At 70.8% G+C, this 55,387-nt stretch carries 56 protein-coding genes and 1 pseudogene (2 of these 57 only partly in view); 24 read left to right on the top strand and 33 right to left on the bottom strand.

The genetic code is table 11. The features are described 5' to 3' along the window. The 5 genes in view from ACIRRY_RS40395 to ACIRRY_RS40375 are tightly spaced (at most 5 nt apart) and all read right to left on the bottom strand, a layout consistent with a single transcriptional unit that may run on beyond the window. Positions 1–728, bottom strand: the 5' portion of a protein-coding gene (locus ACIRRY_RS40395; protein ID WP_200680630.1) for a type III pantothenate kinase. 70 nt of this gene lie to the left of the window's left edge; the window shows 728 of its 798 coding nt (coding positions 1–728); its start codon is at positions 726–728; its stop codon lies beyond the left edge, outside the window. Positions 729–730: 2 nt separating this feature from the next. After that, a complete protein-coding gene (gene nadC, locus ACIRRY_RS40390) occupies positions 731–1,708 on the bottom strand; it encodes a carboxylating nicotinate-nucleotide diphosphorylase (RefSeq protein ID WP_403983343.1) in 978 nt (325 codons plus the stop codon). Between the two features lie 5 nt (positions 1,709–1,713). Further along, entirely contained in the window at positions 1,714–3,432 is a 1,719-nt protein-coding gene (locus ACIRRY_RS40385; RefSeq protein WP_403983341.1) for an L-aspartate oxidase, read from the bottom strand. After that, positions 3,429–4,436, bottom strand: coding sequence for a pantoate--beta-alanine ligase (gene panC / locus ACIRRY_RS40380; RefSeq protein WP_403983339.1), 1,008 nt, complete (start codon positions 4,434–4,436; stop codon positions 3,429–3,431). The genes ACIRRY_RS40385 and panC overlap by 4 nt, the downstream gene beginning before the upstream one ends. Further along, positions 4,433–5,353 carry a Rossmann-like and DUF2520 domain-containing protein gene (locus ACIRRY_RS40375; protein ID WP_403983337.1) on the bottom strand — a complete coding sequence of 307 codons (921 nt, stop codon included), beginning with the start codon at positions 5,351–5,353 and terminating at the stop codon, positions 4,433–4,435. Before ACIRRY_RS40375 ends, panC begins: the two co-directional genes overlap by 4 nt. Before the next feature lie 185 nt (positions 5,354–5,538). Between ACIRRY_RS40375 and ACIRRY_RS40370 the strand changes: the two genes are divergently transcribed. Next, complete coding sequence (locus ACIRRY_RS40370; protein ID WP_403983336.1) at positions 5,539–6,771, top strand: threonine aldolase family protein; 1,233 nt, start codon at positions 5,539–5,541, stop codon at positions 6,769–6,771. 435 nt (positions 6,772–7,206) lie between these two features. Here ACIRRY_RS40370 and ACIRRY_RS40365 read toward each other — a convergent pair whose 3' ends face one another. Then, positions 7,207–7,422, bottom strand: coding sequence for a hypothetical protein (locus tag ACIRRY_RS40365; protein ID WP_403983334.1), 216 nt, complete (start codon positions 7,420–7,422; stop codon positions 7,207–7,209). Between the two features lie 99 nt (positions 7,423–7,521). On the opposite strand from ACIRRY_RS40365, the gene ACIRRY_RS40360 reads away from it, so the two are divergent. Next, positions 7,522–8,634: a DUF5937 family protein gene (locus ACIRRY_RS40360; protein WP_403983332.1), complete on the top strand. Its 1,113-nt coding sequence runs from the start codon at positions 7,522–7,524 to the stop codon at positions 8,632–8,634. Positions 8,635–8,751: 117 nt separating this feature from the next. On the opposite strand, the gene ACIRRY_RS40355 is transcribed toward ACIRRY_RS40360, so the two are convergent. Together ACIRRY_RS40355 and ACIRRY_RS40350 are read right to left on the bottom strand one after the other, a co-directional pair. Continuing rightward, positions 8,752–9,423 (bottom strand): response regulator, encoded by a 672-nt coding sequence (locus ACIRRY_RS40355; RefSeq protein WP_403983330.1) that lies wholly within the window; start codon positions 9,421–9,423, stop codon positions 8,752–8,754. Positions 9,424–9,577: 154 nt separating this feature from the next. Next, on the bottom strand, positions 9,578–10,783 hold the full coding sequence (locus ACIRRY_RS40350) for a sensor histidine kinase (RefSeq protein WP_403983328.1): 1,206 nt from the start codon (positions 10,781–10,783) through the stop codon (positions 9,578–9,580). A gap of 118 nt (positions 10,784–10,901) precedes the next feature. Between ACIRRY_RS40350 and ACIRRY_RS40345 the strand changes: the two genes are divergently transcribed. Beyond that, positions 10,902–11,930: an SAM-dependent methyltransferase gene (locus ACIRRY_RS40345; protein ID WP_403983326.1), complete on the top strand. Its 1,029-nt coding sequence runs from the start codon at positions 10,902–10,904 to the stop codon at positions 11,928–11,930. A 33-nt stretch (positions 11,931–11,963) separates the two neighbouring features. On the opposite strand, the gene ACIRRY_RS40340 is transcribed toward ACIRRY_RS40345, so the two are convergent. Beyond that, positions 11,964–13,115 carry an NADH-quinone oxidoreductase subunit D gene (locus ACIRRY_RS40340; protein ID WP_403983324.1) on the bottom strand — a complete coding sequence of 384 codons (1,152 nt, stop codon included), beginning with the start codon at positions 13,113–13,115 and terminating at the stop codon, positions 11,964–11,966. A 31-nt stretch (positions 13,116–13,146) separates the two neighbouring features. Here ACIRRY_RS40340 and ACIRRY_RS40335 point away from each other — a divergent pair, with 31 nt between their 5' ends. Next, the gene (locus ACIRRY_RS40335; RefSeq protein WP_403983322.1) at positions 13,147–13,647 is read left to right on the top strand and encodes a PH domain-containing protein; all 501 of its coding nucleotides are present in this window, start codon (positions 13,147–13,149) and stop codon (positions 13,645–13,647) included. After that, entirely contained in the window at positions 13,644–15,017 is a 1,374-nt protein-coding gene (locus tag ACIRRY_RS40330; RefSeq protein ID WP_403983320.1) for a PH domain-containing protein, read from the top strand. Before ACIRRY_RS40335 ends, ACIRRY_RS40330 begins: the two co-directional genes overlap by 4 nt. A 26-nt stretch (positions 15,018–15,043) precedes the next feature. Here ACIRRY_RS40330 and ACIRRY_RS40325 read toward each other — a convergent pair whose 3' ends face one another. Together ACIRRY_RS40325 and ACIRRY_RS40320 are read right to left on the bottom strand one after the other, a co-directional pair. Further along, complete coding sequence (locus tag ACIRRY_RS40325; protein ID WP_403983318.1) at positions 15,044–16,411, bottom strand: hypothetical protein; 1,368 nt, start codon at positions 16,409–16,411, stop codon at positions 15,044–15,046. A gap of 88 nt (positions 16,412–16,499) precedes the next feature. Further along, a complete protein-coding gene (locus tag ACIRRY_RS40320; protein WP_403983316.1) occupies positions 16,500–17,636 on the bottom strand; it encodes an alpha/beta hydrolase in 1,137 nt (378 codons plus the stop codon). A gap of 224 nt (positions 17,637–17,860) precedes the next feature. On the opposite strand from ACIRRY_RS40320, the gene ACIRRY_RS40315 reads away from it, so the two are divergent. The 6 genes from ACIRRY_RS40315 (at position 17,861) to ACIRRY_RS40290 (ending at position 23,530) form a co-directional block, all read left to right on the top strand. Beyond that, positions 17,861–19,672 carry a phosphatidylglycerol lysyltransferase domain-containing protein gene (locus ACIRRY_RS40315; RefSeq protein ID WP_403983314.1) on the top strand — a complete coding sequence of 604 codons (1,812 nt, stop codon included), beginning with the start codon at positions 17,861–17,863 and terminating at the stop codon, positions 19,670–19,672. 687 nt (positions 19,673–20,359) lie between these two features. Then, positions 20,360–21,268, top strand: coding sequence for a dihydropteroate synthase (gene folP / locus ACIRRY_RS40310; protein WP_403983312.1), 909 nt, complete (start codon positions 20,360–20,362; stop codon positions 21,266–21,268). Beyond that, positions 21,265–21,768, top strand: coding sequence for a nuclear transport factor 2 family protein (locus tag ACIRRY_RS40305; RefSeq protein WP_266860398.1), 504 nt, complete (start codon positions 21,265–21,267; stop codon positions 21,766–21,768). Before folP ends, ACIRRY_RS40305 begins: the two co-directional genes overlap by 4 nt. A 246-nt stretch (positions 21,769–22,014) precedes the next feature. Next, entirely contained in the window at positions 22,015–22,374 is a 360-nt protein-coding gene (folB, locus tag ACIRRY_RS40300) for a dihydroneopterin aldolase (protein ID WP_200688283.1), read from the top strand. Beyond that, positions 22,371–22,982 (top strand): 2-amino-4-hydroxy-6-hydroxymethyldihydropteridine diphosphokinase, encoded by a 612-nt coding sequence (folK, locus tag ACIRRY_RS40295; RefSeq protein WP_403983310.1) that lies wholly within the window; start codon positions 22,371–22,373, stop codon positions 22,980–22,982. Before folB ends, folK begins: the two co-directional genes overlap by 4 nt. Before the next feature lie 59 nt (positions 22,983–23,041). Beyond that, entirely contained in the window at positions 23,042–23,530 is a 489-nt protein-coding gene (locus tag ACIRRY_RS40290) for a DUF3180 domain-containing protein (protein WP_403983308.1), read from the top strand. Between the two features lie 66 nt (positions 23,531–23,596). Here ACIRRY_RS40290 and folE read toward each other — a convergent pair whose 3' ends face one another. From folE to dacB, 6 genes are all read right to left on the bottom strand, one after another. After that, complete coding sequence (gene folE, locus ACIRRY_RS40285) at positions 23,597–24,202, bottom strand: GTP cyclohydrolase I FolE (protein ID WP_200688278.1); 606 nt, start codon at positions 24,200–24,202, stop codon at positions 23,597–23,599. A 133-nt stretch (positions 24,203–24,335) separates the two neighbouring features. Continuing rightward, positions 24,336–26,369, bottom strand: coding sequence for an ATP-dependent zinc metalloprotease FtsH (ftsH, locus tag ACIRRY_RS40280; RefSeq protein WP_403983305.1), 2,034 nt, complete (start codon positions 26,367–26,369; stop codon positions 24,336–24,338). 186 nt (positions 26,370–26,555) lie between these two features. Beyond that, positions 26,556–27,116, bottom strand: coding sequence for a hypoxanthine phosphoribosyltransferase (gene hpt, locus ACIRRY_RS40275; RefSeq protein WP_033286141.1), 561 nt, complete (start codon positions 27,114–27,116; stop codon positions 26,556–26,558). Between the two features lie 65 nt (positions 27,117–27,181). Beyond that, a complete protein-coding gene (tilS, locus tag ACIRRY_RS40270) occupies positions 27,182–28,222 on the bottom strand; it encodes a tRNA lysidine(34) synthetase TilS (RefSeq protein ID WP_403983303.1) in 1,041 nt (346 codons plus the stop codon). Between the two features lie 193 nt (positions 28,223–28,415). After that, positions 28,416–29,537 carry a zinc-dependent metalloprotease gene (locus tag ACIRRY_RS40265; RefSeq protein ID WP_403983301.1) on the bottom strand — a complete coding sequence of 374 codons (1,122 nt, stop codon included), beginning with the start codon at positions 29,535–29,537 and terminating at the stop codon, positions 28,416–28,418. Between the two features lie 170 nt (positions 29,538–29,707). Further along, entirely contained in the window at positions 29,708–31,402 is a 1,695-nt protein-coding gene (gene dacB / locus ACIRRY_RS40260; RefSeq protein ID WP_403983299.1) for a D-alanyl-D-alanine carboxypeptidase/D-alanyl-D-alanine-endopeptidase, read from the bottom strand. Positions 31,403–31,481: 79 nt separating this feature from the next. Between dacB and ACIRRY_RS40255 the strand changes: the two genes are divergently transcribed. Beyond that, positions 31,482–31,973: an inorganic diphosphatase gene (locus ACIRRY_RS40255; RefSeq protein ID WP_019070224.1), complete on the top strand. Its 492-nt coding sequence runs from the start codon at positions 31,482–31,484 to the stop codon at positions 31,971–31,973. Between the two features lie 106 nt (positions 31,974–32,079). After that, positions 32,080–33,717, top strand: a complete 1,638-nt coding sequence (locus ACIRRY_RS40250) for a threonine/serine exporter ThrE family protein (RefSeq protein WP_403983297.1) — start codon at positions 32,080–32,082, stop codon at positions 33,715–33,717. A gap of 18 nt (positions 33,718–33,735) precedes the next feature. Here ACIRRY_RS40250 and ACIRRY_RS40245 read toward each other — a convergent pair whose 3' ends face one another. Continuing rightward, positions 33,736–34,683, bottom strand: coding sequence for a DedA family protein (locus ACIRRY_RS40245; RefSeq protein WP_403983295.1), 948 nt, complete (start codon positions 34,681–34,683; stop codon positions 33,736–33,738). A gap of 141 nt (positions 34,684–34,824) precedes the next feature. Between ACIRRY_RS40245 and ACIRRY_RS40240 the strand changes: the two genes are divergently transcribed. Beyond that, on the top strand, positions 34,825–35,190 hold the full coding sequence (locus tag ACIRRY_RS40240; protein WP_033286147.1) for a YbjQ family protein: 366 nt from the start codon (positions 34,825–34,827) through the stop codon (positions 35,188–35,190). 15 nt (positions 35,191–35,205) lie between these two features. Here ACIRRY_RS40240 and ACIRRY_RS40235 read toward each other — a convergent pair whose 3' ends face one another. Continuing rightward, a complete protein-coding gene (locus ACIRRY_RS40235; protein WP_403983293.1) occupies positions 35,206–35,967 on the bottom strand; it encodes a MerR family transcriptional regulator in 762 nt (253 codons plus the stop codon). A 155-nt stretch (positions 35,968–36,122) separates the two neighbouring features. On the opposite strand from ACIRRY_RS40235, the gene ACIRRY_RS40230 reads away from it, so the two are divergent. Both ACIRRY_RS40230 and ACIRRY_RS40225 read left to right on the top strand, forming a co-directional pair. Continuing rightward, positions 36,123–37,406, top strand: a complete 1,284-nt coding sequence (locus ACIRRY_RS40230; RefSeq protein ID WP_403983290.1) for an ion channel protein — start codon at positions 36,123–36,125, stop codon at positions 37,404–37,406. Positions 37,407–37,444: 38 nt separating this feature from the next. Beyond that, a complete protein-coding gene (locus ACIRRY_RS40225; protein WP_403983287.1) occupies positions 37,445–38,851 on the top strand; it encodes a glutamate decarboxylase in 1,407 nt (468 codons plus the stop codon). Between the two features lie 265 nt (positions 38,852–39,116). Here ACIRRY_RS40225 and ACIRRY_RS40220 read toward each other — a convergent pair whose 3' ends face one another. The 6 genes from ACIRRY_RS40220 to ACIRRY_RS40195 form a co-directional block, all read right to left on the bottom strand. Beyond that, on the bottom strand, positions 39,117–39,878 hold the full coding sequence (locus tag ACIRRY_RS40220; RefSeq protein ID WP_403983284.1) for an ABC transporter permease: 762 nt from the start codon (positions 39,876–39,878) through the stop codon (positions 39,117–39,119). Then, the gene (locus ACIRRY_RS40215; protein WP_403983281.1) at positions 39,875–40,861 is read right to left on the bottom strand and encodes an ATP-binding cassette domain-containing protein; all 987 of its coding nucleotides are present in this window, start codon (positions 40,859–40,861) and stop codon (positions 39,875–39,877) included. The genes ACIRRY_RS40220 and ACIRRY_RS40215 overlap by 4 nt, the downstream gene beginning before the upstream one ends. 74 nt (positions 40,862–40,935) lie before the next feature. Further along, entirely contained in the window at positions 40,936–41,577 is a 642-nt protein-coding gene (locus ACIRRY_RS40210) for a PadR family transcriptional regulator (RefSeq protein WP_403983278.1), read from the bottom strand. Between the two features lie 24 nt (positions 41,578–41,601). Then, positions 41,602–42,150 (bottom strand): DinB family protein, encoded by a 549-nt coding sequence (locus ACIRRY_RS40205; RefSeq protein WP_403983276.1) that lies wholly within the window; start codon positions 42,148–42,150, stop codon positions 41,602–41,604. A gap of 131 nt (positions 42,151–42,281) precedes the next feature. Continuing rightward, a complete protein-coding gene (locus ACIRRY_RS40200) occupies positions 42,282–43,742 on the bottom strand; it encodes an aldehyde dehydrogenase family protein (RefSeq protein ID WP_403983273.1) in 1,461 nt (486 codons plus the stop codon). A gap of 124 nt (positions 43,743–43,866) precedes the next feature. After that, a complete protein-coding gene (locus ACIRRY_RS40195; RefSeq protein ID WP_403983415.1) occupies positions 43,867–44,691 on the bottom strand; it encodes a helix-turn-helix domain-containing protein in 825 nt (274 codons plus the stop codon). A 354-nt stretch (positions 44,692–45,045) separates the two neighbouring features. On the opposite strand from ACIRRY_RS40195, the gene ACIRRY_RS40190 reads away from it, so the two are divergent. Beyond that, positions 45,046–45,558, top strand: coding sequence for an ATP-binding protein (locus ACIRRY_RS40190; RefSeq protein WP_403983270.1), 513 nt, complete (start codon positions 45,046–45,048; stop codon positions 45,556–45,558). Positions 45,559–45,624: 66 nt separating this feature from the next. Here the strand turns inward: ACIRRY_RS40190 and ACIRRY_RS40185 are convergent, their stop codons facing one another. The 5 genes from ACIRRY_RS40185 to rpmG form a co-directional block, all read right to left on the bottom strand. Then, entirely contained in the window at positions 45,625–45,843 is a 219-nt protein-coding gene (locus ACIRRY_RS40185; RefSeq protein ID WP_403983413.1) for a DUF397 domain-containing protein, read from the bottom strand. A gap of 314 nt (positions 45,844–46,157) precedes the next feature. Next, positions 46,158–46,391: a 30S ribosomal protein S18 gene (gene rpsR / locus ACIRRY_RS40180; protein WP_403983267.1), complete on the bottom strand. Its 234-nt coding sequence runs from the start codon at positions 46,389–46,391 to the stop codon at positions 46,158–46,160. A gap of 2 nt (positions 46,392–46,393) precedes the next feature. Then, complete coding sequence (locus ACIRRY_RS40175; RefSeq protein ID WP_403983265.1) at positions 46,394–47,689, bottom strand: CobW family GTP-binding protein; 1,296 nt, start codon at positions 47,687–47,689, stop codon at positions 46,394–46,396. Between the two features lie 2 nt (positions 47,690–47,691). Next, the gene (locus ACIRRY_RS40170) at positions 47,692–47,976 is read right to left on the bottom strand and encodes a type B 50S ribosomal protein L31 (RefSeq protein ID WP_403983262.1); all 285 of its coding nucleotides are present in this window, start codon (positions 47,974–47,976) and stop codon (positions 47,692–47,694) included. Between the two features lie 5 nt (positions 47,977–47,981). Then, complete coding sequence (gene rpmG / locus ACIRRY_RS40165; RefSeq protein WP_200691314.1) at positions 47,982–48,146, bottom strand: 50S ribosomal protein L33; 165 nt, start codon at positions 48,144–48,146, stop codon at positions 47,982–47,984. A gap of 75 nt (positions 48,147–48,221) precedes the next feature. On the opposite strand from rpmG, the gene rpmB reads away from it, so the two are divergent. The 4 genes from rpmB (at position 48,222) to ACIRRY_RS40145 (ending at position 49,965) form a co-directional block, all read left to right on the top strand. After that, on the top strand, positions 48,222–48,458 hold the full coding sequence (rpmB, locus tag ACIRRY_RS40160) for a 50S ribosomal protein L28 (RefSeq protein WP_403983259.1): 237 nt from the start codon (positions 48,222–48,224) through the stop codon (positions 48,456–48,458). Continuing rightward, complete coding sequence (gene rpsN / locus ACIRRY_RS40155) at positions 48,458–48,763, top strand: 30S ribosomal protein S14 (protein ID WP_403983257.1); 306 nt, start codon at positions 48,458–48,460, stop codon at positions 48,761–48,763. The genes rpmB and rpsN overlap by 1 nt, the downstream gene beginning before the upstream one ends. A 105-nt stretch (positions 48,764–48,868) precedes the next feature. Then, the gene (locus ACIRRY_RS40150; protein ID WP_403983411.1) at positions 48,869–49,402 is read left to right on the top strand and encodes a hypothetical protein; all 534 of its coding nucleotides are present in this window, start codon (positions 48,869–48,871) and stop codon (positions 49,400–49,402) included. A 41-nt stretch (positions 49,403–49,443) separates the two neighbouring features. Then, a complete protein-coding gene (locus ACIRRY_RS40145; protein ID WP_403983255.1) occupies positions 49,444–49,965 on the top strand; it encodes a DUF4232 domain-containing protein in 522 nt (173 codons plus the stop codon). 21 nt (positions 49,966–49,986) lie between these two features. Here ACIRRY_RS40145 and ACIRRY_RS40140 read toward each other — a convergent pair whose 3' ends face one another. Further along, entirely contained in the window at positions 49,987–51,117 is a 1,131-nt protein-coding gene (locus ACIRRY_RS40140; protein ID WP_403983253.1) for a DUF2786 domain-containing protein, read from the bottom strand. Positions 51,118–51,285: 168 nt separating this feature from the next. Further along, positions 51,286–51,744: a hypothetical protein gene (locus ACIRRY_RS40135; RefSeq protein ID WP_403983251.1), complete on the bottom strand. Its 459-nt coding sequence runs from the start codon at positions 51,742–51,744 to the stop codon at positions 51,286–51,288. Between the two features lie 10 nt (positions 51,745–51,754). Here ACIRRY_RS40135 and ACIRRY_RS40130 point away from each other — a divergent pair, with 10 nt between their 5' ends. From ACIRRY_RS40130 to ACIRRY_RS40120, 3 genes are read left to right on the top strand one after another with little or no spacing between them, the layout of a single operon-like run. After that, complete coding sequence (locus ACIRRY_RS40130; protein WP_403983249.1) at positions 51,755–51,985, top strand: hypothetical protein; 231 nt, start codon at positions 51,755–51,757, stop codon at positions 51,983–51,985. 54 nt (positions 51,986–52,039) lie between these two features. Next, positions 52,040–52,756: a Clp protease N-terminal domain-containing protein gene (locus tag ACIRRY_RS40125; protein WP_403983247.1), complete on the top strand. Its 717-nt coding sequence runs from the start codon at positions 52,040–52,042 to the stop codon at positions 52,754–52,756. Positions 52,757–52,803: 47 nt separating this feature from the next. After that, on the top strand, positions 52,804–54,492 hold the full coding sequence (locus ACIRRY_RS40120) for a bifunctional 3'-5' exonuclease/DNA polymerase (protein WP_403983244.1): 1,689 nt from the start codon (positions 52,804–52,806) through the stop codon (positions 54,490–54,492). Positions 54,493–54,495: 3 nt separating this feature from the next. Here the strand turns inward: ACIRRY_RS40120 and ACIRRY_RS40115 are convergent. Continuing rightward, positions 54,496–55,387 (bottom strand): annotated as a pseudogene (locus tag ACIRRY_RS40115) (BTAD domain-containing putative transcriptional regulator); it runs 2,371 nt beyond the window's last position.

The raw sequence follows: 55,387 nt of genomic DNA, 5'->3' as shown, positions 1-55,387 counted from the left end.
TCGATTACCGAGGCCTCGCCCAGGACCATCGGGGCAAGGCCGCCCGTGGCGATCACGGTCACGTCCTCCGGGTCGTCGGCCAGTTCCTTGGCCATGCGGGTGACGACTCCGTCGACCTGGCCGGCGAACCCGTAGACGATGCCCGACTGCATCGCCTCCACCGTGTTCTTGCCGATCACGCTGCGCGGGCGGGCCACCTCGATCTTGCGGAGCTGGGCGCCCTTCACGCCGAGGGCCTCGACCGAGATCTCGATGCCGGGGGCGATGACGCCGCCGATGTACTCCCCGCGCGCGGAGACCGCGTCGAACGTGGTCGCCGTACCGAAGTCGACGACGATCGCGGGGCCCCCGTAGAGCTCGACCGCCGCGACCGCGTTGATGATGCGGTCCGCGCCGACCTCCTTGGGGTTGTCGGTCAGGATCGGGACGCCGGTCTTGACGCCGGGTTCGACGAGGACGGCGGGCACGTCGCCGTAGTAGCGGCGGGTCACCTCGCGCAGTTCGTGCAGGACGGACGGCACGGTGGCGCAGATCGCGATGCCGTCGATGCCGTCGCCCAACTCCTCCCCGAGGAGCGGGTGCATGCCCATCAGGCCCTGGAGGAGTACGGCGAGTTCGTCGGCGGTGCGGCGCGCGTCCGTGGAGATGCGCCAGTGCTCGATGATCTCCTCGCCGTCGAACAGACCGAGGACGGTGTGCGTGTTGCCCACGTCGATCGTGAGGAGCATGACTACTGCGCCTCACGGAGGTCGAGGCCGATGTCCAGGATCGGCGCGGAGTGGGTCAGGGCGCCCACGGCGAGGTAGTCCACCCCGGTGTCGGCGTACACCTTCGCGTTGTCCAGGGTGAGCCGTCCCGAGGCCTCCAGGGCGGCCCGGCCGTGGACGATGCCGACGGCCTCCGCGCACTCCCCGGGCGTGAAGTTGTCCAGCAGGATCAGGTCCGCGCCCGCGTCCAGGACCTCGCGGAGCTGGTGCAGGGTGTCGACCTCGACCTCGATCGCCACGTCCGGGAACGCCTCCCGTACGGCCTTGAAGGCCTGGGCGACGCCGCCCGCGGCGACCACGTGGTTGTCCTTGACGAGGGCCGCGTCCGAGAGGGACATGCGGTGGTTGACCCCGCCGCCGCAGCGGACCGCGTACTTCTCCAGGGCGCGCAGCCCGGGCGTCGTCTTGCGGGTGTCGCGGACCTTCGTCCGCGTGCCCTCCAGCGCGTCGGCCCACGCGCGCGTGGCGGTCGCGATACCGGAGAGGCGGCACAGGAGGTTGAGGGCGCTGCGCTCGGCGGTCAGCAGGTCACGCGTGCGCGTGGTGACCGACAGGAGCTTCTGCCCCGCCTCCACCCAGTCACCGTCCTCCACGTGCCGCTCGACCTCGAACTCGTCGGTGCAGACCACGGAGACCACCGCTTCGGCGACCCTGAGGCCCGCCACGACACCGGCCTCGCGCGCGGTGAAGTCGGCGGTGGCGACGGCCTCTTCGGGGATGGTCGCCACCGTCGTCACGTCGACGCCGTGGGCGAGGTCCTCCTGGATGGCGACATTGGCGATGTCCTCGACCTCCAGGGGGTCGAGTCCGGCGTCGGCCAGGAGCTCGGCGAGCGCGGGGTCCAGGCCGCACGCCAGATACTCGGCGTCGGCGCCCGCGCCGCAGGCACAGCCGTCGCCGCAGCCGCCGCTCTCGGCGAGGGGAAGGTCGTGGGTGCTCACTTCTGTCACTGCTCCTGGGGACGGTGCTGCCGGGTCGGGGGGAAGTCTGCGGTGTCCGTGGTGTGTACGGCCAGCGTGCGATCGGGATTCAGCCGTACGACGATGTGGCGGCGCCACGCGCTGTCGTCGCGCTCGGCGTGGTCCTCGCGCCAGTGGCAGCCCCGGGTCTCCTCGCGCCGCTCGGCGGCGGTGACCAGGACGCGGGCCACGCACAGGAGGTTGGTGGCCTCCCAGGTGTCGACGCCGGGCTCGGCGGTCTTGCCGTTCTCGTCGAGGGCGTCGCGGGCTTCGGTGTGCAGTTGCTGGAGCTGTCCGGCGGCCTTGGCGAGGGAGTCGGCGGAGCGCAGGACGCCCGCGCCCTCGGTCATGATCCGCTGGATCGCGAAGCGGGCCTCGGGGGCGAGCAGCGGGTGCGCGGGCTTCTGGGGGTGCGGGACCGGTTCGGGCACACGCGCGTGGAGGGCGTGCCCGGCCTGGCTCGCGGTGATGTCGGCGACGATCCGCTCGGCGTAGACGAGGCCTTCGAGGAGCGAGTTGGAGGCGAGCCGGTTCGCGCCGTGCACTCCGGTGCAGGCGACCTCCCCGCACGCGTACAGGCCGGGGACGGTCGTACGGCCCCGGGAGTCGGTGCGGACGCCGCCGGAGGCGTAGTGGGCGGCCGGGGCGACCGGGACGGGCTCGGTGACCGGGTCGATGCCGTGGCTGCGGCAGGCGGCCAGGATCGTGGGGAAGCGGTGCTCCCACATGTCGGCGCCGAAGTGCCGGGCGTCGAGGAACATGTGCTCGGCGTCCTGCTCCTGCATGCGCCGCATGATGCCCTTGGCGACGATATCCCTGGGCGCCAGCTCGGCCAGTTCGTGCTGGCCCACCATGAAGCGCTCGCCGTCGGCGTCGACCAGGTGGGCGCCCTCGCCGCGCACCGCCTCGGAGACGAGCGGCTGCTGGCCCTCCGCGTCGGCACCGAGGAACAGCACGGTCGGGTGGAACTGCACGAACTCCAGGTCGGAGACCTCGGCGCCCGCGCGGAGCGCCAGCGCGACCCCGTCGCCGGTCGACACGGACGGGTTGGTGGTCGCGGAGAAGACCTGCCCCATGCCGCCGGTCGCGAGGACCACGGCAGGGGCGTGCACGGCGCCCACGCCGTCGTGCTGGCCCTCGCCCATGACGTGCAGGGTCACACCCGCCGTACGGCCCTCGTCGTCCGTCAGGAGGTCCAGCACGAGCGCGTTCTCGATCGTGCGCAGTCCACGCGCGCGTACGGCCTCGACGAGCGCCCGGGAGATCTCGGCGCCGGTCGCGTCCCCGCCGGCGTGCGCGATACGGCGGCGGTGGTGACCGCCCTCGCGGGCCAGCTCCAGTCGTCCCTCGGCGGACTCGTCGAAGTGGGCACCGGTCTCGATGAGCCGCCGTACGGCGTCGGGGCCCTCGGTGACGAGGATCCGTACGGCCTCCTCGTCGCACAGGCCCGCGCCCGCCACCAGGGTGTCGTCCAGGTGCTGTTCGGGGGTGTCGCCCTCCCCCAGGGCGGCGGCGATACCGCCCTGGGCCCAGCGGGTGGAGCCGTCGTCGAGGCGGGCCTTGGTGACGACGACCGTCCGCAGCCCGGCCGCCTCGCAGCGCAGGGCCGCGGTCAGGCCGGCCACTCCGGAGCCGACGACCACCACGTCCGCGGCGATGGACCACCCGGGGGCGGGCGCGTGCAGTCGTATGCCTGTGCTGGTCACGAGGCGGCTCCGAAGGTTCCGAAAGCGAGTGGGATGTTGTCGATCAGCCGGGTCGTCCCGACCCGGGCGGCGACGGCGAGGACGGCCTCGCCTGTGAAGTCCTCGTCCACGTCGGTGAAGTCGGACGGGTCGACCAGGGCGAGGTAGTCGAGGGCGAGCGGCGGGTCCAGGCGGGCGGCGTCGTCGAGGACCAGACGGGCCGCCGCGCGGACGGACGCCGGGTTGCCGGGGCCGGGGACGGCCTTGGCGACGGCGTGCGCGTCGGCCGCCGCACGGGACTCCCCTATGGCGCTGAGCGCCTCGGCACGCGCGTGCGTGGCGGGCACCTCGCGGGCCCGTGCGCGCAGCGCCTCCTGCGCGGCGTGCCGGTCGCGGCCCGCGAACAGCGCCTGGGAGAGGGCGAGTGCGGTGCGCCGCTCCTGGGGGGACAGATAGCGGTTGCGGCTGGACAGGGCCAGGCCGTCGGCCTCGCGCACGGTGGGCACGCCGACGATGTCGATGCCGAAGTTCAGGTCGCGCACCATGCGGCGGATCAGGGCGAGTTGCTGGGCGTCCTTCTGACCGAACAGGGCGGCGTCGGGGCGGGTGAGGTGCAGCAGCTTGGCGACGACGGTGAGCATGCCGTCGAAGTGGCCGGGGCGGACCGCGCCCTCCAGGCGTTCGCCCATGGGGCCCGCCGAGATGCGCACCTGGGGTTCGCCGCCGGGGTAGACCTCCTCCACGGACGGCGCGAACACGGCGTCCGCACCCGCGAGTTCGGCGATCTTGAGGTCGGCGTCCAGGGTGCGCGGGTAGCGGTCGAGGTCCTCGCCCTTGCCGAACTGCAGCGGGTTCACGAAGACGGTGACCACGACCTCGCCGTCCGGGCCGACGATCTCGCGCGCGGTGCGGACCAGGGTGGCGTGGCCCTCGTGCAGGGCGCCCATCGTCATCACGACGGCGCGACGGCCCGCACGCGTGCGTGCGTGCAGTTCGTCGGCGGTGCGCAGCAGGGTGGTGGTCATCCGGCATCTCCCTCGGCGCCGTTGGCGAGTACTCCGAGGAGGTCCTCGGCGAGTTCCGGCTTGAGCAGCCCGTGGGCCAGGGCCCGGTCGGCGGTCGCGCGGGCCATCGCCAGATAGCCGGCGACGGTCTGCGGGGCGTGCTTGCGCAGCTCGGTGACGTGCGCGGCGACGGTGCCCGCGTCCCCGCGCGCGACGGGGCCGGTGAGCGCCGCGTCCCCGGAGCGAAGGGCGTTGTCCAGGGCGGCACCGAGCAGCGGGCCGAGCATCCGGTCGGGGGCCTCGACGCCGGCCGTGCGCAACAGCTCCATGGACTCGGCGACCAGGGTCACCAGGTGGTTGGCGCCCAGCGCGAGGGCCGCGTGGTACAGCGGGCGGTTCTCCTCGGCGATCCACTCGGGCTCGCCGCCCATCTCGATCACCAGGGCCTCGGCGGCCAGCCGCAGCTCCTCGGGCGCGGTGACCCCGAAGGAGCATCCGGCGAGGCGCTGGACGTCCAAGGGAGTGCCCGTGAAGGTCATCGCGGGGTGCAGGGCCAGCGGCAGCGCGCCCACGCGCAGCGCGGGGTCCAGGACCTTCGCGCCGTAGCGCCCGGAGGTGTGCACGAGCAGTTGCCCGGGGCGTACGGCCCCGGTGTCGGCGAGGCCCTCCACGAGTCCGGGCAGGGCGTCGTCCGGGACGGTCAGCAGGACCAGGTCGGAGCGCTCCAGGACCTGCGCGGGCGGGACGACCGGCACGTCGGGGAGCAGCAGCGCGGCCCGTCGCCTGGATGCGTCGGACACTCCGGAGACGGCCACCGGGCGGTGCCCGGCCAGTTGGAGCGAGGCGGCCAGCGCGGGGCCCACCCGGCCGGCGCCGACGACACCGACGGCGAGCCGCGCGGGGCGGTCCTTGGGCTCTGGCTGTTGGAATGTACTCACGCGACGGCGGCCTTCCCGTTCCAGTCCGCTCCGGGTACCGGACGATTTCTCGTCATGTTAACGCGATCGGTTCGGGAGGCGTCCGGTTGTCCACAGGCTGTGGGTAGTCGCACAGTCGCGAGGTACGGGAAAACCTGGGGAAATCCGGGTGCTGCCGCGGACCCGCGCCAGGCATCATCCGGAGCATGAGCGATACGGCGGAGCAGGGCGAGGACCAGACGGAGCGGCCCGAGCGGGGAGCGGAGCCGCCGACCGACGAGGAGCGCCGCCTGGAGCGCCGCAAACGGCGGATCAGCGCGAACCGGAGCGCGGAGCGTGCCCTCGCCCGTTTCGGCTTCCTGGGCACACTCCGGGAAAGGCTCGCGTTCGTACAGGAAGCGGCCGAGCTGTACGACCTCGACGAGACGTCGGACATGTACGGCGGCGGCATCGTCGAGACCCTGGAGAAGCGGGTCGCCGAACTGCTCGGCAAGGAGGCCGCGGCCTTCTTCCCGACGGGCACCATGGCGCAGCAGGTCGCCCTGCGCTGCTGGGCCGGCCGCACCGGCAACCCGACCGTCGCCCTGCACCCACTGGCCCACCCCGAAGTGCACGAACGGGACGCGTTCAGCCAGGTCAGCGGGTTGCGCCCGGTCCATGTGACGAGCGAGCCGCGGCAGCCGACCGCCGACGAGGTGCGCGAATTCCCCGAGCCCTTCGGGACGCTGATGCTCGAACTGCCCCTCCGGGACGCCGGTTTCGTGCTGCCCTCCTGGGAGGAACTCTCCGCCGTCGTCGAGGCCGCGCACGAACGCGACGCGGTGGTCCACTTCGACGGGGCCAGCCTGTGGGAGTCCGCGCCCCACTTCGGCCGCCCGCTCGACGAGATCGCCGACCTGGCCGACAGCGTCTACGTGTCGTTCTACAAGTCCCTCGAAGGCATCGGCGGCGCCGCGCTCGTCGGCCCGACGACTTTGATCGACGAGGCGAAGACCTGGCGGCACCGCTACGGGGGCATGCTCTTCCAGCAGTTCCCCACCGCGCTGACGGCTCTCGCGGGCCTGGACCGGGAGCTGCCCCGACTCCCCGCGTACGTGGCCCACGCGCGCGTGATCGCCGAGGCGCTGCGCGAGGGGTTCGCGACGGCCGGGGTCCCGTGGACACGCGTTCATCCCGAGCAGCCGCACACCAGCGACTTCCAGGTCTGGCTGCCGTACGACCCCGATGCCGTCATGGAGGCGGCGATCCGCCAGGCCGAGGAGACGAAGACCGCCCTCTTCGCCAATCCCTGGGAGGCGAAGGGCCCGGGTCTGGCGTTCACCGAGGTCTACGTACGGGCCGCCGCCCTGGAGTGGACGGCCGAGGACGTGAAGACGGCGGTCGCGGACTTCGTGGTCCGACTGAAGGAGGAGGCTGCTCGCCGGGAGGGGGCGGGGTAGCTGGATCGGCAGCGGGATGCGGGGGACCGGCCGGCCGTGAGGGCGTGCACGGCGTTCGACGGCTGTTGGCAAGCGGCCCGCGCGGGTGCCGCCGCCGACAGGGTGGAACGCGAGCCCGGGTGCCGACAGGCGATACGCCTACAGGCGGCGGCACCTGGACCGCCTACGCCCCTGTAAGCAGGGCACGCTGGTGCCGGCCCGCCGCACGCGCGCGTTGTCCTGACGTCACCGCCCGCCGCGCCCCCGTAGAAAGTGGCCGCGCGCGGGTTGTCCCCCGGCGACACGCGTGCGTGGCGTCAGCAGCCGGGCCGCCGAGGGCATGTCAGCGGCCGGAACACGAGAGCGGCCGTCGGACGACCGGAAGCGGAACACGAGCGGCGCCAACAGGCGGCACGCGCGCGGGCTCCCGGCATCCGCAATCGCGCCCGCGAGCCGTCAGCAGGCCGAACGCGCGTGCAGGTGCAGCCACCGGCCAAGAAGCCGCCGTAGCCGACCGTGGGACGGGCGTTCCGCGACGACCGCGCGGAACTGCCGGTAGCCACGCAGCTCGCGGACGGTCTGCCAGTCGTGGGTGCCGGGTGGGGGCGGTGGGGCCTCGCCGAGCCGCTGGGCTCGGTAGGTGTCGAGGAGGTACTGCTGGGTGATGCTCATGTCTCCAGGCTGCGCCGCCGGCCGACGGCTGTCGCGTCGATTGACGGGCGCCGTCAAACGAGGGGGGCGTTGTCAGTGGCGGGGTGCACGATTGGGGACATGAGCGTGCACATCGACATCACCGGGCTGCGGCAGGAGCGGATCACCTTCGCGCCCTCACCCCTGGGCGAGCTGTGCATGGCGCTGCACGCGATGTCCGAGCCCGGGCACCATCCCGGCCTCCAGGGCTGGGCGACCGGTGTGACCGCCCGGCTCGATCCGCATCTGGCCGACCGGATGTGCGAGGCGGACTTCCTGTGGCGGTCGACGTTCTCCGACCTTTTCCTGCCGTACGCGGGCATCCCGGGCCGGAGCACGCTCCCCGGGGCCACGCTCGCCGAGGAGCTGGACCTGCTGGACAAGCTGACGGACGAGCAGTTCGTTGACGCGGCGATGGAGTTCACCACCTGCACGACCTCCTACAGCACGGGCGGGCCCGGCCCGCTCACCGACGCCGGGATCCGGCGGCGCGCCCTGGAGCAGGCGGCGGCGCGCGGCCCGCACCAACTGGCGTTCACCGAACGGCTGTTGGCCGATCCGCCGCGGACCAGGGCCTGGCTGCGGCAGTTCCTGGAGGACTGCGACGAGGCGTTCTTCGCGGAGACCTGGTCCCGGATGCACCCCCAACTCGCCACCGACGCCCGCCTCAAGACGGACCTCCTGCGCCGCAAGGGCCTGGCGGAGGCACTGACGTCGATGTCCACCGCGGTGACCGTCGACGAGGCCGCCACACTCATCACGATCGACAAACTCGGCACCGGTCGTACGGCGACACAGGACGGCGGCCTCCTCCTGGTGCCCACCGCCCTGGGCTGGCCGCACCTGACGGTCCTGTACCGGTACGGCTGGCAGCCCGTCGTGCACTACCCCGTGCACAACACGCCCAAGCTCGCCGCACCGACCTCCCTGGACCAGCTGACCCTGCGGATGACCGCCCTGTCCCACCCGGTCCGCATGCGCCTGTGCCGCAGCCTGGCCCGCAGCGCGTTCACCACCAGCGAGCTGACCCAGGTGCACGGCATGACCGCCCCCGAGATATCCCGCCACCTCGGCGTCCTGAAGAAGGCCGGCCTGATCACCACCCGCCGCCGCGGCCGCTACGTCCTGCACCAGCTCGACGTCACGATGGTGGCCCGCCTGGGCAGCGACTTCCTGGAGGGCATCCTCAGATAGCCGACGGACGACAGCAGACAGACGGCAGCAGACGGACGGCGCAAACAGAAGCCGGCCGGCCGAGGACGGCCACGGGGGCCAACAGCGGGGGCCGGCCGCGGCCAGGTCGGATCAGCCTCAGCCGTGCCCGCCCGCCCGCACCAGCCCCGTCTCGTACGCCAGGACCACCACCTGCACCCGGTCCCGCAGGCCGAGCTTGGTCAGGATGCGGCCGACGTGGGTCTTCACGGTCGCCTCGGACAGCACCAGACGGGCCGCGATCTCGCCGTTGGACAGGCCCTGCGCGACGAGGATCATGACCTCGCGCTCGCGCTCGGTGAGCCGCTCCAGCTCCTTGCGCTGCGGCTCCTTGCCGGTGGCGGGCAGCATCGGGGCGAAGCGGTCCAGGAGGCGACGGGTCGTCGAGGGCGCCACCACGGCGTCCCCGCTGTGCACGGAGCGGATCGCGGTCAGGAGCTCGCCTGGTGGCACGTCCTTGAGCATGAAACCGGAGGCGCCGGCCTTCAGCCCGGAGAAGGCGTACTCGTCGAGGTCGAAGGTGGTCAGGATCAGCACCTTCGGCGGGTTCTCGCCCTGGCAGATGCGGCGAGTGGTCTCCACCCCGTCCAGCTTCGGCATACGGACGTCCATCAGCACCACGTCGACCGCGGTCGCGGCCAGCACCTGAAGGGCCTCGACGCCGTCGCCCGCCTCCGCGACGACCTCCATGTCCGGCTGGGCGGCGAGCACCATCCGGAACCCGGTGCGCAGCAGCACCTGGTCGTCGACGAGCATCACGCGGATCGCCATCGGGTCCTCTTCCGTTCCGTCAACAGGATCGTTCAACAATGGGCTCAGCAGGTCGTTCAATGGATCGTTCAACAGGTCGTTCGACAGGTCGTCATGCGGCTCAACAGCTCGTTCAACAATGCGTTACAGGTGTCACTGCCCGGATTACGCGAGGTCAGTGCGCGGGCTTCAACGGCAGCAGCGCGCTGATGCGGAAGCCGCCGCCCGGCCGCGGGCCCGCGTCCAGCGTGCCCCCGACCATGCCCACCCGCTCACGCATACCGATCAGACCATGCCCCTGGCCGTCGGCGCCGCCCTCCTCGTACAGCTCGTGCGGAGCGCCCTTGCCGTCGTCCTCGACGAGCAGCCCGAGGCCGTCGTCGAAGTAGACCAGCCGCACACTGGCGCCCGTGTTCGGGCCGCCGTGCTTGCGGGTGTTGGTGAGCGCCTCCTGGACGATCCGGTAGGCGGTCAGCTCGACGCCGCTGGGCAGCGGGCGCGGGGTGCCCTCGACCTTGAAGTCGACGGGCAGTCCGGACGTACGGCACTGCTCGACCAGGTCGTCGATCTGCTCGACGTCCGGCTGCGGCACGTACTCGCCGGCCTCCTTGTGCTCGCCGGTGCGCAGCACGCCCAGCAGGCGGCGCATCTCGGCGAGGGCCTGGCGGCCGGTGGAGGAGATCGTCTCCAGGGCCTTCTTCGCCTGGTCCGGCGCGGAGTCGAGGACATAGGCGGCGCCGTCGGCCTGGACCACCATCACCGACACGTTGTGCGCGACCACATCGTGCAGCTCGCGTGCGATGCGGGCGCGCTCGGCGGCGACCGCGACCTTCGCCTGCGCCTCGCGCTCCTTCTCCAGCCGCGCGGCGCGCTCCTCCAGCTGCGCGAAGTACGCGCGCCGGGTGCGCATCGAGTCGCCGAGCACCCAGGCCAGCGCGAACGGCACCGTCTGGAAGATCGCCAGCGCGACCAGCCCGGCGGAACTGGTGTGTTCCTGGGGCCAGCGGATCTGTGCCAGGGTCGCCGCGGTCAGACTGGCGGCCAGCGCGAAGCGGGAGGCCCAGCGGGCGCCGGTCGCGGCGACCGTGTAGACGATCACCAGCATGGCGAAGTCGGCCACCACGGGCTCGATGTCGAAGACCAGTTGCACCAGGCCGGTGAGCCCGGCCAGGACGAGCATCTTCTCCGGCCAGCGGCGGCGCAGCGCGATCGCCACACACATCACGGCGGACGCCGCGAGTGCCCCGGCGACCGTCCCGTGCCGGCCCGACACGTAGCTGGTACTCGCGATGCTCACGCCGCTCAGCCCCAGCAGGAAGACAGCCCAGAAGGTGTCGACCCATGTCGGGTGTCTGCGGAGGAAGTCATAGAGGCGCTGCACGTAACCCAGCGTAGGGACGCGTGAAGTGTGCGGGGGTCAACCGGAGGACCGATCCGTATACGCCCCGCGTACTCCCCAAGGTGGAGGCCCCGTTGTCCTGTGCACTTAGTCTGACCACGTGACGGAAGACACCTCGGCCCGGTGGCGCGGCTGGCGGGCGGCGGCCGAGGAGGCCCTCTACGGGCCCCAGGGGTTCTACCGCAGGCCCGAGGGACCCGCCGGACACTTCCGTACGTCGGTGCACGCGTCGGCGCTGTTCGCCGGGGCCGTGGCACGGCTGCTGTGCCGGGTGGACGAGGCCCTGGACAGGCCGGCCGCGCTGGACTTCGTGGACCTGGCCGCGGGCCGCGGTGAGCTGACCACCGGCGTGCTCGCCGCGCTGCCCGCCGAAGTGGCCGCACGCGTGCGTGCGTACGCCGTCGAGATCGCCGGCCGTCCCGAAGGACTCGATCGCCGGATCGAGTGGCTGAGCGAGCCCCCGAAGGGCGTCACCGGGCTGCTGTTCGCCAACGAGTGGCTGGACAACGTGCCCGTGGACGTCGCCGAGGTGGACTCCGCGGGCGTACCACGGCTCGTCCTCGTACGGGAGGACGGGACCGAGCGCCTCGGGGAGCCCCTCTCCGGCCCGGAGGCCGCGTGGCTCGCTCGGTGGTGGCCGCAGGAGCCCGACGAGGGGCTGCGCGCCGAGATCGGCCTCCCCAGGGACACGGCCTGGGCGTCCGCCGTCGCCGCCGTCGACCGGGGCCTCGCGGTCGCCGTCGACTACGCGCACACCAGGGACACCCGCCCCCCGTTCGGCACCCTCACCGGCTTCCGCGAGGGCCGCGAGACGGCACCCGTACCGGACGGCTCGTGCGACATCACGGCGCACGTCGCCCTGGACGCCTGCGCACAAGCGGGTGCTACGGCGGCCACGGCAGCGGGCGCACTCCCCGGCGCACGCCTGCTCACCCAACGCGCCGCCCTGCGCGCCCTCGGCCTCACAGGCGCGCGCCCCCCGCTCACGCTGGCCTCCACCGACCCGGCTGCGTACGTCCGCGCCCTCGCGGGCGCCGGCGAGGCAGCCGAACTCACGGCGACCGGCGGACTCGGCGACTTCGGCTGGCTCGTGCAGTCGGTCGGAATCCCGGACTCGCTGGAGAACTGACCGTCCGGGAGCCCTGCTTGTCGTAGTCACCGACTACTTGTCGATGTCCCCGACCACGAAGAACAACGACCCCAGGATCGCCACCATGTCCGCGACCAGCGTCCCCGGGAGCAGCACCGCGAGCGCCTGGATGTTGTTGTAGGACGCCGAACGCAGCTTCAGCCGGTACGGGGTCTTCTCGCCCTTGCTGACGAGGTAGTAACCGTTGATGCCGAGCGGGTTCTCGGTCCACGCGTACGTGTGCCCCTCGGGCGCCTTCAGGACCTTCGGGAGCCGCTGGTTGATCGGCCCGGGCTCCAGCTCGGCGAGCCGGTCGAGGCAGGCTTCCGCGAGGTCGAGCGCGTTGTGGGTCTGCTCCAGGAGCACCTCGAAGCGGGCGAGACAGTCGCCCTCCTGGCGCGTGACGACCTTGAGGGTGTCCTGGAGTTCGCCGTACGCGAGGTACGGCTCGTCGCGCCGCAGGTCGAAGTCGACGCCCGAGGCGCGCGCGATGGGCCCGCTCACTCCGTAGGCGTGCACGGCCTCCGCGGGCAGCTCCCCCACTCCGCGTGTGCGGCCCCGGAAGATCTCGTTGCCGAGTACCAGGTCGTCGAAGCGGTCCATCCGGGAGCGCACCGCGGCGACGGCCTCACGCGCGCGTGAGGCCCATCCGGCGGGCAGATCCTCCTTGAGGCCGCCCACGCGGTTGAACATGTAGTGCATACGCCCGCCGGAGACCTCCTCCATGACGTTCTGGAGGACCTCACGCTCCCGGAACGCGTAGAACACCGGGGTGATGCCGCCGAGTTCGAGGGGATAGGACCCCAGGAACATCAGGTGGTTGAGCACCCGGTTCAGCTCGGCGAGCAAGGTGCGCGTCCACACCGCGCGCGGGGGCACCTCCATGCCGAGCATGCGCTCCACCGCGAGGACGACGCCCAGCTCGTTCGAGAACGCCGACAGCCAGTCGTGGCGGTTGGCGAGCATGATGATCTGGCGGTAGTCGCGCGCTTCGAAGAGCTTCTCGGCGCCGCGGTGCATATAGCCGATCACCGGCTCCGCGTGCTGGATGCGCTCGCCGTCCAGGACGAGCCGCAACCGCAGCACACCGTGCGTGGAGGGGTGCTGGGGGCCGATGTTGAGCACCATGTCGGTGCTCTCCGCGGCGCCGCCGATCCCGACCATGGTCTCCGTCGTGGGAGTCATGGACACAGTCTCTCGTACGTACGCTTGCGGCATGGAAACGGGGACTGCCGCGCGGGACGGCGCGGCGAGCGAGCCGGTGTGGACCGGGCTGCCGCCAGGGCTGCTGAAGATGCGACGCCTGTTGCTGGTGGTGTGGCTGGGGCTGCTGACCGCGGTCCTGGGCACGCTCCTGAACCTGTTCGCGGGGCCCGCTTGGGCGGCGTTCGCGCTGCTGCCGCTCGGCGTCATGGTCTGGGGCTGGGTGGTCCTGGGCCGCAACTGGCGCTCCTGGAGGTATGCCGAGCGCGCCGACGACCTGCTGATCAGCAAGGGCGTGCTGTGGCACCACGAGACGATCGTGCCGTACGGGCGGATGCAGCTCGTGGAGGTGACCTCGGGGCCCGTGGAGCGGCACTTCGGGCTCGCGAGCGTCCAGTTGCACACGGCCGCCGCGGCGACCGACGCGACCATCCCGGGGCTCGACCCGGCCGAGGCCGAACGGCTGCGCGACCGGCTCACCGAGCTGGGCGAGGCACGATCGGCGGGGCTGTGACGACGCCGGGCGCCGACAAGGACGTACCCGAGGCCGTGGAGGGCGCAGCGGTCGCCGAGGTCGTACGGGAGCAAGTGCCGCTCGTGGAGCGGCGGTTGCATCCGGTGACGCCCTTGCGACGGGCGTGGGCGCCGGTCGCCGTCATCATCGGGTGGGCGGTGCACGACCCCAACCAGGCGCAGGAGCAGCTGACCCGGCTGACCACGGTCACGCTGCTCATCGGGCTCGCCGTGTTCGTCCCGGCCGCCGCCCTGTACGGCTTTCTGACCTGGTGGTTCACGCACTTCGCGGTGACCGACACCGAACTGCGCATCCGTACCGGCCTGTTGTTCCGGCGCACCGCGCACATCCGGCTGGAACGCATCCAGGCCGTCGATGTGACCCAGCCCCTCCTCGCGCGCGTGGCGGGCGTCGCCAAGCTGAAGCTGGACGTCGTAGGGACCGACAAGAAGGACGAGCTGGCCTTCCTGGGGGAGGGCGAGGCGCGCGCCCTGCGGGCCGAACTGCTCGCGCGGGCGGCCGGGTTCGCGCCCGAGACCGCGCACGAGGTCGGCGAGGCGCCCGCGCGGCAACTGCTGCACGTGCCGGCCGGGGTCCTCGCGGTGTCCCTGGTGCTGACCGGCGCCACCTGGGGGTCACTGGCCGCCGCACTCGTCGTACCGCCGCTGCTGTGGTTCGCCACCCACAGCGTGTGGACGGTCCTCGCGACCGCGCTGCCGCTGCTGGGCGCGGCGGGCGCGAGCAGTGTGGGGCGGTTCGTCGGCGAGTACGACTGGACGGTGGGCGAGTCCCCGGACGGGCTGCGCATCGACCACGGGCTGCTGGACCGTACGCACGAGACGGTGCCGCCGGGGCGGGTGCAGACCGTGCGGATCGTGGAGCCCCTGCTGTGGCGGCGGCGCGGATGGGTGCGGGTCGAGCTGGACGTGGCCGGTTCGTCCAACTCCGTGCTGGTGCCGGTCGCGCCGCGCGAGATCGCCGAGTCGGTCGTCGCGCGCGTGCTGCCCGGTGTGACGGTGCCCCCGCGCTCGGCGCTGTCCCGCCCGCCCCGCCGGGCCGGCCGGTGCGTGCCGCTGTGGTGGCGGGGCTACGGACTCGCGGTCACCGACACGGTGTTCGCGGCCCGGCACGGACTGCTCCGCCGGAGCCTGGCGCTGGTGCCGCACGCGAAGGTGCAGAGCGTACGGCTCACGCAGGGGCCCTGGGAGCGGCTCTGGGGGCTCGCGGAGGTGCACGTGGACACCGGGGCCAACGCGACCGTCACAGCGCGTCTGCGGGGCGCGGAGGAGGCCGCGGAGCTGCTGCGCGGCCAGGCCGAGCGGTCGCGGACGGGCCGCAGGGACGCGCGACCGGACCGCTGGATGGCCTGAGGCCGGACCGGTGAAGGTGAAGGCGGTCAGGAAGCCGCGCTGCGCAGCCCGGGAAGGTTGATCTGCTCGGTCTCGTCGTGTGCCGTCAGGTCGATGATCTGGACCGCGCCGACTCCGCGCGACCGCTCGTCTGCCGGCTTGAACTGCGCCTCCGCCTCGGCCTTGTGCACGGCGAGGGCCTCCTGGCCCACGACGTCGGCGAGATCCTCGTTCTGTACGGCGTCCATCGCCGCGGACGCCGCGCCCTTCTGCATACCGAAGAAGTCGAACCCGCCCTCGACCATCGGCCGCCGCGCGGGAGCCGCCGGTACGACCGCCACCGCGGTCGGCACCGTGAAGTGCCCGGACGGCTGCGCGGACGGGGCGGGTTGAGCGGGCGGGGCGGACTTGGCGGCCGGGGGAACGGCGGCCGCGTGCTCATGCCCGTCGACCGCCTCGGGCTTCCCCTCCGCCTCGTCCTCCTGCGCGGCCTCCGAGTCGGTGGCGCCGCTGTCGGCGCGCACCGGTGCTGGCTCGGCCGACGCGGAGTCCTCGTCCCTCGGCGCGGGCACCACGGGCCCGGTCTCGGGCTCGGTGTCGTCGTCGAGCCGGACCAGCGCCGCCTTGGCCCGCAGGAACAGCTTGGAACCCTCCGGGGAGAACACCGTGGACCGCGCGGGCTTCTTCTCCTCGGCAACCTCGGCAGCCTCGGCGACACCGACGGCCTCGACGGCGTCGGCCGCCTCGGACTCCGCGTCCTGGACCCCGCCCTCGGCGTCGGCATCGGCCCCGTTCGCCGTCTCGTCCTCGTCCTCGGACTCGACCGCGGCAGCCACAGCCTCGGTGTCGTCCGCTTCGAGATCGTCGTCCTGGAGTTCCAGATCCATGTCGGCCGACACGTCGGCATCGGCATCGACGTCGTCGTCCACCGCAACCGCCGACAACGCGCGCGTGGGTTCCGCGGCCTCTATCTCCAGCAGGCGGCGGCCCTCCAGGGCGCTCGCGCGCTCGGTCTCCGCCGTGGCGTACCGGCGCAGCAGTGCCGCGTGTTCGTTGCGCAGGCCCGCCAGTTCCGTGCGCTTGGCGCGCAGCTTGTGCTCCAGCTTGACGCGGAGTTCTCGCGACTCGTCGAGGTCGGACTCGAGTTCGGCGAGCCGCTCCTCGTAGCGCCACTCGTCGCTCGTACGCGCGCGTACCAGGTCGGCGACCTGCTTGCCCGCCTGAGTGTCCCAGCGGCGCATGAACGCGGCGCCGACGAGCGCGGTCGCGGCGGCGATCGCCGCGACTATGCGGAGCGCCGCCGGTTGCGAGAAGACCCACGGCCCGAAGGCGCAGACGAGCGACACGCCAGCGATCGCCGAGGGGGGCAACAGCCGGTGCAACGGCGGGGAATGGCGGTGACGTCCACGTGGCATGGCCAGAAACTTACCGCGCGTAGGCGAATGATGGTGCCCCGCCCGGTAAAAACACAGCCACCCCTATTCCCTCACCCGGGTTCAGCGGTCACTTCCACCAGTCGGTGAGCCGCCCGCTGATCCACTGGAGGGCCGGCGGGATCTCCCGTCGCCAGGTGTTGAAGTTGTGGCCACCGGTGTCCAGGATGATCGACGAGATACGGGTGGAGTTCCTGGCCTTCACCTCGTCGATGAATTTCCGGGTGTCGTTGTAGTTGTGTTCCCCGATCCTGCTGCTGGTGACGAGCAGTGAGGTGTCGGGCGCGGGCCGGTGCTTGATGAACCACGACAGGTCCGCCTCGTTCCGCAGCGTGCTGTCGCCCTGGAAGAGGTCACCCGTGGTGGGGTCTTTCGGTGCCTTGTAGTACGGCGACAGACCCGCCCCCGCGACGTACACCTCGGGGTGGTGCATCGCGAGTTTCAAGGCGCAGTAACCGCCCGTGGAATCGCCGATGACGCCCCAGCTCCCGGGCTTTTTGCTCACCCTGTAGTGGCTCACCACGGCGTCGGGAAGGTCCTTGGCGAAGAACGACTCGGTCTGCGGCCCGCCCGGGACGTCCACGCACTCCGTGTCGCGCGGCGGCGCCACCGTGGGCCGCATCATCACCAGGATCATCGGCTGCATCCGACCGGCCCTGGCCAACTCCAGGGCGGTGCGTGGGTAGTTCAGCTTGTCGACGAGCGCCTGGGCGGTGCCCGGGTACCCCGTGAGGACGACCGTCGCCGGGAACGAGCGCGTGCGGTTCTGCGGCTGGAAGTACTCCGGCGGCAGGTACACGTACGCGGGGGTGGCGATGTGGGTCGTACGGCCGACTATGTCGACCCGCTGCACCTGGCCCACCCGCTGCGGCCGCGAGGAGCCGCCCGACGCGTCCACCCGCCGGGTGTCGACCACTTGGAGCGGTCCGCCCGTGTTCCCGAGCGCCGAGTGATCGACGACCACTCCCTGGTCCGTCTCCTGGCCGAACAGGTCGGCCCAGCTGGCGTAGAAGCCGAAGGCCTGGTTGACGCCGAGGCCGACCGAGGCGAAGAGCACCAACTGGGTGGTCAGGAGCAGCCCCACGCGCCCGCTGACGGCCCGCCAGTTCCGTCTGGCCAGCCGGGGCCACAGCCATACCGTGCCGATGAACAGCAGTACGGCGCACGCGATCGCCAGTACCAGCACTTTCCTGCTCGTGAGTCCCATGAGCTGTCCCCGCCTGCGCTTTCCGCCCCTGGCGCACGCAAGTTTCGCGAGCGCTTGCCCCGGGCTTTCCTCTGCCTTTGAACCGGCTTTTCGGTAAGGAAGGAACCTCCTTCCCGTAGACACCGTCCTAGAGGGCGCAATGTCGCCGGATGCCCGAATCGGGCCCGGATCCAAGGTCTCTCGCAGAACTACGGGATGCGATGTCTGTCAGGATAGATGGGGAAATGTCGGGTGGGGTTCCTAGCCGTTCAGGCCGGGTCCGGCGCATAGTTCGCGGTCCGCGCCCCGAGGTCGTTCCCACGCTCGTCGCCAGGGCCTGCGCCCTGGTCGGCCTGCTGGACATCGCCGCGGGGGTGTTCCCGCGCTTCCGGCACAGCCGTATGCACACCATGGCGGAGGTGCTTCCGGGCGCGCTCGGCCCCTTCGCGGCGGCGCTCGCGCTCAGCACCGGCGTGCTGCTGCTGCTCCTCGCGCACGGGCTGCGGCGGCGCAAGCGGCGGGCCTGGCGGGCCGCGGTGGCGCTGCTGCCGGCGGGCGCGGTGGCGCAGTTCGCGTACCGGCACTCCCTCATAGGAGTCGTCATCTCGGCCGCGCTGCTCGCACCCCTGCTGCTGCACCGCGACGAGTTCCGGGCGCTGCCCGACCCGCGCAGCCGGTGGCGCGCGCTCGCCAACTTCGTGCTCATGGGCGCCGGTTCACTGGTCCTCGGACTGGTGATCGTCAGCGTCCACTCCAAGCGCATGGTCGGCGACCCGAGCCTGGCCGACCGGATCACGCACGTGCTGTACGGCCTGTTCGGCTTCGAGGGACCGGTCGACTACGAGGGCAGCACCTCCTGGACGGTCGCCTTCTCACTGGGCGCCCTGGGGCTGCTCACCGCCGTGACGACGATCTACCTCGCGTTCCGGCCCGAGCACCCGGCCGCGCGCCTCACCCCGGAGGACGAGACGCAGTTGCGCGCCCTCCTGGAGAAGCACGGCCGGCGCGACTCGCTCGGCCACTTCGCGCTGCGCCGCGACAAGGCCGTCGTCTTCTCGCCCAGCGGCAAGGCGGCGGTGACGTACCGCGTCGTCTCCGGGGTGATGCTCGCCAGCGGTGACCCCATCGGTGACGTGGAGGCCTGGCCGGGCGCCATCGAGCGGTTCATGGACGAGGCGAAGGCCCACTCCTGGACGCCGGCCGTCATGGGCTGCTCGGAGACGGGCGGCGAGGTGTGGACCCGCGAGACCGGCCTCGACGCCCTCGAACTCGGCGACGAGGCGGTGGTCGACGTCGCGGATTTCTCGCTCGCCGGGCGCGCGATGCGCAACGTACGCCAAATGGTGAAGCGCATCGAGCGGGCCGGCTACGAAACCCGGGTACGGCGTGTACGTGACCTCGGCGAGGGCGAGTTGGAGCGGATCCGGCTCGCCGCCGAGGACTGGCGGGGCACCGACACCGAGCGCGGCTTCTCCATGGCGCTCGGCCGCATCGGCGACCCGGCGGACGGCGACTGCTTCATCGCGACCGCCCACAAGGCGGACGAACAGCCGGGTGAGTACGGCGATCTGAAGGCGATCCTGCACTTCGTGCCCTGGGGCACCGACGGCATGTCGCTGGACCTGATGCGCCGCGACCGCTCGGCGGACCCGGGGATGAACGAACTGCTCATCGTCGCCTCCCTCCAGGCGGCGCCGAAGCTCGGCATCACGCGCGTGTCGCTCAACTTCGCCATGTTCCGCGCGGCACTCGCGCGGGGCGAGAAGATCGGCGCGGGCCCGGTGCTGCGCGCCTGGCGCGGGCTGCTCGTGTTCCTGTCCCGCTGGTTCCAGATCGAGTCCCTGTACAAGTTCAACGCGAAGTTCCAGCCCCGCTGGGAACCCCGCTTCGTCGTCTACCGCGCCTCGGGCGACCTCCCCCGCATCGGCTTCGCCGCGATGCAGGCCGAGGGCTTCGTCAACCTGGCGCTCCCGCTGCCGCGCTTCCTCCGCCGCCGCAAGGTCTTGGCTCCGGCGTGCGCGCACGGCCTGGCGGAACGGGATGTGCGGGCCGCCTGACCGATCGGGCCGGCCCGAGCGAGGACCTCGTCCCCGGACGGGTCCATCGCCCGGACCGGCCCTGCGGGGGCCATCACCGGGACCGGCCCTGGGGCGTCGCTTCGGCCGGCCCGGGCACTCCGCTCGGGCCGGCCGGGCCGGTGGCCACCCCGGGTTGCCGCTCCGCCTCCGGCGGCCCCGGGCAATCCCCCCCGGGGCCGCCGGGACCGACGGCCACCTCATCACCCAGACCTACCCCGGGGCATCACTCCGGCCAGCCTGGACAAGCCCCTCGGCCCGACCCGGCCCGGCCAATGGCCACCTTGGGATACCGCTCCGCCCCCAGGCGGCCCCGGCAATCCCCCCGGGCCGCCAGGGCCGCCAGGGCCGACGGCCACCTCATCCTCCAGACCGACCCCAGGGCGTCACTCCGGCCAGCCCGGGCAGTCCCCTGGGCCGACCCGGCCAGTGGCCACCCCACCGCCCGCACCACCCCCGGGATGTCACTTCGACCAGCCCGGACAATCCCGCCCCGGCCGATCGACGCCGTCGGCCACAGCCAGGCGGCCCTTCACGCCCGGAGCCCGCTCCACGGCCTCACGTCCCGCCCGTCGAGCGGCGCCCCGCCGCTCTCTCCCCCACCGGACCAGCCACCTCCGGTGCGGCCCACAGGACCGTCCCCCCTCCTCCTGGGCCTAGGCTGAACGTATGAGCAAGCAGAGCGGACGCGGGCGCGTCACGGGCCTTCCGGAGTGGGACCGGTGCGCGGTCATGGGAGTCGTGAACGTCACCCCCGACTCCTTCTCCGACGGCGGCCGCTTCTTCGACACCACGGCAGCCGTCAAGCGCGGCCTCGACCTGGTCACCGAAGGCGCCGACCTGGTCGACGTCGGCGGTGAGTCCACCCGCCCCGGCGCCTCCCGCGTCGACGAGGCCGAGGAACTCAAGCGCGTCGTCCCCGTGGTCCGCGGCCTCGCCTCCGAGGGCGTCACCGTCTCCGTGGACACCATGCGCGCCTCCGTCGCCGAGCAGGCCCTGACCGCCGGCGCCGCCCTCGTCAACGACGTCAGCGGCGGCCTCGCCGACCCCGCGATGATCCCGGTCGTCGCCGCCTCGGGCGCCCCCTTCGTGGTCATGCACTGGCGCGGCTTCCTGGAGGGCGGCAACGTCAGGGGCGTCTACGACGACGTCGTCACCGAGGTCGTCGACGAACTGCACGCACGCGTGGAGGCCGTTCTCGCGGGCGGTGTCTCCCCGGACCGCGTCGTCGTCGACCCGGGCCTCGGCTTCTCCAAGGACGCCGAACACGATCTCGTCCTCCTCGCCCACCTCGACCGGCTGCTCACCCTCGGCCACCCCCTGCTCGTCGCCGCCTCCCGCAAACGGTTCCTCGGCCGCGTCCTCGCCGGCCCCGAGGGCGCGCCCCCGCCCGCACGCGAGCGCGACGCCGCCACGGCCGCCGTCTCCGCGCTCGCGGCGCACGCCGGCGCGTGGGCGGTGCGCGTCCACGAGGTCCGCGCCACGGCCGACGCCGTACGCGTCGCACGTGCCGTCGAGGGAGCGCGCGCCCCGGGCGCCCGAGCGGCCTCGCACACCAGCTCCGAAGGAGCCCTGTGACCGCCCCCCACACCGACGTCGAGCAGGTGGAACTCGCCAACACCGCGTTCTACGAGACCCTGGAACGCGGTGACTTCGACGAGTTGTCCGCGCTGTGGCTCACCCCGGCCGACCTCGGCGTCGACGAGGAGTACCACGACCCGGCGGACAGCGGCGTGATCTCCTGCGTGCACCCGGGCTGGCCGGTGCTGACCGGCCGCGGCGAGGTCCTGCGGTCGTACGCGCTGATCATGGCGAACACCGAGTACATCCAGTTCTTCCTCACCGACGTGCACGTCTCGGTGACCGGCGACACCGCGCTGGTCACCTGCACGGAGAACATCCTCAGCGGCGGCCCCTCCCCCGACGACAGCGACGAACTGGGCCCGCTCGTCGGCCAGCTCGTGGTCGCCACGAACGTGTTCCGGCGCACCCCCGAGGGCTGGAAGCTCTGGTCGCACCACGCGTCCCCGGTGCTGGCCGAAAACGACGAGGACGACAGCGAGGACACCCCCACCTGAGCGGGTGGGCGCCCATCAGGCTGAAGAAGTGGTTGGAATCACGAACCCCGGGGTAGGGGCGGCTACCGACCCATGAGCCACCGGGTTCCCCAGGGGAAACGCTCCGCGAACCCTCTGGCCCCGGACAGTGCCCACGCCCTGGTGGCCCGGCATTGTCAGTGCCCGCAGGTAGATTCGTTCGAGGCCGGGGTACCGCCCGTACACGGTACGAACCGGCCACCACCGACGATTGCAGGAGTGATTCGCGTGGATCGTGTCGCGCTGAGCGGGCTGAAGGCCCGCGGGCACCACGGCGTGTTCCCCAAGGAGCGCGAGGAGGGCCAGACCTTCATCGTGGACCTCGTCCTGGGCCTGGACACCCGCCCGGCCGCAGCCGACGACGACCTGACGAAGACCGTGCACTACGGCGTCGTGGCGGAGGAGGTCGTGGCCGTCGTCCAGGGCGAGCCCGTCAACCTCATCGAGACCCTCGCCGAGCGCATCGCGCAGACCTGCCTGAAGCACGAGGGGGTCGAGGAGGTCGAGGTCCGCGTCCACAAGCCGGACGCCCCGATCACCGTCCCCTTCGACGACGTGACCGTCACCATCACCCGGAGCCGAGTATGACCTTCTCGTTCACCGAGGGTCACAGCGACCCGACCGTCCAGCCGGTGCCCGCCTCCGTAGTGCAGCAGGTGGACGCCGCCGACACCACCCTCAGCAACCCGAGGCGCGCCGTGATCTCCATCGGCGCGAACCTGGGCAACCGCCTGGAGACTCTCCAGGGCGCCATCGACGCCCTGGAGGACACCCCCGGCGTGCGCATCAAGGCCGTGTCCCCGGTCTACGAGACGGAGCCGTGGGGCGTCGAGCCCGGCAGCCAGCCGTCGTACTTCAACGCGGTCGTCGTCCTCAAGACCACCCTGCCCCCGTCCTCCCTGCTGGAGCGGGCGCACGCGGTCGAGGAGGCCTTCCACCGGGTCCGCGAGGAGCGCTGGGGGGCGCGCACGATCGACGTCGACATCGTCGCGTACGCCGACGTCGTCTCCGACGACCCGGTGCTGACGCTCCCCCACCCGCGCGCCCACGAGCGGGCCTTCGTGCTGGCCCCCTGGCACGACGTGGAACCCGAGGCGCAGTTGCCCGGCCGCGGCCCGGTCGCCGATCTCCTCGACGTCATCACACGAGACGGTGTGGCGCCCCGCAAGGATCTGGAACTCCGGCTGCCCGAGTAGTCGTTAAGGTCGAGACGACCACAACGCCCGGACAGGGCACGGGGAGCTGAAGGGACACCGTGAGAGAGCTGCGGATCAGGGTGCTGGCCGGCGTGTTCGTGATCGCCGGAGTGCTGTCCTGGGCGGGGGCCCGCCTGTGGAGCGCGGTGGGGACCCTGCCGAGCGTCCCGCTGGCCGCGCCCGTCGTGCTCGCCGTGATCGCCGTGGTCCTGGTGGCCACGGCGCTCTCGCTGCGCGCCCGCCTCAAGGCACAGCGCGAGCGCCGCCCGGGCGCCAAGGGCGTCGACCCCCTGATGGCCGCCCGCGCGGTCGTCTTCGGCCAGGCCAGCGCCTTGGTCGCCGCCCTCGTCGCCGGCATGTACGGCGGCACGGGCGCCTACCTCCTGGAGTCCCTGAACATCCCCGCCCGCCGCGACCAGGCCATCTACGCCGGCTTCTCGGTCCTGGCAGGCATCGCGGTGATAGTCGCCGCGCTCTTCCTGGAGCGAGTCTGCAAACTCCCGGAGGACGACGACAACAACACGGCGGGCGCGACCCCGGTCACCTGAGGCGCCCCAAAGGGGCGCGGGGAACGGCGCGACCAGCCACGACGAACCCGCACCCGACAGACGACCTCAGCGAGCCATGATCAGACTCATCGCCTCGTTCCGGGTGGCCGAGTCCCGCAACTGCCCCCGCACCGCAGACGTGATGGTCTTGGCGCCGGGCTTCCGCACGCCCCGCATCGACATGCACATGTGCTCGCACTCGACGACGACGATGACCCCCCGCGGCTCCAGGATCTCCATCAGCGAGTCGGCGATCTGCGTGGTGAGTCGTTCCTGCACCTGCGGCCGCCGGGCGTAGACGTCCACCAGCCGGGCCAGCTTCGACAGCCCGGTGATCTTCCCGTCGGCGGACGGGATGTAACCGACATGGGCGACCCCGACGAACGGCACCAGATGGTGCTCACAGTTGCTCAGCACCTCGATGTCCTTCACCAGGACCATCTCGTCGTGCCCCAGGTCGAACGTCGTCGTCAGCACGTCCTCGGGCTTCTGCCACAGCCCCGCGAATATCTCCTTGTACGCCCGCGCCACCCGCGCCGGCGTCTCCCTGAGCCCCTCCCGGTCCGGGTCCTCGCCGACCGCGATCAGCAGCTCGCGTACGGCGTTCTCGGCGCGCTTCTCGTCGAAGACGCCGATCGCTCCCTCGCCGTCCAGCGTCACGGGATCGGTCATGTCGTGCCTCGTTCCTGTGCGGGTCGCGCGTGTGCGGGACACACGCCTCAGTTGCGGGCATATGGAAAAGCCGCGCCCCCCAGGCTAAATCCAGGGGGGCGCGGCTTCCATTTCGAACCGTGTGAGACGCGCGTCAGTTCTCGGGGCGGTCCTCCGGAGCCTTCTCCAGCGTGGGAGCGGACTCGGCGGTCGCACCGGCGGTGATCGCGGGACCCGCGCCGTTCGTCCCGTTCGTCAGTGACAGCTCCTTGGGGGAGAGCACCGGCGGGCGGGTGGACGGCGTACGGCGGGAGGAGCCGGTCCAGGAGGGACGGGCCGGACGCCGGATGATCGGAGTGAAGACCTCGGCGATCTGCTCCTTGTTCAGCGTCTCCTTCTCCAGCAGCTGGAGCACGAGCGCGTCGAGCACGTCACGGTTCTCGACCAGGATCTCCCAGGCCTCGTTGTGCGCGTTCTCGATGAGCTTCTTGACCTCTTCGTCGACGAGCGCGGCGACCTCTTCCGAGTAGTCGCGCGGGTGCGACATCTCCCGGCCCAGGAAGGGCTCGGTGTTGTCGCCGCCGAACTTGATCGCGCCGAGGCGCTCGGTCATGCCGTACTGCGTGACCATCGCACGGGCCGTCGCGGTGGCCTTCTCGATGTCGTTCGCGGCGCCCGTGGTCGGGTCGTGGAAGACCAGTTCCTCGGCCGCGCGACCGCCCAGCATGTAGGCGAGCTGGTCGAGCATCTCGTTGCGCGTGGTCGAGTACTTGTCCTCTTCGGGCAGGACCATCGTGTAGCCCAGAGCACGGCCTCGGGAGAGGATCGTGATCTTGTGGACCGGGTCGGAGTTCGGGGAAGCCGCCGCGACCAGGGCGTGTCCGCCCTCGTGGTACGCGGTGATCTTCTTCTCCTTCTCCGACATGATCCGGGTCCGCTTCTGCGGGCCCGCGACCACACGGTCGATCGCCTCGTCCAGCATGAGGTTGTCGATCAGCTTGCGGTTGCCCCGGGCGGTGAGCAGGGCGGCCTCGTTGAGGACGTTGCTCAGGTCCGCGCCGGTGAAGCCCGGCGTGCGACGGGCGACCGCGGAGAGGTCGACGTCCGGTGCGATCGGCTTGCCCTTCTGGTGAACCTTGAGGATCTCCAGACGGCCCTGCATGTCCGGGCGGTCGACCGCGATCTGGCGGTCGAAGCGGCCGGGGCGCAGGAGGGCCGGGTCGAGGATGTCGGGCCGGTTCGTCGCGGCGATGAGGATCACGCCGCCCTTGACGTCGAAGCCGTCCATCTCGACGAGCAGCTGGTTCAGCGTCTGCTCGCGCTCGTCGTGTCCACCGCCGAGGCCGGCGCCGCGATGGCGGCCGACCGCGTCGATCTCGTCGACGAAGACGATCGCCGGAGCGTTCGCCTTGGCCTGCTCGAACAGGTCACGGACTCGGGAGGCACCGACACCGACGAACATCTCGACGAAGTCGGAACCGGAGATCGAGTAGAAGGGCACCCCGGCCTCGCCCGCGACGGCGCGCGCCAGCAGGGTCTTGCCGGTGCCGGGCGGGCCGTACAGGAGTACGCCCTTGGGGATCTTGGCGCCGACGGCCTGGAACTTCGCCGGCTCCTGGAGGAACTCCTTGATCTCGTGCAGTTCCTCGACGGCCTCGTCGGAGCCCGCGACGTCCGCGAACGTCGTCTTCGGGGTGTCCTTGGTGATGAGCTTGGCCTTGGACTTCCCGAAGTTCATGACTCGGGAGCCGCCGCCCTGCATCTGGTTCATCAGGAACAGGAAGACGACCACGATGAGGACGAAGGGGAGCAGCGACAGCAGGATCCCGACGAAAGCGTTCTGCTTCGTCGGCGAGACCGTGTAGCCGTCCGGAATCTGCTTGTCCTGGTACTTGGTCTGCAGCGTGGCCGCGAGGTCCACGCCTTGGTCGCCGATGTAGCTCGCCTGGATCTTGGAGCTGCCCTCGACCTTCGAGCCGCTCTTGAGCGTGACCTTGACGGTCTGCTCGTCGCCTGTGGTGATCTTGGCCGACTCGACCTTGTTGTCATTGATCGCCTGGACGACCTGGCCTGTGTCCACCGTCTTGTAGCCGCCGGACGAGCCGACGACCTGCATCAACACGACCACGGCAAGGACGGCCAGCACGATCCACATGACCGGCCCACGGAAGTATCGCTTCACGTCCATCCATACGGAGCGAGATCGCTCCGTCCCTCCTGCCATAGTGAGTTTGATAAAGACAGTTCTTCTGACCGTACCCCAGCCATGTTGCCCGAAGTTTCACGGGACGGCTGGGAGACGCGTCTGCATGCTCCAACGGCGCGAAACCCGCTGGGGTTCCCGATCGTCTTACAGGGCTTGGGCCGAGTGGCTCTAGCCGCCGTAGACGTGCGGCGCGAGCGTACCGACGAACGGGAGGTTGCGGTACTTCTCGGCGTAGTCGAGGCCGTAGCCGACGACGAACTCGTTCGGGATGTCGAAGCCGACCCACTCCACCTCGATGGCGACCTTGGCCGCCTCCGGCTTGCGGAGCAGGGTGCAGATCTTCAGTGAGTCGGGCTCGCGCGAGCCGAGGTTGGAGATCAGCCAGGACAGCGTCAGACCCGAGTCGATGATGTCCTCGACGATGAGGACGTGCTTGCCCTTGATGTCGGTGTCGAGGTCCTTGAGGATCCGCACGACACCGGAGGACTGGGTGCCCGCGCCGTACGACGACACGGCCATCCAGTCCATGGTGACGGGGGTGGACAGCGCCCGGGCGAGGTCCGCCATGACCATCACCGCGCCCTTGAGGACGCCGACGATCAGCAGATCCTTGCCCGCGTACTCCGCGTCGATCTTCGCGGCGAGCTCCACGAGCTTCGCGTCGATCTCTTCCTTGGTGATGAGCACCGACTGAAGGTCGTCACCCATGTCTTTCGCGTCCACCCGCATCACTTTCGGTCGTCCAACCGGCCACTACCTGGTCCCGCCCCCGGAGGTCCGGAGGGGGTGTCGATTCAGCCTTGCCGAATCACCAGTCTGCCACCCTGGCGCCGGGCGACGACTTTGCCCGGGAGATTGATGGCTCCCTGGCCGCGCCAGCCGGTGATCAGGCGGTCGACTTCCTCGATGTGCCGGGCGAACAGCGAACCGGCCGGGGCGCCGGCCTTGATGGCGGCCCGGCGCAGGATGCGGCGGCGTACGGCGGGCGGCAGGGCGTAGAGCTTGGCGCACTCCAGCAGGCCGGTGGCGTCGCGTACGGAGGTCTCGGCCTGGCTGGCCCAGGTGTCGAGGGCGTCGGCGTCGTCCCGGGAGAGCTGCGCCGTACGGGCGAGCGCCTCCACGACCCCTTTGCCGAGCGCCTTCTCCAGGGCCGGCAGGCCTTCGTGGCGCAGCCGGGAGCGCGTGTAGGCGGGGTCGGCGTTGTGCGGGTCGTCCCAGACGGGCAGCGACTGGACCATGCAGGCCTTGCGGGCGGTCTGCCGGTCGAGCTGGAGGAAGGGGCGGCGGTAACGGCCGTCGGCCCCCGAGACCGCGGCCATTCCGGACAGGGAGCGGATGCCGGAGCCGCGGGCGAGGCCCAGCAGGACGGTTTCCGCCTGGTCGTCGCGTGTGTGGCCGAGCAGGACCGCGGCGGCGCCGTGCCGGGCGGCGCAGGCGTCGAGGGCGGCGTAGCGGGCGTCCCGGGCGGCTGCCTCGGGGCCGCCCTCGCGGCCCACGGTCACGGAAGTGGCCTCCACGGGGTCCAGGCCCAGTTCGCGCAGGCGCAGGACGACCTCGTCGGCGCGCAGGTCGGAGCCGGCCTGGAGGCCGTGGTCGACGGTGATGCCGCCGGCCCGGATGCCCAGCTTGGGGGCTTCGAAGGCGAGGGCGGAGGCGAGAGCCATGGAATCGGCGCCGCCGGAGCATGCGACGAGCACGAGCGGCGAGGGCGGGCGCTCGTGCGAGGTGTGCCGGGAGGCGCCGGCGGTCTGCAGGGCCTCGTGGTCGGTGAGGATGTCGTGGAGGACGCGGCGGACCGCCAGGCGTATCGCCGCGACCGCAGGATGGGGACCCATGTCCGGTTCCCTTCATGAAGTTTTCGGGGGGTTGGCCCGAGGTTCGGTCACTCAGAGTGTGTAGATGGTGACAGAACCGGGGCGTTCCCCGAGCATCGCACGCCTACCCATCGCTCACGGTCCCTCGGACGGGTGATTGCGGGGGCGTTCGCCTGCCGTCGGCCGAATCCCTTTCACCACATCCGCGAGCGGTTCACGACTCGGCCTTGCGGTGCACCCGCGCGACCCAGTCCGCCGGTTTGGCGATCTCCGTCTTCGTCGGCAACGTGTTCGGGGAGGTCCACACCCGGTTGAAGCCGTCCATGCCCACCTGTTCGACGACCGCGCGTACGAATCGCTCGCCGTCCCGGTACTGCCGCAGCTTGGCGTCCAGGCCCAGCAGCTTGCGCAGCGCCGAGTCCAGCCGGGAGGCGCCCTTGGCACGACGCTGCTGGAACTTCTCGCGGATCTCGGCGACGCTCGGCACCACGTCGGGACCGACGCCGTCCATCACGAAGTCGGCGTGTCCCTCCAGGAGGGACATCACCGCGGTGAGACGGCCGAGGATCTCCCGCTGGGCGGGCGTCTGCACGATCTCCACGAGGGACCGGCCCTCGTCGTCCTCCTCGCCCTCGGGCCGACCGCCCGCCAACGACTGGGCGGCCTCCCGGATGCGCTCCAGGACGGTCATGGGGTCGACCTCGGTCTCCCCCAGGAACGACTGGATCTCGCCCTCCAGGTGGTCACGCAGCCAGGGCACGGCCGTGAACTGCGTGCGGTGCGTCTCCTCGTGCAGGCACACCCACAGACGGAAGTCGTGCGGCTGTACGTCGAGTTCGCGCTCCACGTGCACGATGTTCGGCGCGACCAGCAGCAGCCGCCCGCCCTTCGCGCCCGCCGGCAGCTCGCGGGTCGCCGGGGCGAAGGTCTCGTACTGGCCGAGCACGCGCGAGGACAGGAACGACAGCAGCATCCCCAGCTCGACGCCGGTCACCTTGCCGCCGACCGCTCCGAAGACCGCGCCCCCGGGGGTGTTGCCGCGCCGCTCCTGCATCTTGTCGAGCAGCGGCTTGAGGACCTCCCGGAACCCGGCGACGTTCGCCCGCACCCAGCCGGGGCGGTCGACGACCAGGATCGGGGTGTCGTGGAGATCGTCCGTCCCCATTCGGGTGAATCCCCGGACGTGTTGCTCCGAGGCCTTCGCATGCCGGCGCAGCTCCGCGACGACGGCCCGGGCCTCGTCACGGCTCACGTCGGGGCCCGGCCGCACGAGTCGGGTCGCGGTCGCCACCGCGAGATTCCAGTCGACCATCTCGGCACCACCGATGCTCGTCATGCGTCAACCGTACGTGGTCGCTCCCGCTTGGGGCAGGCCGCGACGTCGGTCAGGTGAGCGTCTGCTTGAACGGCACCCGGTGTTGATGGCTGTGCCCACCCGTTCCGCCTTGCGGAACGCCTGCCCACAGCGGTGCATGCGATGGCGCCAGGCCGCCAGGCGGGCCGTCGTCAGCTACAGCCGCAGGCCGCCAACGCCGTTGCCGTGTGGTCCAAAGCCGCCTGGGCCTCCAGCGCGTTCGTCGTGTTGGAGGTCAGGAACGCGAAAGCCAGAAGCTGCCCGTCCTTGTCCACGACCGTGCCCGCCAGCGTGTTGACGCCCGTCAGGGTGCCGGTCTTGGCGCGTACGACGCCGGCCGCGCCCGTGGCGTCCGTGTAGCGGGTCGTCAGGGTGCCCGTGAAACCGGCGATGGGCAGACCTGTGAGGACCGGGCGGAGTTCGGGGTGGGCCGGGTCGCCGGCCTTGACCAGGAGGGCGGTCAGGAGGTCGGCGGTGAGGCGGTCGGCGCGGTCGAGGCCGCTGCCGTCGTTGAACGCGGCGCCCTTGACCGGGAGTCGGAGCTTCTCCAACTGGGTGGCGATCGCGGTGGCGCCGCCGTCGAAGTCCGCGCGCCTGCCCGTCGCCACGGCGGTCTGGCGGGCCAGAGCCTCCGCGATGTCGTTGTCGCTGTTGGTCAGCATCCGCTCGACCAGGTCGGACAGCGGGGGCGAGGAGACCGTGGCGAGGGTGTCCGCGCGGGCGGTCGCCTTGGAGGGACCCGGGGACGTCGTCCTGATGCCGTGCTCCTCGAGGAAGCCCGCGAACTTCTTCGCCGCGTCCGCCGCCGGATCCGTCTCCCGCAGCACCGGGCCGCTGGCCGAGTCGTCGGTACGGCCCTCGTCGGCGGACAGGGCGCTCACCGGGGCGAGGTTGTCGTTGACCCCGATCGGGTGGAGTTCGGAACCGGAGTACAGGGTCTTGTCGTACGACAGCGTCACCGCGCGCGTGCCGCGCTTCTTCAGCGCGGCTGCCGTGTCGTCGGCAAGGACACGCAGGCTCGCCCAGCCGTCGGCGTCCTTGTGGGCGGTCAAGGTCGGGTCGCCGCCGCCGACCAGGACGAGTTCCTTGGTGTCGGGCTCCAGGGCGGCGCGGGTGGTGAATCGGTGGTCGGCGCCCATCGAGGAGAGGGCGGCCACGGCGGTGGCGATCTTCGTCGTCGAGGCCGGGGTCAGGGCGTCGTCGGCACCCACTCCGTAGAGGCGCTTTCCGGTCGACACGTCCACTACGGCGGCCGTGTGGCGGGTGCCGAGCGCCGCGTTGTCCAGGAGGGGGTTCAGGACGTCCGCGAGGGCCGTGCCGGTCGGCGCCGACTTCACCGTGCTGGCGGAGCCGCCGAGGGCGACCAGGACGGATGCGGCGCTGGGGGCGGGACGGGGTGCCTTGGCGGACGTATCGGAATTACGGCCGTGATCTACGCCACCTGAACGTTCCTGTGCGACTGCGTGGTCCCGCTCGGCCGTACGCTGACCGGAGGAGTCCCAGGGACCTGCGGCGGTCACCACACCGGCGGCCAGTGCCATTCCGGCGGTGGCGGCGACGGCGGTGAACTGCCAGGTCCTGTTCGGCCGCGGCAGCTTCGCGACCTTCGGTGACACGGATTCGACAAGCCGGGCGACTTTCGGTGACACGGCGTCAGTGAGCCGCGTGACCTGTGGTCTGACGGCTTGGTCGAGCCGCGTGACCTGTGGCCCCACTGCTTGCTTGACCCGTGTGACCTGCGGTTTCACGGATTGCGCGGCCCGCTCGAGACGGGGCCGGACGGCTCGCGCGACCCGCGCCACCTGCGGTCTCGCGGCCCGCCAAGGCCTCAGCTCCAGCACGACCACCAGCCCCTTTCGCGATCACACACCTGCGTGAGGGACACTTAACCACCAGAAACATGTGCTGATCATGGAGGAGCCACCGGTGGAGTTCGACGTCACGATCGAGATCCCGAAGGGTTCGCGGAACAAGTACGAGGTGGACCACGAGACCGGTCGGATCCGCTTGGACCGTCGACTCTTCACCTCGACCAGTTACCCGGCCGACTACGGCTTCGTCGAGAACACTCTCGGCGAGGACGGCGACCCGCTGGACGCGCTGGTCATCCTGGAGGAGCCGACTTTCCCCGGCTGCCTCATCAAGTGCCGCGCGATCGGCATGTTCCGGATGACCGACGAGGCCGGCGGCGACGACAAGCTGCTGTGCGTCCCGGCGTCCGACCCGCGTGTGGAGCACCTGCGTGACATCCACCACGTGTCGGAGTTCGACCGCCTGGAGATCCAGCACTTCTTCGAGGTCTACAAGGACCTGGAGCCCGGCAAGTCGGTCGAGGGTGCCAACTGGGTGGGCCGTACGGACGCCGAGGCGGAGATCGAGCGCTCGTACAAGCGACTGAAGGAGCAGGGCGGCCACTGAGCCCCCTGTCCGCCGACGGGCCGCACGCACACACGCGTGCGGCCCGTCGGCATGTCTGTGCGCATACTGAAGATCACCGGAGGTGTCGTACAGGGAGTGCTACAGAGTGACGGAAGCGGAGGACCGCAAGCCGCAGTCGGACGAGGCCAAGAGCGCGTTCACGGCGCCCTCGGGCGTCGCGGCGGCTGACGTGGAATCGTCCACGACGTCCGAGTTCGCCGTTCCGCGGGGGCTCGGCGTGGCGGTGCCGGCCGTCGACGAGCCCGAGGGGTCGGCGTTCAGCACACCCAGCACCTACCGCGCCAGAGAGGCACCACCCGCCTTCACCCCACCCACCGGCATTCCCGTCGTCAGCCTCACCAAGGACGTGCCCTGGCAGGACCGCATGCGCACGATGCTGCGGATGCCGGTGACCGAGCGGCCCGCGCCGGAGCCGGTGCAGAAGCCGGACGACAGTGGTCCCGCCGTCCCGCGCGTGCTCGATCTGACGCTCCGCATCGGCGAGTTGCTGCTCGCGGGCGGGGAGGGCGCGGAGGACGTCGAGGCGGCGATGTTCGCGGTCTGCCGCTCCTACGGCCTCGACCGCTGCGAGCCAACGGTCACCTTCACACTCCTGTCGATCTCTTATCAGCCCTCCCTGGTGGACGATCCGGTGACCGCGTCACGGACCGTACGGCGCCGGGGCACCGACTACACGCGGCTCGCGGCCGTGTTCCGGCTGGTCCAGGACCTCAGCGACCCGGAAACGGCACTCTCCTTGGAGGACGCCTACCGGCGGCTCGCCGAGATGCGGCGCAACCGGCACCCGTACCCCGGCTGGGTCCTGACCTCCGCCAGCGGACTGCTCGCGGGCGCGGCCTCGGTGCTCGTCGGCGGTGACGTCATCGTGTTCTTCGCCGCCGCGCTCGGCGCGATGCTCGGCGACCGGCTGGCGTGGCTGTGCGCGGGGCGCGGGCTGCCGGAGTTCTACCAGTTCACGGTCGCCGCGATGCCGCCCGCCGCGATAGGGGTCGCCCTCACGGTCGCCGACGTCGATGTGAAGGCCTCCGCGGTCATCACCGGCGGTCTGTTCGCGCTGCTGCCCGGGCGGGCCCTGGTGGCGGGCGTACAGGACGGCCTGACCGGCTTCTACATCACCGCGGCGGCCCGGCTCCTTGAGGTCATGTACTTCTTCGTCGGCATCGTGGCCGGCGTGCTGATCGTCCTGTACTTCGGCGTGAAGTTCGACGCCCAGCTCAACCCGGACGTGGCCCTGGGCAACTCCCACCGACCCCTGTGGCAGATCGGCGCGTCCGTCCTGCTGTCCCTGACCTTCGCCGTCCTGCTCCAGCAGGAACGATCCACCGTGCTGCTCGTGTCCCTCAACGGGGGTGTCGCCTGGTCGGTGTACGGCGCGATGCACTATGTCGCCAAGATCTCGCCGGTCGCCTCTACGGCCGTGGCGGCGGGGCTGGTCGGGCTGTTCGGGCAGTTGCTGTCCCGGTACCGGTTCGCCTCGGCGTTGCCTTACACGACCGCGGCGATCGGGCCCCTGTTGCCGGGGTCGGCCACGTATTTCGGTCTGTTGGCGATCGCTCAGAACGAGGTCGACAAGGGGCTGGTGTCGTTGGCCACGGCGGCGTCGCTCGCCATGGCCATCGCGATCGGGGTCAATCTGGGGTCGGAGATCTCGCGGCTGTTCCTGCGGGTGCCGGGCGCTTCGGCTGGGGCGCGGCGGGCTGCCAAGCGGACCCGGGGGTTCTGAGCGCCCACCCACCAGAGGTCAGCCCTGGGGATAGCCGTTCTGCGAGTACCCCTGGTCCTGGCCCTGGTTGTCGTACGGCGGGTACTGCTGGTTGCCGTACTGCTGGTTCCCGTAGGGCTGCTGTTGGTACGTCTGCTGAGGGTACGGCTGCTGCTGTTGGGGCTGGGCGTAGTACTGGTCGTAACCGTTGTTCTGGTCGTAACCGTCGTTCTGCTGTTGCTGGGGCTGCTGCTGTTGGGGCTCGTCCACGCGGCGGAGCTGCGTCGTCGAGTCGTCCATGATGACCGGGAACGGCTGGGTCGCGGCCGGGTCGCCAGGCTGCTCCTCGTGCCCCTGGGGCGCCTTCTTGGCCTTGGAGCGGGCTCGCAGGAACTCGATGGCGATCGGGACCACGGAGACCAGGACGATCAGGATGAGGATCGCTTCGATGTTCTTGTTGACGAACTCGATCTTGCCGAGCCAGGAACCCAGCAGGGTCACGCCCGCGCCCCACAGGACGCCGCCGATCACGTTGAACGTGATGAAGGAGCGGTACTTCATGCCGCTGACGCCGGCGATGATCGGCGTGAACGTGCGCACGATGGGCACGAAGCGGGCCAGGACCAGGGACTTGGGGCCGTACTTCTCGAAGAACTCGTGCGCCTTGACCACGTTCTCCTGTTTGAAGAGGCGTGAGTCCGGGCGGTTGAAGAGCGAGGGGCCGACCTTCTTACCGAAGACGTAGCCCGCCTGGTCGCCGAGGATCGCGGCGACGCAGATCAGTGCGACGGCCGCCCACAGCGGGAAGTCGAGGGTGCCCGCGGTGATCAGCAGGCCGCAGGTGAAGAGCAGGGAGTCACCCGGCAGGAAGAACCCGATGAGCAGGCCGGACTCCGCGAAGACCACGAGCAGGAGGCCCCAGATACCGAACCGGTCGAGCAGGGTGTTCGGATCGAGCCAGCTCGGGCCGAGGGCAAGGGTCGTCACGGTTCCGGGCTCCTGAGGGGTGGAGGGAGGTGCCAGCGTCCAGGTACAGCCGCACAAAGCTATCAACGCGATGTGTCCGTCCCAGGTTCCACCGGTGTCTCCAGGATGCACTGTGCATCCCATAGGACAAAGCTGTGAGCCATGGGTATCGAAGAGTACGGCGGCGGCCAGGGGCCGCAGGCCGATGTGCTGGTCGTGACGACGAACGACGTTCCCGGGTACCGGGTCGAGCAGGTGATCGGCGAGGTGTTCGGGCTGACCGTGCGCTCACGGCATCTCGGCAGCCAGATCGGCGCCGGTCTGAAGTCGATGGTCGGCGGTGAACTGAAGGGGCTCACCAAGACCCTTGTGCAGACCCGCAACCAGGCCATGGAGCGGCTCATCGAGCAGGCACGCGCGCGTGGGGCCAACGGCGTGCTGGCGTTCCGCTTCGACGTGACCGAGGCGGCGGACGTCGGCACCGAGGTGTGCGCCTACGGGACGGCGGTGGTCCTGGCCCGGGAGTGACCCCGGACCAGCCGCCTAGGAGGTGTGCCGGGACGCGTTGGCCAGGATCGCGTCCCGGAGGTGTTCGGCCAGGCCCGGGGCCATGGAGTCGTAGAACGCCTTGAAGCGCTCGTCGGAGACGTACATCTCGGCGAGGCAGACGTGCGCTTCGTACGAGCACGGGTAGAACCAGCGGTCTATGTGGAGCCTGTGTTCCTCGGCCAGGTCGATGGCCTCCTCGGCTGTGGGTGGTTCTCCCGCCGTCACCAAGGTGGCGTAGCGCTCGCTCCAGGCGTCGACCTCCGCCTGGAGTCGCTTCCAGTCGGCCTTGGTGTAGCGGGCGGCCCTGCGCTGCGACTCGGCGTAGGACTCGGTGCCGCCCCAGCGCTGTTCGGCCTCTTCGGCGTACTGCTCGGGGTCCTTGTCGCCGAAGACCTCGAAACGTTCCTCGGGGGTGAGATTGATGCCCATCGCGCGTGCCTCCATGGCGTGTTCCACGGCCTCGGCCATCTTCTGCAGCTTCTCGATCCGGGCGGTCAACAGCTCGTGCCGGCGGCGCAGATGCGCGCGCGGGTCCGTCTCCGGGTCGTCGAGCAGGGCCGCGACCTCGTCGAGCGGGAAGCCGAGTTCCCGGTAGAACAGGATCTGTTGCAGCCGGTCGAGGTCGGCGTCGCCGTAGCGCCGGTGACCCGCGTGACTGCGCTCGCCCGGGGCGAGCAGACCGATGTCGTCGTAGTGGTGCAGCGTGCGCACCGTGACCCCGGCGAACCCGGCGACCTGCCCTACGGAGTAGCTCACTTCCGCGCCCTCCTTCTTGATCTTCGTCCTCGCTCTCGTGTCCGCGCTCCACGCTGAGGCCTCACGCCACGTGAGGTGCAAGCCCTGCGGCCCCAGGTTCGCGAGATGCCCGACCTCAAGATGTTTGATCACTTTTGCCCGCTTATGGTGAGCCCGTGGCCCAGGACAGCGCGCAACAGGCACCCGCCGCCCCTACGACCCCGGCGCGCACCCTGCTGCCGTTGATCGTCCCCGCTCTGGTCGTGGGCGTGCTCGCGAGTCTGCTCTTCATCTCGGTCAGCGAGGTGGCCGAGCAGCTCCAGCACGTGCTCTGGAAGAACCTGCCCGACGCCCTGGGCATCGGCCGGTACTCGGTACTGTGGATGCTCGTCATGCTGACGGCCACCGGCATCGTGGTCGGGCTGGTGGTGTGGAAGGTCCCGGGGCATGCCGGTCCCGACCCGGCCACCACCGGCCTGGAGGCCGTACCGCTGCCGCCCATGGTGCTGCCGGGACTCTTGCTGGCAACGGCCCTGATGCTCGCGGGCGGACCGAGCCTCGGCCCCGAGAACCCGATCATCGCGGTCAACGTGGGCCTCGCTCTCTGGGCGGGACGCAGGCTGGCGCCGCGGGTGCCGGGCGGGGTGTGGGGTGCGCTGGCCGAGTCGGCGACGATCGGGGCGCTGTTCGGGACGCCGGTGGCGGCGGCCCTGCTCATCTCGGAGGCACTGGCAAAACGGCAGACCAAGGGCGCCCTGTGGGACAACGTGTTCGCACCGCTCGCGGCGGCCGGTGCGGGCGCCATGACGACCACCCTGGTGGCCCATCCGACCTTCGACCTGCACCTGCCCGCGTTCGGCCGCCCGGGCTGGGGCGACCTGCTGGCGGTCCTGGTACTGGCACCGCTGGCAGCACTGCTCGGAATGGCCGCGGTATACGCGTTCCCCTACGCCCACGGCGCCTTCTCCCGCCTCGGACACCCCATGCTGGCGCTTCCGGCCGGTGGACTGGTCCTGGGCCTCCTGGCGGCCGCGGGCGGCCATCTGACGCTCTTCAAGGGGCTGGACGAGGTCGGGGAGCTCGCGGCCGACCCCGAGGGCTGGTCGGCGGGACAGTTCGCGACGATGACGGTGGTGAAGCTGGCGGCGCTGCTGATCGCCGCGTCCTGCGGTTTCCGGGGCGGGCGGATCTTCCCGTCGGTGTTCATCGGCGTGGCGTTCGGTCTGTTCGCCCACGCGGTCGTGCCCGGGGTGGACCCGGCGCTCGGGGTCGCGGCGGGCGTCCTGGGCATGCTCCTGGCGATCACCCGACAGGGCTGGGTGAGCCTGTTCACCGCCGCCATCCTGGTGGCCTCGCCCGCGATCCTCGCGCTGCTCTGCATCGGCTCGCTGCCGGCCTGGCTGCTGGTGACCGGGAGACCGCAGATGCAGTTGCGCGCTGACGGAACTCCGGTTCGCTAGTACCCGTTGGCTCTTTTGATCCTTATCGGAGGCACGCCATGCCGTTGCACGAAGGTCCCGACCAGCCCGCCGAGCGCCCCATGTCCGTGAACCCCTTCTACGGGGAGGCCAATCCGGTCGGCGGCATGACCGAGGCACCCCCCAAGCACCGCCTCCCGGACGCACCGCTCCCCCCGATGACGGCGGCTCAACTCGTGCACGACGAGCTGATGCTGGACGGCAACTCCCGCCTGAACCTGGCGACGTTCGTCACCACCTGGATGGAGCCGGAAGCCGGCGTCCTGATGGCGGAGTGCCGGGACAAGAACATGATCGACAAGGACGAGTACCCCCGCACCGCGGAGCTGGAGAAACGCTGCGTGGCCATGCTCGCCGACCTGTGGAACGCACCGGACCCCGCAGCCGTCGTCGGCTGTTCCACGACCGGCTCCAGCGAGGCCTGCATGCTCGCCGGAATGGCCCTGAAGCGCCGCTGGACGCAGCGCAACAAGGACCGCTATCCGGCGGCCCGCCCGAACCTGGTGATGGGCGTCAACGTCCAGGTCTGCTGGGAGAAGTTCTGCAACTTCTGGGAGGTCGAGGCCCGCCAGGTCCCCATGGAGGGCGACCGCTTCCACCTCGACCCACAAGCGGCGGCCGAGCTGTGCGACGAGAACACGATCGGGGTCGTAGGCATCCTCGGCTCCACCTTCGACGGCTCCTACGAGCCGATCGCCGACCTGTGCGCCGCCCTGGACGCACTCCAGGAGCGCACGGGCCTCGACATCCCGGTCCACGTGGACGGCGCGTCCGGCGCGATGGTCGCCCCCTTCGTGGACGAGGACCTGGTCTGGGACTTCCGCCTCCCGCGCGTGGCCTCGATCAACACCTCGGGCCACAAATACGGCCTGGTCTACCCGGGCGTCGGCTGGGCCCTGTGGCGCGACAAGGAGGCCCTCCCCGAGGAACTCGTCTTCCGCGTCAACTACTTGGGCGGCGACATGCCCACCTTCGCCCTCAACTTCTCCCGCCCCGGAGCCCAGGTAGTAGCCCAGTACTACACATTCCTCCGCCTCGGCCGAGAGGGCTACAGAGCCGTACAACAGTCCACTCGCAACGTGGCCCGAGGCCTGGCAGACCGCATCGAAGCACTGGGCGACTTCCAACTCCTCACGCGGGGCGACGAGTTGCCGGTCTTCGCCTTCACCACCGCCCCCCACGTCCAGGCCTACGACGTGTTCGACGTCTCCCGCCGCCTCCGGGAGCACGGCTGGCTGGTCCCGGCCTACACCTTCCCGGCAAACCGCGAGGACCTCTCGGTCCTCCGCATCGTCTGCCGCAACGGCTTCTCGGCAGACCTCGCAGAACTCTTCCTGGACGACCTGACCCGCCTCCTCCCCGAACTACGCCGACAGCCCCACCCCTTCACCCCCGACAAGGGAGCGGCGACGGGCTTCCACCACTGAGCCAACAGCGCAACAGGGGACGTCCGTACGACTGACCACGAGGGCAACAGGGACGGCGGTACCACTAGCCACGCGGGTGGCACGGCCGCCGCCACCCGCGTACGGCGAGAAGGTGCCGTGTCGGGGGGTATCCGCCCGCAGCGGTCGGCGCTCAACACCGCCGCACTCTTGAGAAACCTTGCCGCGCCGATCCGAGGACGGAGACCCCCGGCGCGGCACCGACCCACAACGCACCCGGGCGAGGACCGACGCACCCGCACCAAGCTCACCGCCCAAGCCCCCGGAACCGCCGTACGGCGAGCGGAAAGAAGACCGCCACCAGAACCACCGGCCAGACCACGGCACCCCACACATGCCCAGGCGACCCACCCGGCCCACCGAAGAGTTCCCGCACCGCAGTAGCGGTCTGGGACATCGGATTCCACTGCACGACCACGCCCAGCCACCCCGGCATAGCAGCAGGCGTGGCAAGCGCGTTGGACAGAAACCCGACCGGCCACACCAGGATCTGCACGGCCTGCACCATCTCCGGCCGCCCAGCCACCAGCGCCAGTTGGATGCCGACCCACAACATGGCGAACCGAAAGAGCAACAGCAGCCCCACGGCCCCCACAAACCCCCCGGGCCCACCCTGCGGCCGCCAGCCGAGCACAAGACCGACCCCGATCAGAACAACAAGCCCGATCGCCGACTGAAGCATGTCCGCGGCCGAACGCCCCACCAGAACAGCCCCGTCGGCCATCGGCAGAGACCGGAACCGGTCGATCACCCCCTTGTTGAGGTCCTGGGTGACCGCAAGCATCGTGCCCTCCAGCCCGAAGGCCATGGTCAACGCGAGCATCCCGGGCACGAGATAGTCGACGTAGGCCCCCTCGACCGCACGCCCACCGCCGATCAGATAGCCGAACATCAGCAGCAGCATCACCGGGAAAACGAGACTCACCACGACCTGCACGGGCTGCCGCGCCCAGTGCGCGAGTTCACGCCGGGTCATGGTCCAGGAATCCGTCAGGACGTACGCGCTCACGCAGCCTCCTTTCCCGCTCCCGTGAGATGCAGGAACACCTCGTCCAGGGTCGGCCGCCGCAACGCCACGTCCTCGGCGTCGATCCCGGCCTCCTCCAGCGCCCGTACGACCCCGGAGAGCGCCGTCATCCGATCGGCGACCGGCGCACTGAGCAACCGACGGTCGACATCGACGGAGACACCCGCCCCAAAACCGGGCAACAGAGCGACGGCAGCGCCCAGTTGACCCGCGTCACGCAGAACCACATCGATACGGTCGCCGCCGATGAGGGACTTCAGCTCGTCCGGGGTGCCGTCGGCGATGACCCGCCCCCGGTCAACCACCGAGATCCGATGGGCGAGTTGATCGGCCTCCTCCAGGTACTGGGTAGTGAGCAGCACGGTCGTACCACCACCCACCAGAGACCGAACCGCAGCCCACACCTCGGTCCGACCCCGCGGATCGAGGCCGGTAGTCGGCTCGTCCAGGAAGAGGATCTCCGGCGAGGTGACGAGCGAGGCGGCAAGGTCGAGCCGCCGCCGCATGCCCCCGCTGTAGGCCCGCACAGGCTTGCGCCCGGTGTCGGCGAGGCCGAACCGTTCCAGGAGTTCATCGGCACGCACACGCGCGTGACGGGCACCGAGATGATGAAGCCGGGCGAACATCTCCAGGTTCTGCCGACCACCCAACTCCTCGTCCAGAGCCGCATGTTGCCCCAGTAGCCCGATCCTGAATCGAACCGCACGGGCCTCGGTCAGCACGTCGTACCCCGCCACCTCGACGCGCCCGGCGTCGGGCCGCAGCAGAGTGGACAGGACCCGGACCAGGGTCGTCTTGCCGGCCCCGTTGGGCCCGAGCACGCCGTGCACGGTGCCCCGCACGACTTCAAGATCAAGCCCGTCCAGCGCCTTCTTGGCACCGACACCCTCGCTCTTCCTCGCCTTCTTCCTCCCGCCGCCGTACGTCTTGTGTGCGCCCTCGACGATGATCGCCGCGTCGGCCACAGAACACTCCCTCACTAGTCAAGCTTGACTACCACCGCGAAAGTAACTCGCCCACCCGCGTTAGTCAAACTTGATTAGCCAGCGTCCCCGGGATGTTTCTCCCCCGTCGCATACGGGTTCTCCTCACCGTCCCTCAGGACCCCGACGAACGGAGCCCCCTCCCCCGCGAAGGTGTACGCCCCGCCTTCGATGCGCTCGATCAGCCCCTGGGTCCACGAGGCCTCGGCATCGGCCGTGTGGACCCAGAGGTTCATGATCTCGCCGATGTGACCCAGCTGTTCGGGCCCGTCCGCGGGGATGTAGTGCTCGGTGACCGAGGCCCGCCACCGGTCGATGCCCCGGGTGCGCTCCTTGAGCAACGCCACCGCCTCGCCCCTCGGCAGGTCGACGATGAAGCCGATGGCGGCGGACTTGACGTCCATCTGCTGGTCGTAGGACGTCAGCGCCTCGCGCAGCAGCCGGAGGTACTCCTCGGTGCCCCAGTCGGTGATCTCGTACTCGGTGCGGGGCGGACCCCCGGCCGTGGACGGCGCGATCTCGTGGGCGTGCAGGAGTCCCTGCTTGGCCAGTTGCTTGAGCGCGTGGTAGATCGAGCCGGGCTTGGCGTTGGACCACTCGTGCGCGCCCCAGTATTCGAGGTCGTTGCGCACCTGGTAGCCGTGGGCCCGCCCGTGCTGGCGGACCGCGCCGAGCACGAGAAGACGGATCGCTGACATGCGCCCAGCGTAGGACCCGGCAGGTCAGCCCCAGGTGCTGCCCCGCTCCTTCGCGACCAGCTCGAACGCGGTGGCGCCGTCGAGGGACTCGCGGATGATGTCGGCGTGGCCGGCGTGCCGGGCGGTCTCGCGGATCAGGTGCAGACAGACCCAGCGCACGGAGACCCGGCCCTCCGGCGGGAACCACGGGTCGGGCGGGAGCGGGAACGTGTCGTCGAGGCTGGGCGCCGAGCGGATGTACGCCTCGGTCTCGGCGGCGACCTTCTCCCAGTACGCGAGTTGCGACTCGACGGTCTCGCCGTCGACCAGTCGGAACGTCTCGTGCCAGTTGGTCTGGTCCCGCTGGATCGCCGGCGGCTCCTGTTTGGCCCGCGCGATCCAGCTCTGTTCCACCTCGGCGACGTGCTTGAGCAGCCCGGAGAGGGAGAGTTCGCTAGCGCTGGGCCTGCTCGCGGCCTGCTCCTCGGTCAGCCCGAGCAGCGCCCGGCGGACACCGCCCCGCTGCTCCTCGATGAACGCGAGCAGCGCCCCGCGCTCGTCACCCTGCGCCTCCGCCGCTACGTGCGTGACCATGGCCTTCGCCTCTCGCCGGTGCCGGCAGGAGGCCCGTCCCCCTGCCCGACACCGACGAAGCTACGGGCCATTGAGGTCAGGTTCTGTCCTCAATGGCCCGGCTCACGGCGACGTACTCAGAAAGGGGGGAATCAGAACGGGAACCCGCTCCGCCCGTGCTGCACCGAGATCCACTTCAGGCTGGTGAACGCGTCCAGCATCGACTCGCCGTTGAGGCGGCCCACGCCGGAGGCCTTCTCGCCGCCGAAGGGGACGATCGGCTCGTCGTGGACCGTGCCGTCGTTGACGTGGAACATGCCCGTGTCGATCTGCTTGGCGAAGTTGACGCCCCGCTCGATGTCACCGGTGTGGACGGCACCACTCAGGCCGTACGGCGTGTCGTTGACGATGCTGATCGCCTCCTCCTCGCCGTCGAACGGGATGAGGAAGGCGATCGGGCCGAAGACCTCCTGGCGGAGCAGGTCCGAGTCGGCGGGGAGGCCGGTGAGGACCGAGGGCGAGACCAGGTTGTCGGTGGTCGTGCCGTGCACCAGAGCCGTCCCGCCCTCCGCGAGCGCCTGCTCGACGACCCCCGAAAGGGCGTCCGCCTGCGAGGAGTTGATGACCGGGCCGATGACGGTCTGCGGGTCGCTCGGGTCACCGACCTTGAGGGACCTGACCTTGGCGACGAACTTCTCGGTGAACTCGTCGGCGATCGCGCGGTCGACCAGGACACGGTTCGCGGCCATGCAGACCTGGCCCTGGTGGACGTAGCGGCTGAAGACCGCCGCGTCGACCGCGTAGTCGATGTCGGCGTCGTCGAGGACCACGATCGCGCTGTTGCCGCCGAGTTCGAGCACCGAGCGCTTGAACTGCGAGGCGCAGACGGTCGCGACATGGCGGCCGACCTTGTCCGAGCCGGTGAAGGAGATGACCTTCGGGATCGGGTGCTCGATGAAGGCGTCGCCGATCTCCGCGATGTCCGTGATGACGACGTTCAGGAGGCCGCCCGGCAGACCCGCGTCCTCGAAGATCTTCGCGACCAGGGAACCGCCGACGATCGGGGTGTTCTGGTGCGGCTTGAGGACCACGCCGTTGCCCAACGCCAGTGCGGGGGCCACCGACTTGAGGGAGAGCAGGAAGGGGAAGTTGAAGGGGCTGATCACGCCGACGACGCCCACCGGGACGCTGTAGACGCGGTTCTCCTTGCCGTCGACCGGCGAGGGGATGATGCGGCCCTGGGGGCGCAGCGCGAGGTGGATCGCCTCGCGCAGGAACTCCTTGGCGAGGTGCAGTTCGAAGCCGGCCTTCAGGTGCGTGCCGCCGAGTTCGGCGATGATCACCTCGGCGATCTCCTGCTCGCGGTCCTCGATGAGCCGCAGGGCCTTCTCGAACACGGCACGGCGGGCGTAGGGGTTGGTCGCGGCCCACGCCTTCTGGGCGCGGGCGGCCGCCTGGTACGCGTCGTCGACCTCGTCGACCGTCGCTATCGTGATCGACGCCAGCTTCTCGCCGTCGTACGGGTTGAAGTCGATGATGTCCCAGGAGCCGGTGCCCGGGCGCCACTCACCGTCGATGTACTGCTGCGCCAGGTCGGTGAAGTAGGACGACATGTGATCCCTCAATCGCTCAATCGTCAGCAGGCACGATCAATGGCAGACACGATCAACAGCAGACCGGACCATCCATCACGATCACGATCATCACGGTCTGATCACACGTCATCGTACTTGTGTTTCAAGAGAGTTGAAGCAGTCCCCGGAGAAGATCCCGGCTCTCGCCCGGGCCCGGACTGTCCTGCTGGAGCTCCTTCAGCGCCTTCTCGTACTGGGCCACGTCCTCGGCCTTGTCGAGGTACAGCGCGCTGGTGAGCTGCTCCAGATAGACGACGTCCGAGAGGTCCGACTCCGGGAAGGACAGGAGCGTGAAGGCACCGGACTCGCCGGCGTGACCGCCGAAGCCGAACGGCATCACCTGGAGGCGGACGTTGGGGTGCTCGGAGACCTCGATCAGATGCTGGAGCTGACCGCGCATCACCTCGCGGTCGCCGTACGGGCGGCGCAGGGCGGCCTCGTCCAGGACGATGTGGAAGTCCGGCGCGTTCTCGTTCACCAGGTACTTCTGGCGCTCCAGGCGCAGCGCCACGCGCCGCTCCACGTCGGCCTCGCTCGCGCCCTTCATGCCGCGCCGGACGACCGCGCGGGCGTAGGCCTCGGTCTGGAGCAGTCCGTGGACGAACTGGACCTCGTAGACGCGGATGAGGGAGGCGGCGCCCTCCAGGCCCACATAGGTGGGGAACCAACTGGGCAGGACGTCCGAGTAACTGTGCCACCAGCCCGCGACGTTGGCCTCCTTCGCGAGGGAGAGGAGTGAGATGCGCTCCGCCTCGTCCGTGATGCCGTACAGCGTCAACAGGTCCTCTACATCCCGCGTCTTGAAGCTGACTCGCCCCAGCTCCATGCGACTGATCTTGGATTCGGAAGCACGGATCGAGTACCCCGCGGCCTCGCGGGTGATCCCGCGTGCTTCACGCAGTCGCCTGAGTTGCGAGCCGAGCAGCATCCGCCGCACCACCGATCCGGGCTCTTGCGCGCTCACGTTCGCCAGCCTCCCCAACCGTCTTCAGGGGCCGCAGTCTGCCACTAAAACACTTCGAGCAGTACTCGTTCGATTACAGAAATGGAAAGAAGAGGTTCCTGTTCACAGGAAGTTGTCAGGAAGCTGTCAGGAAGAAGCAAGGCCGGAGCGCGAGAACGGCGTGAAGTTGACGGAAAAAATGGCCAACAAGCGGTACGGGAGGGTCCAATTCGGTCAGCTGCACGTGCATCTGCCCTTGCATCTGCTGTACGCATCCGAAACCATGGTCTCGCGCCACCGCTGCATCGCAACGACCGCGAATTCCCGGGAGTGCCTCGCATGGGGACGAATGGATCGACCATGCTCGAGCCGTTACGGCAGGGCCTTCCGCCGCTGGACCCCTCAACCGTGTCCAGCGCCGCCTCTTGTGCTCTGCCCGCGCGCTACGAAGCGGTGCGCGAGGCACGGCAGTTCACCCGTCGCACGCTCGACCAGTGGGACGTCGGCGACCGCTTCGACGACGTCTGTCTGGTCGTCTCCGAACTGGTCACCAACGCGCTGCGGCACGCCCTGCCGGCCAACACCCCGCGTGTGCCGGAGCAGAACCCGCCCGTGCGGCTGCATCTGATGCGCTGGACCGAGCGGTTGGTGTGCGCGGTGCGCGACCCCAGTCACGACAGTCCCGTCGCCCGCGATTCGGACGACTTCTCGGCGGAGTCGGGCCGCGGCCTGTTCCTCGTCGACTCGTTCGCCGACGGCTGGGGCTGGCATCCGCTGGCGGGCACGCTCAGCGGCAAGGTGGTCTGGGCGCTGTTCCGGCTGCCGGGCGAGACGGCGCGGCAGGAGGCGTGAGGAACCGCGGCTCTTTTTCGGGCCGCGGTTCTACGCGCGTTGCCGTCGCGAGGGCACGTCGGTCCGCTATCCCACTATCAGGTGGTCGAACTCGCCGTCCTTGATGCCCAGGAGCATCGCCTCGATCTCGGCGCGGGTGTAGACGAGCGCCGGGCCGTCGGGGAAGCGGGAGTTGCGTACGGCGACGTCCCCGCCGGGCAGCCGCGCGAACTCCACGCAGGAGCCCTGCGAGTTGCTGTGCAGACTCTTCTGCCAGGCCACTCCGTCCAGCTGCGTGGCAGCCATGCCGTTGTACACGTCGAACCCCAAGTACACGCTGTCAACGCGGTGGTCCACAGGTCGCTCCCGGTTGTGCACTGGCTGGTGTGGCCATTGATGCAGTGGTCAACTGTTCCGGATCATAGCCCTGTTCATGTGCAGATGCATGGGCAGATGCACGTGCACGGGGGGTGGTCCTCCGGTTACAGCTTTGACGACTGCTTTACCGATGCCGTTCCAGCGTCTGCCCCGGTCCCCGCAAGGCATGTGCCGGTGCGGGGCATGTACTCACGTACTAGTGAAGACGCGTACCGGGGCGCCCGTGTTCCGTAAAGGGGCGGCTATCGCGCCGAGTAGGGCAACAATGCCATCTCTCTGGCGTTCTTGATCGCAGTCGCCAACTGCCTTTGCTGCTGGGCGGATACGCCGGTGACCCGGCGGCTGCGGATCTTCCCGCGGTCGGAGACGAACTTCCGCAGCAGGTCGGTGTCCTTGTAGTCGATGTACGTCACTCCGGCCGCGTCCAGGGGGTTACGGCGGGACTTGGCGGGCCGGCGCTCGGGTTTGCGGGGCACGGTCAGATCTCCAGGAAAGCGTCGAAGGCGGACGGAATTCGTTTCCACGTGGCACGGCCGGCGGCGTACTCGACATCGGTCAACAGGCAGGACTCCAGGAGCCGTTCGAGTCCGTCACGGTCGAGCCCGGGGGATGTGAAGACGAGGTGCTGGCAGCAGTCACCGTGCTCCGGATGCCAGTCGAGCGCGGCAGCGGCCCGGCGCACCGGCGGCACCAACTCCCAAGCGGCGTCCGGCAACGAGGCCAGCCACGGCCCCGCGCTCTCCACACACAGGGCACCGCCGGCCGCGTCCCAGTGAATCAACGAGTCGGGCCGATCGGCGAGCCAGAACCGCCCCCGGCTACGGGCGGCGGCGCAGGTCAGATCCTCCAACGCGGCATACAAGCGCTCCGGATGAAAGGGCCGACACCGATGCCAGACGAGAGTGCCGACCCCGCACGCGTCGGCCTCGACGGGGAGCAGGGCACAGGCGGGATGCTGGGCGGCGGCTGCGGCTTCCGTGTCGAAACCGGCGAGGGCTGTGTGGGCGAGGACGCTGCGTGGGGGTGGGTTGAGGTTGTTTGCGGCGTGCGGGTCAGTGGGGGCTGGTCGCGCAGTTCCCCGCGCCCCTGGGGGGTTGGGGGTGGGAGCGGGTACCGGGGGGCGCGAGGGCAAGGCGCTGTCGCTGCCGCCCCCGACGCTCCCGCTCCTCCTCAAGTCGCCTCCCCCGACCGGTACTTGGCGGGCCGTCGGATGCAGCTGCGCCAGCAGTTCCCGGTCTTCGTCGTCCGCCTCCTCCGAGTCGAGGACGGCGAGCGTCGGGGCGTACTCCAGTTGGCGGGCGAAGGTGTCCGCGATCGTGCGTTCGTCCGTGGCCGCTGCCGCGAGGCCGACCGCGGCGAGGTCGTCGCCGTTGGCGAGGTAGGGCAGGAGCAGAGCCGGGTCGACGGCGGTGATGACGCCGGTGACCGTGAGGCCGCCGGAGGTGATCACCTCTGCCATCGCCTTGGGCTCGACGGAGTCCCACAACTCGACGATCGCGAGGCGGACTTGACCGGTCTCGGCGAGGCGGCGCAGTTCCGGGACCAGGTCCTCGCGCAGGGCGCAGCACGCGCAGTCGTTGACGAGGGGGGTCTCGACGAGGGAGAGGATGCCGGTGGCGTCCCTGGTCGTGCGGACGACGGCGCCCGCCGCCGCCGTAGCGAGGTCGTGGTGGAGTACGACGCTGTCGGGTACGTCGTTGAGGAGTCGGGCGACGGTCGCTCTGCGGGCGTCCGCGTGCAGGCCGGCGACGATCGCGACGGAGAGGTCGGGCACGGTCAGTCCTGCTTCCCGTACCGGCGCTCGAAGCGCTCCACGCGGCCGGCCGTGTCCAGGACGCGGGCCGTGCCGGTGCAGAAGGGGTGGCTGACGTTCGAGATCTCGACGTCGACGACGGGGTACGTGTGGCCGTCCTCCCACTCGATCGTCTTCGCACTCGTCATCGGCATGGGGGTCCCCCCGCTCGAGCGAAGCCGAGAGTGGGGGAGGGTCAGGAACGCGTGGTGCGCGGCGCGGTCCCGGAAGACGACCGGGCCGTAGGACGGGTGGGTGTTCTCGCGCATCTCGGTCAGCGCTCCTCTCGGAAGTCGACGTGGCGGCCGGCCGCCGGGTCGTACTTGCGCAGGGTCAGGCGGTCGGGGTCGTTGCGGCGGTTCTTGCGGGTCACGTAGGTGTAGCCGGTGCCGGCGGTGGACCTGAGTTTGATGACCGGGCGGAGTTCGTTGCGAGCCATGCCTGATACCTTACTGAAAATGAATTCCATTAGCATCATCGGCTACGGCCCCGATCGAGGAGAGGTACGTCACTCATGTCCGCCCACTGCATGCTGACCGGCGCACGGCCCGGTTTCGGCAACCGCATCTCCCACTCCCACCGGCGTACGTCGCGCCGTTTCGACCCGAACATCCAGTCCAAGCGCTACTGGCTGCCCGGCGAAGGCCGTTACGTACGGCTGCGGTTGAGCACCAAGGGGATCAAGACCGTGGACGTGATCGGCGTCGAGGCGGCCGTGGCCCGGATCCGCGAGCGCGGGGTGCGGATCTGATGGCGAAGAAGAGCAAGATCGCGAAGAACGAGCGGCGGCGGGAGATCGTCGCGCGGTACGCGGTACGGCGGGCCGAGTTGAAGGAGATCGTCCGACGGCCCGGCTCCACCGAGGCCGAACGGGCCGCCGCCCAGCGGGAGTTGCGCGGTCAGCCGCGCGATGCCAGCGCCACCCGCGTTCGCAACCGCGACCAGGTCGACGGGCGGCCCCGCGGTTACTTCCGCGCCTTCGGGCTGTCCCGGGTGAACCTGCGCGGGCAGGCTCACAGCGGATACCTACCCGGCGTCCGCAAATCCTCCTGGTAACCCCTGGTAGCTTGCTGCGGTCGTTCCGGCCAAGGCCGACCGGACGGCCGTCCGGCTACAGCTTGGGAGTTACCAGTGACTACGGCGAATTCGACGGTGACGGCGGTGTCGGCGAAGTCGGCTGCGACGAGCGGGTCGAGCGGGTCGGCGGTACGGATCGTGGCTGCCGCTGCCGCCGGGCTGGTGGGCGCGCTCGTGCTCACCGGGTGCAGCGGCGGGGACTCCAACGACGACTCCTCGTCGACGCCGAACGCGTCCGCCACGGCGACGTCGACCGCGACGGCCGACTCCGGCGGGTCCGACAGCAGCCCGTCGGCCGCGTCGGACGGGCTCCAGGGCAGTTGGCTCGCCACGACGGACGGCAAGGCCGTGGCCCTGGTGGTCACCGGTAAGCAGGCCGGGCTCTTCACCACCGGCGGGACCGTGTGCAGCGGGACCGCCGGTGAGGAGGCGGGCATGCAGATGATCCACCTCAAGTGCACGGACGGCACCAAGACCCGGGCGACCGGAATGGTCAACTCCGTCAGCAAGGCGGGGCTCTCGGTCACCTGGTCGGGGAGCCTCGGCAAGGAGACCTACACGCGCTCGGAGGGCGGCCAGCTCCCGTCGGGGCTGCCTACGGCGAGTCTCGGGTCGTAGGCCGGTCGGTGGAGTGGTGTCCGGTGCGGGATGATCGGCTCATGCGCACCATTCCCCTCGCCGTCGCCGCACTCGCTTCGGCTCTGCTTCTGACCGCCTGCGACAGTGGTGGCGGTGGTGGTTCCTCCGACGGCAAGAACGGGTCGGCCTGTTCCTTCGACGGGGTCGCCGTCCAGGTCGGGCCCGCCAGTACCGCTCCGGCCGCCGGTGACACGGGCGAGGTTCCCGTGTCGCTCACCAACCAGAGCAAGCCGTGCGACCTGGACGGCTTCGCCGGGGCCTCGTTGGAGGGCGGCGGTACCAAGGTCGCCCTCACCACTCAGCAGGGCGCCAAGGCGCAGAAGCTGAAGCTCGCCAAGGGCGACGCCGCGTCCTTCACCATCACCTATGTCCGCGGCAAGGCGGGCGACAAGCTCAGCCTGGCCGCGACCAAGCTGGTCATCACCCTGCCCGGCGGCGACGACAGCGCGAGCTACAAGTGGTCGTACGGACCCGTCCAGGGCAAGACCTCCGCGAGCGACTCGGACGCCTCGATCAGTGCCTTCACCCAGGCCGGCGACTGACCCCTCCCTGAACAACTCCCTTCAGTCGAGCGGTGGTCGGGTCCTCACCTGGGCCCGGTCCGCCGCCTCCGCGCCCTCCGTCCAGCCCGCCTCGTCGGTGATCCCGCGCAGGCGGGTCGTGGTCGTCTCCGGGAACATCGTGTCGACGCGGTCGGTGACGGCGACCTCGCGGGTGGCGAGGACCGGGAGCAGGTCGTCCGTCAGCTGGGTCCCGGCGGCCTCGGCCATCCGGGTCCCGATGCGGTGGGCGTAGGCCGCGAGGAAGGACTGCCGGAAGGTCTTGGTCCGCCGACGGCCGCCCGCGCGCTGGGCCGCCTCCGCCTTCGTCATCGCGCTCGTGGCCTGCACGAGGAGTGAGGTGTAGAGCAGTTCGACCACCTCCAGGTCGGCCTCGAAGCCGACGACGGTCGAGAAACCGAAGGCCTCGTTCCACACGGCCCGGCAGTGGTTCGCCCCGGCGACCGCGTCCAGCAGCACCGCCTTCGCCTGCTCGTACGGCGCCTCGACCCCGATCCGGCACGCGCCGGGCGCGTCCTTCGCCGGCGCCTGCGCGTCGAGCAGCGCCTCGTCGATGCTGTGCCGCGCCATCAGCTCCTGCGCCTTGGCGCTCAGCGCCTCCGCCTCCTCCGGGAACCCGGTCGCCTCCGCCTTCGCGAGCAGCGCGCGGATGCGGGTGAGCATGCGGGAGGCGGGCCGATGGTTCTCCTGCCGTCGTTTCGGCTCGTGTCCGTCGTCCAGGGGTTCGAGACTCGGGAGCCGTAGCAGCAGGCGGTACAGCTCAAGGACTGTGGTGGCGTGCGTGAAACGGTCGGTGCGGGGCGGCGGGGCGGCGGCGGCCAGTTCGTCGAGCTGGGCCGCCCAACGGGGGCCGCGCGCCCGGTCGTCCGGCGCCTGCGTCCGGATCAACTCGGACACGAGCCGTACGTGCGCGTCGGCGTTGTCGACCTCCCGCCGAACCAGCCGTACGACGTCTGCGGGCTGCCACCCGCGCCGCCAGGCCGCCGCGACGAACTCCCGTCCCCGGCGGGCGAGTTCGGGGTCCGCGTCGGGGTCGGCGGCGAGGATCGAGGCGCCCGCGTCGAGGGCGTCGTGGGTGTCGGTGTAGAGGGCGGCCTCGAAGGCGCGCTCCACGGGGGTGGTCGGGCTGCTCACGTGGTGATCGTGTCATGGGGTCGAGGGGGGAGGGGGTGGGGCTCGTTGACGGGGTTGGTCGCCGGGTTTGTCGCCGGGTTTGTTCGTCCACACCCTGTGGACAACCAACTCACGGTGAAACTCGGGGTGTTGACCGGGGTGACATTGTCCGCCTCTGGGGCTACTTCGTCACACGCGGGACGCCCGCGCCTCGCGGATCAGCTCCAGAAGCGTGGCGTTCTGGGCCAGGTAGTGGGTGTCGGCGGGGTGTGCGGAGAACTCGGAGAAGGCCGCGAAGTAGGGGTCGGCGGCGGTGTCGCCCACGCCGCGTGCCGCCGCGACGGCCGCGACGGCCGCGGCGTGGGCGACGTGGGCGGCGGCGCCTGCCGCGGCGGCCGTGTGGGCGGCGGTGGCCGCGCGGTCGGCGGTGTGGGCGGCCTCGATGCCCGCCGCGACGTTGTGCACCGCCGCGTATACGGCCACCAGCGCCTCGGCCGCCTCGATGGCGTCCGCGGCGGCATGGGCCGCGTACGCCGCCGCTGCTGCTGCGGACGTCCACGAGCCTGCGTCACCGTCGGCGGCGGTGCGCGGGCTGGACGTCGGCAGTGCCGTGCTGCGGGCGCTGATCCTCGCGGTCGACACGTTCACGCTGGGCCATGTGACGGCCGAGCTGTCGGGCGGGATCCGCCGGCGCACCAGCGAGGCCGTCAGCAGCGCCCGCCGGGAGGCGAGCACGGAGTACGTCCGGACCCGGATCGACGCCGGAAAGCTGCCCCATCTCGCCGACGCCGGGTTCTCCGAGCTGCTCTACGACGACGATCCGGCGGCGAGTTTCGAGCGCGGTCTGGACTGGCTGCCGGCCGGGGCCGCCGCGTCGTTCGCGGGGTAGCCCCGTTGTCAACTCAAGGTTGACACTCATGAACTGTCAACCTACGGTTGACACATGACGACCAACCCGAACGTCACCTCATCCGTACGTCTCGACGACCTCATCGACGCCATCAAGAAGGTCCACCCCGCGCCCCTGGACCAGCTCCAGGACGCGGTGATCGCCGCCGACCACCTGGGCGACGTGGCGGACCACCTGATCGGCCACTTCGTGGACCAGGCCCGGCGCTCCGGTGCCTCCTGGACGGACATCGGCAAGAGCATGGGCGTCACCCGGCAGGCCGCGCAGAAGCGCTTCGTGGCCAAGGAGTCCGCCGACCTCGACCCCAGCCAGGGCTTCGGCCGCTACACCCCGCGCGCCCGCAACGTGGTCATGGCCTCCCACAACGAGGCCGTGGCCGCCCGCAACCCCGAGGGCAGGCCCGAGCACCTGGTCCTCGGTCTGCTGGCCGAACCGGACGCCCTGGCGGGCAAGGCGATCACCGCGCAGGGGGTCCTCCTGGACGCCGTACGCCAGGCGGCCACCGCGGCGCTCCCGCCGGCCGGCGAGGAGGTCCCGGACCTCATCCCCTACGGCCCCGACGCCAAGAAGGTCCTGGAACTCACCTTCCGCGAGGCCCTGCGCCTGGGCCACAACTACATCGGCACCGAGCACATCCTGCTCGCCCTGCTGGAGCACGAGAACGGCGAGGGCGTGCTGAACGGCCTGGGCATCGACAAGCCCACGTCCGAACAGCACATCGCCGAGATGCTGAACCGGCTGACGGGCTGAGCCGCAGGTCACGGGGATTGTCAGTGCCGCCTGCCACACTCGCGGACATGACCGACCGCTGGGCGCTCGCTCCGGCCGAGGGCGGCGGCGCGGAGGTCGCCGCCCTCGGTCCGGACGGGCTGCCCGCGGGGGCGGTGGAGCGGGAGCCGGATCTCGTCGAGGCGGTGCGCGCCCGCCCTGACGTGACGCGCTGGGTGTGGCGGTCCACCCCCGAGGTGTACCCGGTGCTGCTCGCCGCGGGGGTGCGGGTGGAGCGGTGCTACGACATCGAGGACGCCGAGACTCTGCTGCTCGGGCACGAGGGGCGGCACGGGGAACCGCGGTCGGCCGCCGCCGCGCTGGCCCGGTTGCGCGGCGGGGCCGTACCGCCGGATCCACCGCAGCGGGCCGCCGAACCGGGCGCGCAGTCCTCGCTGTTCGAGCCGCGGAGCGTCCGTCTCCCGCTGGCCGACCTGCTCGCGGTGTACGCCGAGCAGCAGCGGCGGCACGACGCGACCACCCACCCCGACCGGATGCGGCTGCTCACCGCGTCGGAGTCGGCGGGGATGCTGGTCGCCGCCGAGATGAACCGGGCGGGGCTGCCGTGGAGCGCCGATGTGCACCGGGAGCTGCTGCACGAGTTGCTGGGCGAGCGGTACACGGGCGGCGGGGAGCCGCGGCGGCTCGCCGAATTGGCGGACGAGGTGTCGGCCGCCTTCGGGAGACGGGTGCGGCCGGATCTGCCCGCGGACGTCATCAAGGCCTTCGCCACCGCCGGGATCAAGGTCAGGTCGACCCGGCGCTGGGAGATCCAGTCCCTCGACCATCCGGCCGTGAAGCCGCTGCTGGAGTACAAGAAGCTGTACCGGATCTGGGTCGCCCACGGGTGGTCCTGGTTGCAGGACTGGGTGCGGGAGGGGCGGTTCCGGCCGGAGTTCCTGGCGGGCGGCACCGTCACCGGGCGCTGGGTCACCAACGGCGGGGGTGGATTGCAGATCCCCAAGATCATCCGGCGGGCCGTGGTCGCCGACCCGGGCTGGCGGCTCGTCGTCGCCGACGCCGACCAGATGGAGCCGCGGGTGCTCGCCGCGATCTCTCGCGACCCCGGGCTGATGGAGGTGGCCGGCCGGGCCACCGACCTCTACCAGTCCGTGTCCGACCGCGCCTTCTCCGGCGACCGTGACCAGGCCAAGATCGCCGTGCTCGGCGCGGTCTACGGCCAGACCTCGGGCGACGGCCTCAAGAACCTCGCGGCGCTCAGACGCCGGTTCCCCAAGGCGGTCGCGTACGTCGACGATGCCGCGCGGGCGGGCGAGGAGGGACGGCTCGTGCGGACCTGGCTGGGGCGGACCTGTCCGCCGGTGGCCGGGGGCGAGGACGCGGCGGAGGAGGCGGGCATCCCCCAGGACGATCCCGTCACGGCCCCCGCCGACCAGGGCTGGGTGCCCGGGTACGCCTCGACCAACTCCCGTGCCCGGGGCCGCTTCGCGCGCAACTTCGTCGTCCAGGGCAGCGCCGCCGACTGGGCGCTGCTGATGCTCGCCGCGCTCCGCCGGTCCTGCGCGGAGCTCTCCGCCGAGCTGGTCTTCTTCCAGCACGACGAGGTGATCGTGCACTGCCCCGAGGCGGAGGCCGGGGCGGTGGCCGCCGCGATACAGGAGGCGGCCGACCTCGCCGGGCGGCTGACGTTCGGGGAGACACCGGTGCGGTTCCCCTTCACGGTGGCGGTGGTCGAGTGCTACGCCGACGCGAAATAAGCCCTACGACTCCGGTGGTCGACGCGCGTCACGCTGCGACAACAGCTCGCCGAGCTCCCTGACGACCGCCTTCTCGTCCGTGCCGTCGAGCGCGTCGAGGGCGGCCCGCCATTCCTCGTACGCCTCCTGCGCGCGCCCCTGTTCCCGCAGCAGCAGACCGTGCTGATGCCTCGCCAGGCCCCCCATGTAGCGGTCGGCGCGGGCGCCCGCGCGGCGGAGGAGTTCGGCGCACTCGGTGCCGGAGCGTTCGGTACGGCCGAGGAGCCGGAGGGCGCGGACCAGACCGAGGCGGGTCTGTGACTCGCCGTGCCAGTCGCCGCGGCCACCGAGGATGCGCAGGCTCTCCTCGAAGTGCGGTACGGCGGCGGCCGGTTCACCGAGGGTGAGGCGGGCGTAGCCGATGTTGCAGTGCGCGGAGTGCTGCACGATGACGGCGCCGATCTCGTCGCCGATGGCCAGGGAGCGGCGGTGCTGTTCGACGGCGGCCCGGGGGTCGGTGTGCTCGTAGAGGTTGCCGAGGTGGCTGTACGTCACGGCCTCGCCGTACGGGTCGTTCAACTGCCGTGAGTACGCGAGGCTTTGGCGCAGCGCGACCCCGGACTCGGTGTAGCGGCCCAGACCTTCGAGGAGCAGACCGCGGTTGTTGAGGCAGCGGCGGATCCAGGAGACCGCGTCGAGCCGCCACCAGATCGCCAGCGCCTCGTCGTTGAGGCCGAGGGCCTCGTTCTGCCGCCCGGTGAGGAAGTGCAGCCCGGCGAGATCCCCCAGCGCGTACGCCTCCGCCGCCGCGTCCCCGAGCCGCCGCGCCGCGCCCAGGGCGACCCGGCCGAGCGCCTCCGTCTCGGCGACGCGACCGCCCCGCAGGACGTACGGGAAGAGAAGCCGGACGAGGACC

Source organism: Streptomyces sp. NPDC101776, assembly GCF_044766845.1.
GTDB lineage: Bacteria > Actinomycetota > Actinomycetes > Streptomycetales > Streptomycetaceae > Streptomyces.
This window is presented reverse-complemented; position numbering and strand designations above follow the sequence as displayed.

Bases quoted from the DNA above. Each gene is read 5' to 3' on its own strand.
- hpt (WP_033286141.1), bottom strand. From the start codon at position 27,116: ATGCGGGTGGACGCGAAAGACATGGGTGACGACCTTCAGTCGGTGCTC.
- ACIRRY_RS40225 (WP_403983287.1), top strand. From the start codon at position 37,445: ATGCCGTTGCACGAAGGTCCCGACCAGCCCGCCGAGCGCCCCATGTCC.
- folK (WP_403983310.1), top strand. From the start codon at position 22,371: ATGACCTTCTCGTTCACCGAGGGTCACAGCGACCCGACCGTCCAGCCG.
- ACIRRY_RS40210 (WP_403983278.1), bottom strand. From the start codon at position 41,577: ATGTCAGCGATCCGTCTTCTCGTGCTCGGCGCGGTCCGCCAGCACGGG.
- folE (WP_200688278.1), bottom strand. From the start codon at position 24,202: ATGACCGATCCCGTGACGCTGGACGGCGAGGGAGCGATCGGCGTCTTC.
- ACIRRY_RS40365 (WP_403983334.1), bottom strand. From the start codon at position 7,422: ATGAGCATCACCCAGCAGTACCTCCTCGACACCTACCGAGCCCAGCGG.
- ACIRRY_RS40120 (WP_403983244.1), top strand. From the start codon at position 52,804: ATGACCGACCGCTGGGCGCTCGCTCCGGCCGAGGGCGGCGGCGCGGAG.
- ACIRRY_RS40370 (WP_403983336.1), top strand. From the start codon at position 5,539: ATGAGCGATACGGCGGAGCAGGGCGAGGACCAGACGGAGCGGCCCGAG.
- ACIRRY_RS40240 (WP_033286147.1), top strand. From the start codon at position 34,825: ATGGGTATCGAAGAGTACGGCGGCGGCCAGGGGCCGCAGGCCGATGTG.
- ACIRRY_RS40205 (WP_403983276.1), bottom strand. From the start codon at position 42,150: ATGGTCACGCACGTAGCGGCGGAGGCGCAGGGTGACGAGCGCGGGGCG.
- ACIRRY_RS40265 (WP_403983301.1), bottom strand. From the start codon at position 29,537: ATGACGAGCATCGGTGGTGCCGAGATGGTCGACTGGAATCTCGCGGTG.
- ACIRRY_RS40185 (WP_403983413.1), bottom strand. From the start codon at position 45,843: ATGGCTGCCACGCAGCTGGACGGAGTGGCCTGGCAGAAGAGTCTGCAC.
- ACIRRY_RS40195 (WP_403983415.1), bottom strand. From the start codon at position 44,691: ATGCTGCTCGGCTCGCAACTCAGGCGACTGCGTGAAGCACGCGGGATC.
- ACIRRY_RS40200 (WP_403983273.1), bottom strand. From the start codon at position 43,742: ATGTCGTCCTACTTCACCGACCTGGCGCAGCAGTACATCGACGGTGAG.
- rpmG (WP_200691314.1), bottom strand. From the start codon at position 48,146: ATGGCTCGCAACGAACTCCGCCCGGTCATCAAACTCAGGTCCACCGCC.
- ACIRRY_RS40145 (WP_403983255.1), top strand. From the start codon at position 49,444: ATGCGCACCATTCCCCTCGCCGTCGCCGCACTCGCTTCGGCTCTGCTT.
- ACIRRY_RS40355 (WP_403983330.1), bottom strand. From the start codon at position 9,423: ATGGCGATCCGCGTGATGCTCGTCGACGACCAGGTGCTGCTGCGCACC.
- ACIRRY_RS40335 (WP_403983322.1), top strand. From the start codon at position 13,147: ATGGAAACGGGGACTGCCGCGCGGGACGGCGCGGCGAGCGAGCCGGTG.
- rpsN (WP_403983257.1), top strand. From the start codon at position 48,458: ATGGCGAAGAAGAGCAAGATCGCGAAGAACGAGCGGCGGCGGGAGATC.
- ACIRRY_RS40325 (WP_403983318.1), bottom strand. From the start codon at position 16,411: ATGCCACGTGGACGTCACCGCCATTCCCCGCCGTTGCACCGGCTGTTG.
- ACIRRY_RS40360 (WP_403983332.1), top strand. From the start codon at position 7,522: ATGAGCGTGCACATCGACATCACCGGGCTGCGGCAGGAGCGGATCACC.
- ACIRRY_RS40320 (WP_403983316.1), bottom strand. From the start codon at position 17,636: ATGGGACTCACGAGCAGGAAAGTGCTGGTACTGGCGATCGCGTGCGCC.
- ACIRRY_RS40340 (WP_403983324.1), bottom strand. From the start codon at position 13,115: ATGACTCCCACGACGGAGACCATGGTCGGGATCGGCGGCGCCGCGGAG.
- ftsH (WP_403983305.1), bottom strand. From the start codon at position 26,369: ATGGACGTGAAGCGATACTTCCGTGGGCCGGTCATGTGGATCGTGCTG.
- ACIRRY_RS40125 (WP_403983247.1), top strand. From the start codon at position 52,040: ATGACGACCAACCCGAACGTCACCTCATCCGTACGTCTCGACGACCTC.
- ACIRRY_RS40170 (WP_403983262.1), bottom strand. From the start codon at position 47,976: ATGCGCGAGAACACCCACCCGTCCTACGGCCCGGTCGTCTTCCGGGAC.
- ACIRRY_RS40315 (WP_403983314.1), top strand. From the start codon at position 17,861: ATGTCGGGTGGGGTTCCTAGCCGTTCAGGCCGGGTCCGGCGCATAGTT.
- panC (WP_403983339.1), bottom strand. From the start codon at position 4,436: ATGACCACCACCCTGCTGCGCACCGCCGACGAACTGCACGCACGCACG.
- folP (WP_403983312.1), top strand. From the start codon at position 20,360: ATGAGCAAGCAGAGCGGACGCGGGCGCGTCACGGGCCTTCCGGAGTGG.
- rpmB (WP_403983259.1), top strand. From the start codon at position 48,222: ATGTCCGCCCACTGCATGCTGACCGGCGCACGGCCCGGTTTCGGCAAC.
- tilS (WP_403983303.1), bottom strand. From the start codon at position 28,222: ATGGGTCCCCATCCTGCGGTCGCGGCGATACGCCTGGCGGTCCGCCGC.
- ACIRRY_RS40190 (WP_403983270.1), top strand. From the start codon at position 45,046: ATGGGGACGAATGGATCGACCATGCTCGAGCCGTTACGGCAGGGCCTT.